Annotated in this window: 41 protein-coding genes, 5 tRNA genes, 1 other RNA gene and 3 pseudogenes (1 of these 50 running past the window's edge); 13 read left to right on the forward strand and 37 right to left on the reverse strand. The window is 38.9% G+C overall.

Annotated features, from left to right (window positions below; genetic code table 11):
• From H5079_RS11935 to H5079_RS11995, 13 genes and pseudogenes are all read right to left on the reverse strand, one after another.
• Positions 1-317, reverse strand: a pseudogene (locus H5079_RS11935) (transposase); the annotation flags it as partial.
• 90 nt (positions 318-407) lie between these two features.
• A pseudogene (locus H5079_RS11940) lies at positions 408-533 on the reverse strand (transposase); the annotation flags it as partial.
• Between the two features lie 257 nt (positions 534-790).
• Positions 791-2,692, reverse strand: a complete 1,902-nt coding sequence (locus H5079_RS11945) for a SurA N-terminal domain-containing protein (RefSeq protein ID WP_089368565.1) — start codon at positions 2,690-2,692, stop codon at positions 791-793.
• Positions 2,693-2,863: 171 nt separating this feature from the next.
• Positions 2,864-3,172, reverse strand: a pseudogene (locus H5079_RS11950) (HU family DNA-binding protein); the annotation flags it as partial.
• Between the two features lie 170 nt (positions 3,173-3,342).
• Positions 3,343-5,703 (reverse strand): endopeptidase La, encoded by a 2,361-nt coding sequence (gene lon / locus H5079_RS11955; RefSeq protein ID WP_182684163.1) that lies wholly within the window; start codon positions 5,701-5,703, stop codon positions 3,343-3,345.
• Positions 5,704-5,852: 149 nt separating this feature from the next.
• Entirely contained in the window at positions 5,853-7,136 is a 1,284-nt protein-coding gene (clpX, locus tag H5079_RS11960; protein WP_011328719.1) for an ATP-dependent protease ATP-binding subunit ClpX, read from the reverse strand.
• 132 nt (positions 7,137-7,268) lie between these two features.
• Positions 7,269-7,886: an ATP-dependent Clp endopeptidase proteolytic subunit ClpP gene (clpP, locus tag H5079_RS11965; RefSeq protein WP_182684164.1), complete on the reverse strand. Its 618-nt coding sequence runs from the start codon at positions 7,884-7,886 to the stop codon at positions 7,269-7,271.
• 164 nt (positions 7,887-8,050) lie between these two features.
• Entirely contained in the window at positions 8,051-9,355 is a 1,305-nt protein-coding gene (gene tig / locus H5079_RS11970; RefSeq protein WP_011328721.1) for a trigger factor, read from the reverse strand.
• A gap of 456 nt (positions 9,356-9,811) precedes the next feature.
• Positions 9,812-9,888, reverse strand: a tRNA-Pro gene (locus H5079_RS11975).
• A 64-nt stretch (positions 9,889-9,952) separates the two neighbouring features.
• Positions 9,953-10,029: transfer RNA gene (locus H5079_RS11980), tRNA-Pro, on the reverse strand.
• 15 nt (positions 10,030-10,044) lie between these two features.
• Positions 10,045-10,120, reverse strand: a tRNA-His gene (locus tag H5079_RS11985).
• 23 nt (positions 10,121-10,143) lie between these two features.
• Positions 10,144-10,220 (reverse strand) — tRNA-Arg (locus tag H5079_RS11990).
• A 116-nt stretch (positions 10,221-10,336) separates the two neighbouring features.
• Positions 10,337-10,413, reverse strand: a tRNA-Pro gene (locus H5079_RS11995).
• 345 nt (positions 10,414-10,758) lie between these two features.
• On the opposite strand from H5079_RS11995, the gene folD reads away from it, so the two are divergent.
• The gene (gene folD / locus H5079_RS12000; protein ID WP_011328722.1) at positions 10,759-11,613 is read left to right on the forward strand and encodes a bifunctional methylenetetrahydrofolate dehydrogenase/methenyltetrahydrofolate cyclohydrolase FolD; all 855 of its coding nucleotides are present in this window, start codon (positions 10,759-10,761) and stop codon (positions 11,611-11,613) included.
• Between the two features lie 88 nt (positions 11,614-11,701).
• Here folD and cysS read toward each other — a convergent pair whose 3' ends face one another.
• A complete protein-coding gene (gene cysS, locus H5079_RS12005) occupies positions 11,702-13,081 on the reverse strand; it encodes a cysteine--tRNA ligase (RefSeq protein ID WP_086993300.1) in 1,380 nt (459 codons plus the stop codon).
• 155 nt (positions 13,082-13,236) lie between these two features.
• Between cysS and H5079_RS12010 the strand changes: the two genes are divergently transcribed.
• Positions 13,237-13,728, forward strand: a complete 492-nt coding sequence (locus H5079_RS12010; protein ID WP_011328724.1) for a peptidylprolyl isomerase — start codon at positions 13,237-13,239, stop codon at positions 13,726-13,728.
• Positions 13,729-13,840: 112 nt separating this feature from the next.
• Entirely contained in the window at positions 13,841-14,581 is a 741-nt protein-coding gene (locus H5079_RS12015) for a UDP-2,3-diacylglucosamine diphosphatase (RefSeq protein WP_182684165.1), read from the forward strand.
• Positions 14,582-14,599: 18 nt separating this feature from the next.
• Here H5079_RS12015 and H5079_RS12020 read toward each other — a convergent pair whose 3' ends face one another.
• Complete coding sequence (locus H5079_RS12020; RefSeq protein WP_011328726.1) at positions 14,600-15,367, reverse strand: tRNA isopentenyl-2-thiomethyl-A-37 hydroxylase MiaE; 768 nt, start codon at positions 15,365-15,367, stop codon at positions 14,600-14,602.
• Between the two features lie 223 nt (positions 15,368-15,590).
• On the opposite strand from H5079_RS12020, the gene H5079_RS12025 reads away from it, so the two are divergent.
• Positions 15,591-16,190, forward strand: a complete 600-nt coding sequence (locus tag H5079_RS12025) for a Yip1 family protein (RefSeq protein WP_011328727.1) — start codon at positions 15,591-15,593, stop codon at positions 16,188-16,190.
• A 93-nt stretch (positions 16,191-16,283) separates the two neighbouring features.
• On the opposite strand, the gene purF is transcribed toward H5079_RS12025, so the two are convergent.
• From purF to fabB, 10 genes are all read right to left on the reverse strand, one after another.
• Positions 16,284-17,810: an amidophosphoribosyltransferase gene (purF, locus tag H5079_RS12030; protein ID WP_011328728.1), complete on the reverse strand. Its 1,527-nt coding sequence runs from the start codon at positions 17,808-17,810 to the stop codon at positions 16,284-16,286.
• Positions 17,811-17,828: 18 nt separating this feature from the next.
• Positions 17,829-18,323 (reverse strand): CvpA family protein, encoded by a 495-nt coding sequence (locus H5079_RS12035; RefSeq protein WP_041454502.1) that lies wholly within the window; start codon positions 18,321-18,323, stop codon positions 17,829-17,831.
• Positions 18,324-18,518: 195 nt separating this feature from the next.
• Entirely contained in the window at positions 18,519-19,148 is a 630-nt protein-coding gene (locus H5079_RS12040; RefSeq protein WP_179808016.1) for an SPOR domain-containing protein, read from the reverse strand.
• 11 nt (positions 19,149-19,159) lie between these two features.
• Positions 19,160-20,425 carry a bifunctional tetrahydrofolate synthase/dihydrofolate synthase gene (gene folC / locus H5079_RS12045; RefSeq protein WP_086998467.1) on the reverse strand — a complete coding sequence of 422 codons (1,266 nt, stop codon included), beginning with the start codon at positions 20,423-20,425 and terminating at the stop codon, positions 19,160-19,162.
• A 25-nt stretch (positions 20,426-20,450) separates the two neighbouring features.
• Positions 20,451-21,326, reverse strand: a complete 876-nt coding sequence (gene accD, locus H5079_RS12050) for an acetyl-CoA carboxylase, carboxyltransferase subunit beta (RefSeq protein WP_011328732.1) — start codon at positions 21,324-21,326, stop codon at positions 20,451-20,453.
• Positions 21,327-21,480: 154 nt separating this feature from the next.
• Entirely contained in the window at positions 21,481-22,275 is a 795-nt protein-coding gene (gene truA, locus H5079_RS12055; RefSeq protein ID WP_086998470.1) for a tRNA pseudouridine(38-40) synthase TruA, read from the reverse strand.
• Between the two features lie 149 nt (positions 22,276-22,424).
• Positions 22,425-26,372, reverse strand: coding sequence for a FimV/HubP family polar landmark protein (locus tag H5079_RS12060; RefSeq protein ID WP_182684166.1), 3,948 nt, complete (start codon positions 26,370-26,372; stop codon positions 22,425-22,427).
• A gap of 348 nt (positions 26,373-26,720) precedes the next feature.
• Complete coding sequence (locus H5079_RS12065) at positions 26,721-27,737, reverse strand: aspartate-semialdehyde dehydrogenase (protein ID WP_011328736.1); 1,017 nt, start codon at positions 27,735-27,737, stop codon at positions 26,721-26,723.
• 45 nt (positions 27,738-27,782) lie between these two features.
• Positions 27,783-28,904, reverse strand: a complete 1,122-nt coding sequence (locus tag H5079_RS12070) for a 4-phosphoerythronate dehydrogenase (RefSeq protein WP_182684167.1) — start codon at positions 28,902-28,904, stop codon at positions 27,783-27,785.
• Between the two features lie 109 nt (positions 28,905-29,013).
• Positions 29,014-30,225: a beta-ketoacyl-ACP synthase I gene (fabB, locus tag H5079_RS12075; protein WP_011328738.1), complete on the reverse strand. Its 1,212-nt coding sequence runs from the start codon at positions 30,223-30,225 to the stop codon at positions 29,014-29,016.
• A 181-nt stretch (positions 30,226-30,406) separates the two neighbouring features.
• On the opposite strand from fabB, the gene mnmC reads away from it, so the two are divergent.
• On the forward strand, positions 30,407-32,416 hold the full coding sequence (gene mnmC / locus H5079_RS12080) for a bifunctional tRNA (5-methylaminomethyl-2-thiouridine)(34)-methyltransferase MnmD/FAD-dependent 5-carboxymethylaminomethyl-2-thiouridine(34) oxidoreductase MnmC (RefSeq protein ID WP_011328739.1): 2,010 nt from the start codon (positions 30,407-30,409) through the stop codon (positions 32,414-32,416).
• 82 nt (positions 32,417-32,498) lie between these two features.
• Positions 32,499-33,134, forward strand: coding sequence for an NAD(P)-binding oxidoreductase (locus tag H5079_RS12085; protein WP_011328740.1), 636 nt, complete (start codon positions 32,499-32,501; stop codon positions 33,132-33,134).
• A 5-nt stretch (positions 33,135-33,139) separates the two neighbouring features.
• On the opposite strand, the gene H5079_RS12090 is transcribed toward H5079_RS12085, so the two are convergent.
• Complete coding sequence (locus tag H5079_RS12090) at positions 33,140-33,898, reverse strand: sulfite exporter TauE/SafE family protein (RefSeq protein ID WP_182684168.1); 759 nt, start codon at positions 33,896-33,898, stop codon at positions 33,140-33,142.
• A gap of 595 nt (positions 33,899-34,493) precedes the next feature.
• Here H5079_RS12090 and gltS point away from each other — a divergent pair.
• Positions 34,494-35,708 carry a sodium/glutamate symporter gene (gene gltS, locus H5079_RS12095; protein WP_011328742.1) on the forward strand — a complete coding sequence of 405 codons (1,215 nt, stop codon included), beginning with the start codon at positions 34,494-34,496 and terminating at the stop codon, positions 35,706-35,708.
• 105 nt (positions 35,709-35,813) lie between these two features.
• On the opposite strand, the gene H5079_RS12100 is transcribed toward gltS, so the two are convergent.
• Together H5079_RS12100 and ssrA are read right to left on the reverse strand one after the other, a co-directional pair.
• Positions 35,814-39,575 (reverse strand): EAL domain-containing protein, encoded by a 3,762-nt coding sequence (locus H5079_RS12100; RefSeq protein WP_182684169.1) that lies wholly within the window; start codon positions 39,573-39,575, stop codon positions 35,814-35,816.
• 552 nt (positions 39,576-40,127) lie between these two features.
• Positions 40,128-40,484: a transfer-messenger RNA gene (gene ssrA / locus H5079_RS12105) on the reverse strand.
• 269 nt (positions 40,485-40,753) lie between these two features.
• Here ssrA and H5079_RS12110 point away from each other — a divergent pair.
• A complete protein-coding gene (locus H5079_RS12110) occupies positions 40,754-42,379 on the forward strand; it encodes a DUF342 domain-containing protein (RefSeq protein ID WP_182684170.1) in 1,626 nt (541 codons plus the stop codon).
• Here the strand turns inward: H5079_RS12110 and rnt are convergent.
• Positions 42,363-43,061 carry a ribonuclease T gene (gene rnt / locus H5079_RS12115; RefSeq protein ID WP_182684171.1) on the reverse strand — a complete coding sequence of 233 codons (699 nt, stop codon included), beginning with the start codon at positions 43,059-43,061 and terminating at the stop codon, positions 42,363-42,365. The two genes, H5079_RS12110 and rnt, sit on opposite strands and share 17 nt — an antisense overlap.
• A 207-nt stretch (positions 43,062-43,268) precedes the next feature.
• On the opposite strand from rnt, the gene H5079_RS12120 reads away from it, so the two are divergent.
• Positions 43,269-44,147, forward strand: coding sequence for an OmpA family protein (locus H5079_RS12120; protein ID WP_011328772.1), 879 nt, complete (start codon positions 43,269-43,271; stop codon positions 44,145-44,147).
• Positions 44,148-44,157: 10 nt separating this feature from the next.
• Here the strand turns inward: H5079_RS12120 and H5079_RS12125 are convergent, their stop codons facing one another.
• Positions 44,158-45,048 carry a DMT family transporter gene (locus tag H5079_RS12125; protein ID WP_182684172.1) on the reverse strand — a complete coding sequence of 297 codons (891 nt, stop codon included), beginning with the start codon at positions 45,046-45,048 and terminating at the stop codon, positions 44,158-44,160.
• A 220-nt stretch (positions 45,049-45,268) separates the two neighbouring features.
• Between H5079_RS12125 and H5079_RS12130 the strand changes: the two genes are divergently transcribed.
• On the forward strand, positions 45,269-46,471 hold the full coding sequence (locus tag H5079_RS12130; RefSeq protein ID WP_182684173.1) for an aromatic amino acid transport family protein: 1,203 nt from the start codon (positions 45,269-45,271) through the stop codon (positions 46,469-46,471).
• Between the two features lie 195 nt (positions 46,472-46,666).
• On the forward strand, positions 46,667-47,032 hold the full coding sequence (locus H5079_RS12135) for a hypothetical protein (protein ID WP_089368578.1): 366 nt from the start codon (positions 46,667-46,669) through the stop codon (positions 47,030-47,032).
• A gap of 73 nt (positions 47,033-47,105) precedes the next feature.
• Here H5079_RS12135 and H5079_RS12140 read toward each other — a convergent pair whose 3' ends face one another.
• The gene (locus tag H5079_RS12140) at positions 47,106-49,292 is read right to left on the reverse strand and encodes a TonB-dependent receptor (protein WP_182684174.1); all 2,187 of its coding nucleotides are present in this window, start codon (positions 49,290-49,292) and stop codon (positions 47,106-47,108) included.
• Positions 49,293-49,677: 385 nt separating this feature from the next.
• On the opposite strand from H5079_RS12140, the gene H5079_RS12145 reads away from it, so the two are divergent.
• Positions 49,678-50,268: a LuxR C-terminal-related transcriptional regulator gene (locus tag H5079_RS12145; RefSeq protein ID WP_182684175.1), complete on the forward strand. Its 591-nt coding sequence runs from the start codon at positions 49,678-49,680 to the stop codon at positions 50,266-50,268.
• Here the strand turns inward: H5079_RS12145 and H5079_RS12150 are convergent.
• From H5079_RS12150 to H5079_RS12175, 6 genes are read right to left on the reverse strand one after another with little or no spacing between them, the layout of a single operon-like run.
• Positions 50,258-51,109, reverse strand: a complete 852-nt coding sequence (locus H5079_RS12150) for a hypothetical protein (RefSeq protein WP_182684176.1) — start codon at positions 51,107-51,109, stop codon at positions 50,258-50,260. The two genes, H5079_RS12145 and H5079_RS12150, sit on opposite strands and share 11 nt — an antisense overlap.
• Complete coding sequence (locus H5079_RS12155) at positions 51,099-53,507, reverse strand: fimbria/pilus outer membrane usher protein (protein WP_182684177.1); 2,409 nt, start codon at positions 53,505-53,507, stop codon at positions 51,099-51,101. The genes H5079_RS12150 and H5079_RS12155 overlap by 11 nt, the downstream gene beginning before the upstream one ends.
• 5 nt (positions 53,508-53,512) lie before the next feature.
• Positions 53,513-54,238: a hypothetical protein gene (locus tag H5079_RS12160; RefSeq protein ID WP_259398064.1), complete on the reverse strand. Its 726-nt coding sequence runs from the start codon at positions 54,236-54,238 to the stop codon at positions 53,513-53,515.
• Positions 54,238-54,942: a molecular chaperone gene (locus H5079_RS12165; protein ID WP_182684178.1), complete on the reverse strand. Its 705-nt coding sequence runs from the start codon at positions 54,940-54,942 to the stop codon at positions 54,238-54,240. The genes H5079_RS12160 and H5079_RS12165 overlap by 1 nt, the downstream gene beginning before the upstream one ends.
• 55 nt (positions 54,943-54,997) lie before the next feature.
• Positions 54,998-55,474 (reverse strand): hypothetical protein, encoded by a 477-nt coding sequence (locus H5079_RS12170; RefSeq protein ID WP_182684179.1) that lies wholly within the window; start codon positions 55,472-55,474, stop codon positions 54,998-55,000.
• Positions 55,475-55,525: 51 nt separating this feature from the next.
• Entirely contained in the window at positions 55,526-55,996 is a 471-nt protein-coding gene (locus H5079_RS12175) for a hypothetical protein (protein WP_011328783.1), read from the reverse strand.
• Between the two features lie 1,160 nt (positions 55,997-57,156).
• Here H5079_RS12175 and H5079_RS12180 point away from each other — a divergent pair.
• Positions 57,157-57,671 carry the start of an acetyl-CoA C-acyltransferase gene (locus tag H5079_RS12180; RefSeq protein ID WP_182684180.1) on the forward strand. 691 nt of this gene lie beyond the right edge of the window, so only the first 515 of its 1,206 coding nucleotides appear in the window; its start codon is at positions 57,157-57,159; its stop codon lies beyond the right edge, outside the window.

The following is a 57,671-nucleotide window of genomic DNA, read 5'->3' on the forward strand; positions in this document are numbered from 1 at the left end:
TTAGTGAGTACAGTGCCTTTACAAAGCCTGTGCCACCGCTGAATAATGGCTTTATCGGTTAGTCGCTTGGCTTTTTTATCATCAACATAGAGTACTAAGTGGGTGTGATTACTCATTACTGCATACGCACACACATCGATACAAAATACGTTAGCGAGGGCAAGTAATTTGCTTTCAACCCACCCTCTGCGATGTTCATACGATTGATTAGTAAAGTTGTCTACGCCGCATAAAAATGCACGGCGTACACAGCGCGAAATACAGTGATAGTATTTTGTATCGACCAAACTAACCTGACGTTTTCTTGCGATAGCCATGTGACACCCTGCTTAATTATTGCACTAAACAGAGCATAGTTAATTACACTGATATTACAAATATTAAGATGGGTGTCTGCATTAAAAATAATGTTCATACGATTGATTAGTAAAGTTGTCTACGCCGCATAACAATGCACGGCGTACACAGCGCGAAATACAGTGGTAGTATTTTGTATCGACCAAACTAACCTGACGTTTTCTTGCGATAGCCATGTTGCACCCTGCTTGATTATTGAACTAATCAGAGCATAGTTAATTACACTGATATTACAAATATTAGGGTGGGTGTCTGCATTAAAAATATTTCAACTGTAAACCTAAATACCAAGTTTGGTTAATCACTTACTGATATCTGGCACCTTCTTTTAGTAATAACTGATCTTACTCATAACTACTTTTCCTAATAGCTGCTTTTTACAAATAAAAAAGGCGCTTTAAAAAAGCGCCTTTTAATTATTTAATTACGAATTTTACTCTGCGGCTTGCGCTACATTTGGTAAGTTAATTTTCGCTTGAGCTTTTAATGACTCAATAAACACCATGTAGTTTTTGTTTGCTTGTGCCATGGTAATGTTTTGCTGAATTTGTGGGTCAATATTATCTGCAACTTCAGCGTTCGTTACCGATTTAAGCGCAACAATCGCAGCATCACCATTATTTAAATTAACTAGCTCAACGATTGCTGAATCAGTTGGGTGAGCCATTTTAAATGTTTGCGTCACAATAGCTGGCGAAACAGTATAGCTCTGACGCGTTAACTGCGCTTCTTGGCGAACTGTTAGGTTTTGCTCAGCGGCAACGTCATTTAAGCTCTTGCCTGCTTGTACTTCTGCAAAGAGTGTACGGGCTTTTTCTTTAGCAAGCGCTGATGTTTTCTCGTTAACTAAGCTGGCTTTAATTTGCTCGCTTACATCGCTTAGTGCTTTAGTGGCAGCTGGCTCATGTTCATTAACACGCACCACAATAACATGCTCATTACCTAACTCAATCAGCTCTGAGTTTACTTTATCTTCAAGTAAATCAACTGATGTTAATGCTGTAATAACTGCAGGGCTGTTTAACGGCTCTGGTAGCTCATTTAGCGCTACAAGTGGAGTAGACTTAATCTCTACACCCGCGGCTTCTGCTGCATCAACTAAGCGGTCTGAAATTTCAAACGCAAGCGCGGCCATTTCTGTTTGCTTTTCGTAAAATGCATCTACTTTTTCAGCTTTTTCTAGTTCTGCACGTAAATCTGCTTTTACATCATCGTAGGCTTTTACTTGCTGCGCCTGTAGGTCGGTTAGTTTAATAATGTGGTAACCAAATTCTGATGCTATAACGTCTGAGTAGTCACCTTTATTTTCGAGCGCAAATGCTGCGTCTTCAAAAACAGGATCCATTACATCACGTTCTATCCACTCTAAATCGCCACCCATTTCGCCACTTACAATATCATCAGACGATGATTCTGCTAGCTCGGCAAAATCAGCACCTTGATTTAATTGCGCTAATAAAGACTCTGCTTTTGCTTTAGCTGCATCATCGTCTTCACTGTTATCAATTAAAATATGCGAAACACGACGCTTTTCAGGCTCAACGTATTGCGCTTTACTTTGTTCGTAATAGGCTTTTACGTCATCTTCAGTTACTGAAGCAACTGTAATGTCTTGCGCTTTTAGCTCTATGTAATTAACCGATAAACGCTCAGGAGATAAAAACTGGCCGCTATTTAATTCATAGTAATCTGCTATTTCTTGCTCACTCACTACAACACTGTCTTGCATTGCTTCTTTATTAACTACTAGGTAGTCAATGCTGCGCGTTTGTTGTTGTAGAGCAATGGCACTCTCAAGTTCATTTTTTAGCGCAAAATCACTTCCCGCAACAGCAGATACAAGCTGGCTGCGTGTCATGTCTTTACGTAAATACTCGCGAAATGAGTCTGGTTGAAAGTTCATTTGACGAATAACTTGCAAGTAACGGTCGTTGTTAAAGCTTTCACCAATTTTAAAATAAGGTAATTCTAAAATGGTTTGTCTTACACTTTCATCGCTTACACGAAGGCCTAACTCTGCCGCTAGTTGAGTTTGCAGTTCTTGTTGTACTAAACGGTCAATTACACCTTGGCGTATTTGCGCCATGTAATTTGGATCGGCTGCAATTTGGGTAAAGTATTCACCAAACTGTTGCTCTAATCGGCCTCGTTCATTTTGAAACGCACGATTAAATTCGGTTTGACTAATTTTAATACCATTTACTTCAGCAACAGGTTGTTCTGTGGTTTGACCTAGGTAACTACCAATTCCTGCTAAAGCAAAAGATAAAATCACGGCGCCTAAAATTACTTTGGCTATAGGTCCTTGCGAACCCTCTCTGATTTTCTCAAGCATTTGTTTATCTCTTTTCTGAGCAAGGTTTTTACCTTGTCATATGTAAAAAAAGCGTATCTTACCAGATACGCTTTTTCACTTGAAGTAACTGGCGGTAAAGTTACTTAATTCATCTTCTGTGGTCATTAAGTATTTTTACACTCGCCACAACTAATGTGTTTAAAACAGTGATTAGTTTACTGCGTCTTTTAGTGCTTTACCTGCTTTAAATGCAGGGATAGTTGCAGCAGCAATTTGAATTGTTTCGCCAGTTTGTGGGTTACGGCCTGAACGTGCAGCACGGTCACGAACTGAAAAAGTACCAAAACCAACAAGTGCAACTGAGTCGCCTTCTTTAAGTGCGCCAGTAACTGATTCGATAAATGAATCCAGTGCACGACCTGCAGCCGCTTTAGAAATGTCAGCATCAGCTGCGATTTGATCGATTAATTGAGATTTATTCACAATATCATCCTCTTTAATTGTTGTTATCAAGAGCGATTGTTTTTTACTAACATCACTGTTTTGAAAATTTAGAGCAAACTATTATGCTCATACGATTATATTTTTCTTAAGCCTAGTAACCATAAGGGCTAGGCTTGAAAACCAGTGCTTAACTTATCATACCGTTTAGATTTGAAAAGCCCCTAAAAGCACTTTTTTAGCGTTTTTTATCGGTTTTTCGGCGTTTCGACTGAAAAACTATCAACTGGGTGCACTAAAGCAAGTTTTAATACTTCATCAATCCATGTAACTGGGTGAATATCAAGGCCAGCCAATACGTTGTCTGGGATCTCTTTTAGGTCACGTTCGTTAATTTTTGGAATAATAACCGTTTTAATACCGCCGCGATGCGCTGCTAATAATTTCTCTTTTAAGCCACCAATTGGTAGTACTTCACCACGCAATGTAATTTCGCCTGTCATGGCAACATCGGCACGTACCGGATTACCCGTTAAGCTCGACACTAAACCAGTTACCATAGCAGCACCTGCACTTGGACCATCTTTAGGCGTTGCGCCTTCAGGTACGTGTACATGAATATCGCGCTTTTCATAAAAATCACTGTTAATACGAAACTCTTCCGCTCGGTTTCGTACTACTGTCATGGCTGCTTGTATCGACTCTTGCATTACATCACCTAATGAGCCGGTATAGCTAAGCTTACCTTTACCTGGTACTGCGGCGCATTCAATAGTTAGCAAGTCGCCGCCCACTTCAGTCCATGCAAGGCCTGTAACTTGGCCAATACGGTCGCCGTCTTCTGCTTTACCGTAATCAAAGCGTTGCACCCCTAAAAAGTCCTCTAGGTTGTGCTCATCGATAGTGACTGTTGTGGTGTCTTTTTCGATTAAAATATTTTTAACCGCTTTACGACATAGTTTAGATATTTCGCGCTCTAAATTACGTACACCCGCTTCACGCGTGTAATAACGAATAATACCGGTAATGGCACTATCGGCTATCTCAATTTCATGCTCTTTTAAGCCATTACGCTTAACTTGCTTGGTAATTAAGTGCTGTTTAGCAATATTTAGTTTTTCATCTTCGGTGTAACCCGACAAACGAATAACTTCCATTCGATCTAGTAACGGCCCTGGAATGTTAAAGCTGTTTGATGTAGCAACAAACATCACATCCGACAAATCGTAGTCAACTTCTAGGTAGTGATCGGCAAAATGACTATTTTGCTCAGGATCTAACACCTCAAGTAATGCAGATGCGGGATCACCACGCATGTCTGATGACATTTTGTCGATTTCATCAAGTAAAAACAATGGGTTTTTAACGCCCACTTTTGTCATATTCTGAATCATTTTACCTGGCATTGAGCCAATGTAAGTACGACGATGGCCACGAATTTCAGCTTCATCACGTACACCGCCAAGCGCCATACGAATATACTTACGGCCGGTAGAGCGTGCAATAGATTGACCTAAAGAGGTTTTACCCACACCAGGCGGCCCTACTAGACACAAAATAGGCCCTTTAAGCTTGTTAGTACGTTGTTGCACCGCTAGATACTCTAAAATACGTTCTTTAACTTTTTCTAAGCCGTAATGGTCGCTATCAAGTATTCTTTGCGCGCCAGCTAAATCTTTTTTAACTTTTGAGCGTTTTTTCCACGGTACACTAATTAGTGTATCTATGTATGAGCGCACTACACTGGCTTCTGCCGACATTGGCGACATCATTTTTAGCTTACTTAACTCAGCCGTCGCTTTTTCTTTTGCTTCGGTTGGCATGCCCGACTCTTCAATACGCTTTTTCAGCGCTTCAAACTCGTCTGGCACATCATCAAGTTCACCGAGCTCTTTTTGAATAGCTTTCATTTGCTCATTGAGGTAATACTCGCGCTGTGATTTTTCCATCTGCTTTTTAACGCGGCTACGTATTTTTTTCTCAACTTGCAGTAAATCTATTTCGCCTTCCATTAGCGCCATTAAGTATTCTAAGCGTTCGGTAACACTTGAGGTTTCTAATACTTTTTGTTTTTCAGGCACTTTTAATGGCATATGAGCTGCCATGGTATCGGCAAGGCGCGCCGGATCGTCAATCCCCGAAACCGAAGTAAGTACTTCTGGTGGGATTTTTTTATTGAGTTTTACATAGCCTTCAAATTGGCTAATTGCGCTGCGAATAAACACATCTTGCTCATGCTCATCTATTGATTCTGATTCAATAAACTGCGCATTAGCTACAAAAAATTCTTCGCTATCAATAAATTCTTCAATTTTTGCGCGCTGCGTACCTTCTACTAAAACTTTTACTGTACCGTCTGGTAACTTTAATAACTGAAGTACAGTGGCAATAGTACCAACACGATAAATATCATCTTGCTCAGGCTCATCTACGGTTGCATCTTTTTGGGCAACCAAGAAAATTTGTTTGTCTTTATCCATTGCCGCTTCAAGGCATTTTATTGATTTTTCACGGCCTACAAAAAGCGGGATCACCATGTGCGGATATACCACTACATCGCGCAGTGCTAATACTGGGATTTCGACTCGATCGGTTCTCTCAAGCGTCATTATATTTCTCTTTGCACTTCATTTATTTTAAAGATTACTCAAGTATATGGGGATAACCTAATTAAAGTTCAACGATTTTCCCGTACTCAATTAAATTAATTATAAAAAAAGGAGCCTTAGGCTCCTTTTTAAATCAAATAGCTTAAAAACTACTCAGATGCTGCTTTATCTTGATTATTATTTTCATAAATCAAAATTGGGTCTGATTCACCTTTAATTACGGTTTCATCTATAACCACTTTGCTTACATTATCCATAGAAGGTAGCTCATACATAGTATCAAGTAATACACCTTCAACGATTGAACGCAAACCACGAGCACCTGTTTTACGCTCCATTGCTTTGTGGGCAATTGCAGCTAAGGCATCATCGCGAAACTCAAGCTCAACATCTTCCATACCAAACAATACTGAAAACTGTTTAGTAATGGCGTTTTTAGGCTCACTTAAAATTTGTATTAGTGCAGCTTCATCAAGTTCAGTTAATGTAGCAACTACCGGTAAACGGCCGATAAACTCAGGGATCAAGCCGTACTTAACTAAATCCTCTGGCTCTACGTCTTTAAATGTATCACTTAAAGAGCGGCTCGCTGCAGACTCTTTAACATCAACACCAAAACCAATACCGGTATTTTTATGGCTACGTTGCTCAATCACTTTATCAAGACCTGAGAATGCGCCACCACAAATAAACAAGATTTTAGACGTATCTACTTGTAAAAACTCTTGCTGTGGGTGCTTACGGCCACCTTGTGGTGGAACCGAAGCTATGGTGCCTTCTATCAGTTTAAGTAGTGCTTGTTGCACGCCTTCGCCTGATACATCACGCGTAATTGACGGGTTGTCTGATTTACGAGAAATTTTATCAATTTCATCTATGTAAACAATACCACGTTGTGCTTTTTCTACATCGTAATCGCATTTTTGTAACAGCTTTTGAATGATGTTTTCAACATCTTCACCCACATAACCCGCTTCGGTTAATGTGGTTGCATCGGCCATAGTAAACGGCACATCTAATAAGCGTGCTAACGTTTCTGCTAGTAATGTTTTACCACTACCTGTAGGACCAATTAATAAGATATTACTTTTACTTAGTTCAATATCTTGCTTAGTCGACTGATTACGTAGGCGTTTGTAATGGTTGTATACCGCTACAGACAATACTTTTTTAGCATGGTCTTGGCCAATAACATAGTCGTCTAAGTGTTTACGAATTTCTTTTGGTACAGGTAGTTTGTCAGAGGCATCGTGCTTAGGCGCAATGTCTTTTATTTCTTCTCTGATAATATCGTTACACAACTCTACACATTCATCACAAACATATACTGAAGGGCCTGCAATTAATTTGCGTACTTCATGTTGGCTTTTGCCGCAAAAAGAACAGTATAACAATTTACTACTTTTGTCGCCGTCTGTAGGAGTGTCAGACATTCAGCTACCTCATTTTATACGTTGGCCACCAAATTGGTCGATGGCTATTTCAATACGTTTTAACTATACCAAAATTTAATTTTTTCGCATAGTAACTCAAAGTGGCAAACAGCCTAGCTGTTTGCCAAACGCTTACTTGCTAGCGCGATTTTTAAATACTGAGTCTACAATGCCGTAATCTACAGCTTGATCAGCACTCATAAAGTTATCACGATCAGTGTCTTTAGAAATCACGTCTAATGGTTGGCCTGTATGCTCAGCCATTAAGCGGTTTAGCTTGCCTTTAATAGACAGGATTTCTTTGGCATGTATTTCAAAGTCAGATGCTTGACCTTGGAAACCACCTAATGGTTGGTGGATCATTACGCGCGAGTTCGGTAGACAAAAACGTTTGCCCTTTGCCCCAGCGGTAAGTAAAAAAGCACCCATGCTAGCAGCTTGACCTACACAAATTGTACTTACATCTGGTTTAATGAAGTTCATTGTGTCGTAAATTGCCATACCCGCAGTAACCGAACCACCTGGTGAGTTTATATATAAAAAGATATCTTTATCTGGGTTTTCTGATTCTAAGAACAACATTTGCGCTAAAATCAGGTTTGCCATGTTGTCTTCAACAGGACCCGTTAAAAAGATAATACGCTCTTTTAATAATCTCGAATAAATGTCATACGAGCGCTCGCCTTTAGGTGTTTGTTCAACAACCATAGGGACCAATGCGTTTAGGGGATCTGTAATACCAATATTCATACTTATTTAATTCCTTATGCGCTTATACTTGTCCTTATTAAAGAAAAGCATAGTTATCATTTTTCGCAAATTAAGAACCACAAACTAAAATGGCCCGAGCACACTGCATAAACAGAGTAACACGAGCCATTTAATCGTTAGCGAGCACTTAAGTCAATGACTTATTAAGCACCTTGCTGTGGATTCATGATGTCGTCAAATGCTGTTTCAACGTCAGTCACAGTTGCTTTAGCTAAGATAGCCTCAACAGCTTGCTCTTCCATTGCTACATTACGCATTTGCTGCATAAGTTGATCATTCGCTTTGTAGTATTCTACTACTTCAGTTGGATCTTCGTATGCAGAAGCTACCGTTGCGATTAATGCTTCAACTTTAGCGTCGTCAACTTTAATCTCGTTAGCTTTAATCACTTCACCTAATAAAAGGCCAGTTTTAACACGTGTTACTGCTTGCTCATGGAACAATTCAGCAGGAAGCTCAGGCATGTTTTGCGCATCGCCACCAAAACGTTGAGCAGCTTGCTGACGTAATGCGTCAACTTCTTGATCAACTAGTGCTTTAGGCACTTCAATTTCGTTGTTCGCTAAAAGACCTTTAATAGCTTGATCTTTAACGTTAGCTTTAACCGCTTGGTCTAGCTCACGTGTCATGTTCTTTTTAACTTCAACTTTAAGCGCGTCAACACCACCTTCGGTAACACCGAATTTAGTTGCAAATTCTTCGCTTAATTCAGGTAACTCTTGCGCTTCAACTTTTTTCACTGTGATAGTGAATTGAGCCGCTTTACCTTTTAAGTTTTCAGCATGGTAATCATCAGGGAAAGTTACGTCAGCAATTGCTTCTTCGCCTGCTTTTTTACCTACGATATTATCTTCAAAACCTGGGATCATACGACCTTGGCCAAGTTCTAATGGGAAGTCTTCAGCTTTGCCGCCTTCAAATACTTCACCGTCGATAGTACCTACAAAATCAACCGTTACACGGTCGTTTTCGCCAGCAGCTGTATCAACTTCAGCCCAATCTGCGTGTTGCTTACGAAGTGTTTCTAGCATGTTAGCTAAATCTTCGTCAGTTACTGTTACGGCTGGTTTTTCAACTGTAATTTTGTCTAAACCTTGAACTTCAACTTCAGGGTAAACTTCAAACGTAGCCGAAAACTCTAAATCTTTACCAGCTTCAAGTGCTTTTGGAGCAAATGTTGGTGCGCCAGCTGGGTTAATTTTTTCTGAAACAATTGCTTCATAGAAATTACGTTGCATTACTTCGCCAGCAACTTCTTGACGAACTGCTGGTCCAAAACGCTTGTTAATTACTGATGCTGGAACTTTACCAGCACGGAAGCCATCAATACGCTGCGTTTTTGACAGTTGTTGTAAGCGTTTTTTTACTTCATTCTCAACGTTCTCTGCAGGAACGGTGATGGTCAGACGGCGCTCAAGGCCTTGGGTCGTCTCAACAGAAACTTGCATGATTTACCTCAATCTTCAATTTTGGCGACTGTTCGCCTTCTTTACACACAAAGTCATCTTTAGGAGTCTTGATAAAATTTAAACCTTTGTGGCTTAAAAACATTCGTCGCTACCACCAGATACCATTGCTGCTCTGCCCTGCGGGCACTATATTAAAATAATAGACGCGGCATTATAACGTAATATTGATGATAGTCGAGTGTAGGAAACAATTTTTTGAAGCACAATTGTGTTATTAGTAATCAAGCGAATAAAAAACAGGCTAATTTAGCAGCTAATCAAAAGTATAAAGTTATAGTTTATAAGTTCTAAAATAGTTTATTAGTGAGTTTTTATTATTTATTTTCGAATATTAACAATCTCTGCTTAAACAAAGTGCTCGATAATACTGATTTTGAAGTGAGTAGTGCGTGTAATATCAAAACCATTTTCATTTATTATTGTTAATAAAGAAAATGGTCGGCGATGCAGGATTTGAACCTGCGACCCCTTGGACCCAAACCAAGTGCGCTACCAAACTGCGCTAATCGCCGATATATTTTTTATACTTAACTTTTGAATACTTAAACTTTGTATTTAAGACCATTTATAAGAAAATGGTCGGCGATGCAGGATTTGAACCTGCGACCCCTTGGACCCAAACCAAGTGCGCTACCAAACTGCGCTAATCGCCGATACTCTTTGTAAATTGGGGTGACTGATGGGGCTCGAACCCACGACAACCGGAATCACAATCCGGGGCTCTACCAACTGAGCTACAATCACCACGGTATTTACTTGTTTTCAAATGGTGCACCCAGAAGGATTCGAACCTTCGACCCACGCCTTAGAAGGGCGTTGCTCTATCCAGCTGAGCTATGGGCGCATCGAAAACTTCATAGTTTACCAATAAGCTAATTACGTAAGTACAATGGCTTTGTGCAAATGTACTATTGCATTAATACCCAAATAATATCCACTTAGCTTAATTACTTAAGAAAGTGGTCGGCGATGCAGGATTTGAACCTGCGACCCCTTGGACCCAAACCAAGTGCGCTACCAAACTGCGCTAATCGCCGATGCTTATAATTGTTAGCGAGTGACCTCGTTGACAACGGGGTGCATAATAGTGATTTGGCTGGGTTAGGTCAAACGTTTTTTTAAGAAAACAATTCAATTGCTCACTTTTAGTTCATAATAGCCAGAATAACCTAATAGCCGGCTGAAATTTAGACTATTTTGTATAATCAAATACGCTATTAGCTAAAAGCAACTTGGCGCTTTAGTGCTTTTCTGCGAAAATAGTAAACATATTAAAAATGGATTTAATAAAGTAAGTATTTCTTTATTACATTACCCCTATTTTTTGTATATCCATTTTAAGTATCTGTATCAAGTTAATTAACCCTAATTAAAGGTCACCCATGACGGCAAACATCATTGATGGTAAAGCAATAGCAAAACAAGTACGTAGCGCAGTTGCACAACGCGTTTCAGAGCGAGTAGCACAAAACCTTCGTGCGCCCGGTCTTGCAGTAGTGCTTGTAGGACTCGACCCTGCGAGTCAGGTTTATGTTGGCTCAAAACGTAAAGCCTGTGAAGAAGTTGGTTTTATCTCTAAATCTTTTGATTTACCAGCAAATACCACTGAGCAAACACTATTAGAGTTAATTGATGAATTAAACAACGATCAAGAAATAGACGGTATTTTAGTACAACTCCCTTTACCTGAAGGTCTTGATGTAGAAAAGATTCTTGAACGTATTACCCCGCATAAAGATGTAGATGGTTTTCATCCTTACAATATAGGCCGACTAGCCCAACGTATGCCAGCCCTTCGTCCTTGTACACCAAAAGGTATTATTACCTTACTTGACTCAACGGGTGTGCGTTATAAAGGATTGCATGCTGTGGTTGTAGGTGCATCCAATATTGTAGGGCGTCCTATGGCACTAGAGCTATTGTTAGCTGGTTGCACTACCACTGTTTGTCATAAGTTTACACAAGACTTAGAAACCCATGTTCGTCGGGCCGATTTATTAGTGGTTGCAGTTGGTAAACCTGAATTTATTCCTGGTGACTGGGTTAAAGAAGGTGCGATTGTTATTGATGTAGGTATTAACCGCTTAGATAGCGGTAAGTTAGTGGGTGATGTTGAATATAGTGTTGCTGAGCAAAAAGCTGACTTTATTACCCCTGTACCTGGTGGTGTAGGCCCTATGACAGTGGCAAGCTTGATTGAAAACACCCTCGAAGCGTGTGAAAAATATCATAGCTAAGCGCTAACAGAATCAAAAAAGGGTTGCCAAGTGGCAACCCTTTTTAATGCAACTAATAAAGTTAGTTATTATTTTTGAGATAAACCAATTACGCTTTACGCCAAGTGGTTTTACCGGCTGAATCTTCTAGTATTACGCCTAACGCACTAAGTGCATCGCGCGCTTCATCAGCAGCAGCCCAGTTTTTACTAGCACGCGCATCGTTACGCTTAACTATTAGCGCTTCAATTTGTGCTACTTCGTCATCGTCTTGCCCACCTTGTAAAAAGGCTTCTGGGTCCTGTTGAGCAACACCTAGCACTTCGCTTATGCTACCTAGTATAAATGCTAACTGCCCTGCTTGCTGGCTATCAATATCTTTTACGCGGTTTAGCTCTTTAGCTAGCTCAAACAACACAGGTAATGCTTCTGGTGTATTAAAGTCATCATCCATCGCCTTTCTAAACTTAATAACATACTCGTTGTCATCAAGCTCACACGCTACCGGTTCAACCCCACGAAGTGCTGTATAAATACGCTCAAGTGATGAGCGAGCTTGATCTAAATTTTCTTGCGAATAATTTAGCTGGCTGCGGTAATGGCCCGAGATTAAAAAGTAACGTACCGATTCTGCATCGTACTGTTTTAACACTTCACGCACAGTAAAAAAGTTATCTAACGATTTAGACATTTTTTCTTTATTTACTTGCACCATACCCGTGTGGATCCAAGTATTTACATACTTGCCATTATTTGCACAGCACGATTGTGCAATTTCGTTTTCGTGATGCGGAAACTGTAAGTCAGAACCCCCACCATGAATATCAAAATGCTCACCCAAATGCTTTGAGCTCATAGCAGAACATTCAATATGCCAACCTGGACGCCCTTCGCCCCATGGAGATGACCATGATGGCTCACCCGCTTTGGCTTTTTTCCACAATACAAAATCAAGCGGATCGTCTTTATCCTGAGCAACCTCAACACGCGATCCTGATTGCAGCATGGTTAAATCTTGCTGCGATAATGCGCCGTACTGCTCAAAGGTAGAAACATCAAACAATACATCACCATCGGCAGCAACATAAGCATGGCCTTTGGTAATTAAGCGCTCAACCATTTCAATAATTTCATCCATGTGCGCAGTTACTGTTGGTTCAACATCGGGGCGTAACATGTTTAAACTATCAAAATCTTCATGCATGGCTTTCGTCATGCGCACTGTTAAGTCGTTTATTGACTCGCCATTTTCGTTAGCGCGTTTAATTATTTTGTCATCAACATCGGTAATATTACGCACATACTTTAAATCATAACCAATATGGCGAAGGTAGCGAACAATCACATCGAAGCCAACAAAGGTACGCGCATGCCCAATATGACAGTAATCATAAATGGTGATACCACACACATACATGTCGATTTTGCCTTCGACCATTGGTTTAAATTGCTCTTTTTGTCGCGTTAGTGTGTTGTATATATTAACCATTTACTTTGAGTCCTTGACTATTAACTTGAACAGCTATGTTACCACTTGAAAAGCCCCTGCTCTAGCGCTTTATAACAAAGCAAACATCTACTTTGTTAATCTTAGCTAACTGAGATAAAATAGCGCGACTATTTAAACCAGATACAGGAAACCTCATGGTTGTTCTACACACTAATTTTGGTGACATCACCATTAAAATGTTTGATCAAGAAGCTCCAAACACAGTTAAAAACTTTTTAGAGTATGCAAATGCTGGCTTTTTCAACGGCACTATCTTTCATCGTGTAATCGATGGTTTTATGGTTCAAGGCGGTGGTTTTATCCCTGGTATGGATCAAAAAGAAGTAAATGATCCAATTAAAAATGAAGCTAACAATGGCCTATCAAATAAAGTAGGTACTTTAGCAATGGCACGTACGCCTGATCCTCATTCAGCTACAGCGCAATTTTTCATTAACGTTAACGACAACGATTTTTTAAACCACAGCAGCGAAACGTCGCAAGGCTGGGGTTACTGTGTATTTGCTGAAGTTGTTGAAGGCATGGACATAGTTAATAAAATTAAAGGCGTAGCGACAGGTAGCAACGGCTTTCACCAAGACGTACCACTTGAAGATGTAATTATCGAAAGCGTTACTGTTAACTAATAGCGTTTACTCACATTATGTGGGTATATAAGCGGGTATTAATATAAATTAAGTTTAAATATTTACTTAATTTATATAAGCCCGCTTTTATTTTATCTAAAAAGACTCATCTATGACTCGCAAAACTTATTTTATTGCCGATTTACATCTAAGTGAAAACCGCCCTGATATTAGCGCGGCATTTTTTAGCTTTTTAAATACGCACATACTTCATCAAGATGTAGATGCACTGTACATTTTAGGTGATTTTTTTGAAGTATGGGTTGGCGACGATTACATTACAACGCTGAGCGCTAATGTAGCAAAGCATTTAAAAGCAGTCAGTGATGGCGGTACACCGGTTTATTTTATTCATGGTAATCGCGACTTTATTATGCGCGACAAGTATGCCGCAATGGCAGGCATGACCTTACTTGATGAGCAAACCGTAATAGATTTATACGGTACACCAACGGTTATTTTACATGGCGATGAAATGTGTACTCAAGATATAGAGTACCAAAAGTTTCGTCGTAAAAGCCGCGGATGGTGGTGGCCAAAACTAATGTTGGCTATGCCACTATGGTATCGTAAAAAAATAGCCCGTAATGCACGTGAAAAAAGTAAACTTAGCCAAGCCAATAAACCCCTTGAAATACTCGATGTGATTGATGACGCCGTACTCGCTACTTTTGCTAAGCACCAGGTCACTAATATGATCCACGGTCATACTCATCGCCCTAATGTGCATACTTACACAGTAAACCAAGAAACTTTAACGCGTACGGTTTTAGGTGACTGGTACACCCAAGGCTCATATTTAGTGGTTACACCACAGGCTCAAAAGTTAATTAGCACTCCTTTTAAGGCGTAAAATGAGTGCTACAAAAGGTTAGTTTTTTAATGCAGGAATACCGCTATGAAATTTAAAGTCGGTATCGGGCGTTGCAATGAGCTCACGTTCTTTTTCTGCAAAAAACTGCACTCGCTCGGTAATATCAAAGTCGGCAATTTCTTGCGCCAGCGTTAAATAATCTTGATAATGTCGCGCTTCAGAGCGCAATAGCGATATATAAAAGTCACCTAAACGTTTATCTACATGCGGAGCAAGCTTAGCAAAACGCTCACACGATCGCGCCTCAATGTAAGCACCCACTATAAGCTTATCGACCAGAGCATCTGGCTCAAAGGTTTTCACATTGCGCAGCATACCTTTAGCATAACGACATGGGGTAATACTTCTATATTCAACACCGTACTCGTCCATAATTTCTAATACTTGATAAAAATGATGCAACTCTTCTTTTATTAGCATCACCATTTTATCGATTAACTCTTGCCCATACGGCGAGTTAGATTTAGGAATAATAGCCTTGGTAAGCTTGTTTTTAGCCGCTAAGTCACGCCAATTGCCTTCACGTTTATAAATTAATGTTTCAAACGGTTTTAGCCACTCAAGCAGAGCGTCGCTACTTTCTTTATCCACCGCATACTTACGAATTAAAAACATCGCTGATTGCGCTGCTTTTAATTCACATATCAAATGGTCGATTAATATAATCGATAAATTTTCTTTTTTTATCGCTTCATCAACCCACTGCTGTGGGGTTTCGCATTTTAAAAAACTTAAAATTGGCGCTAATAATTGTTGCGTAGACACTTTTTGCATATCTCAGTATAACTTTAAACTTAATAACGATTTTACCATGAAACCTTTTTAAAAGATCACCACGACCTACTTTTACATGGGTATCATTTATAATTACAAAATGTTAATACAATGTTGCCTTGACTTTGTATTGCAAGTGAACCATAACTGTATAGTGACTGTATAAAAATAAAACAGTAAAAAACTAATAAGTTACTTTTATGGAGTAAACACTATGATACTAAACCACCTATGGGGGCTTTACGCTCACCCACTTGAAGAATGGCAAACAATTGATAACCGCCATGAAAGCCTAACTTATAGCCTCTCGCATATTGTGCTGATAGCGCTATTTCCCTCGGTTATGGGGTACTATTCATCGGTATATTTAGGATGGAGCATAGGTACAGGAAACCCCGTATTTTTAACCCATGACAGTGCACTACTTATTGCAATTGCAATGTATGTGGCGCTAATTGCGGGTATATTTGCTTTGGCTTATTTAGCCCACTGGATGGGAGTAACCTTTGGTGCTCAGCCCACTTTCACTCAAGCTCTCGAACTAGCAGCTTATACTGCAACCCCGGTATTTATGTCGGCACTAGCTGCTTTTTTACCGCACTTATGGTTTGTGGTGTGCGTAGGCATGGTTGCTTTGGCTTACTCGGTTTATTTACTTTATACCGGTGTGCCAATATTAATGCATATACCAGAAGAACGAGGCTTTATTTACGCAAGCTCTGTAGTAACTTGTGGCTTAATTTTACTGGTTATTATTTTAGCTGTTACCGCTATGCTATGGACTAATGGAATAGTGAGCCCCATGTTTACATAAGCATTACACCGCGTTGGAGTAAAAGTATTTGTGCTTTTTTGCACAAAAAAAAGGAGCTAATTAGCTCCTTTTTTATTTAAATATTTTTAACGATTAGTCTGATTCGTTTTCATCTTGATTATGAATTTCTAACCCTGAAGACATCGCATTTTCGCGAGTACTTTTTGCAGAGTCATTACGCATTTTATCAATACGATTTAAGTAGTCTTGATCAATATCGCCAGTTATATATTGGCCATCGAATACTGATGTTTCAAATTTAGTGATTTCAGGGTTTTCTTTGCCAACCGCTGCAATCAAATCTTTTAATGACTGAAAAATCAAACCGTCAGAACCAATACTTGCATTAATATCTTCCACTTCACGGCCATGAGCAATCAGCTCGGCTGCAGATGGCATATCAATACCGTACACATTAGGAAAACGTATTTCAGGAGCGGCTGATGCAAAATAAACGTTTTTAGCACCCGACTCTCTAGCCATTTCAACTATTTGCGCTGAGGTAGTACCACGCACAATTGAGTCATCAACCAGTAATACGTTTTTACCTTTAAACTCACGATCTATGGCATTTAACTTTTGACGCACCGATTTTTTACGTAACTCTTGGCCTGGCATAATAAATGTGCGGCCAATGTAACGGTTTTTAACAAAACCTTGGCGGTAAGGTAAATCAAGAACACGGGCTATTTCGAGCGCAATATCACACGATGTTTCAGGAATAGGAATAACCACATCAATGTCTTTATCAGCCCACTCACGTGCTATTTTTTCACCCAATTTAGTTCCCATATTTACCCGTGCTGCATAAACAGACATACGGTCAATGGTTGAATCGGGGCGAGCAAAATAAACAAACTCAAAAATACATGGTGAATAAGATACTTTATCTGCACAGCTTAACGAGTGAAATTCACCGTTTTCGGTTACATAAATAGCTTCACCTGGTGCTACATCACGAATAAATTCAAAACCATCTTGTTTTAGTGCAACACTTTCTGAAGCAAACATGTATTCGGTGCCTTTTGCGCTTTCGCGTTTACCAAATACCAATGGACGAATACCGTTAGGGTCACGAAACGCCACCACACCGTGGCCAATAATCATCGCGATAGCAGCATAGCCGCCATTCACTTTGTTATTTACTTCGGTAATAGCGGTAAAAATATCTTCTGCGCCAAGCTGTAGCTTGTTTGATTTACTTAACTCATGCGCAAGAATATTAAGCAATATTTCTGAGTCAGAGGTGGTGTTTACATGGCGTCGTGCTTCTGAAAACAATTGCTCTTTTAACTCTTCTGCATTCGTTAGGTTGCCATTATGTGCTAATGCAATACCAAAAGGAGAGTTTACATAAAATGGCTGCGCTTCTGATGAGCTTGACGAGCCTGCTGTTGGGTAACGAACATGGCCTATGCCAATTGTTCCCTGCAATCGTTTCATATGGCGAGTGTGAAATACATCTCTCACTAAACCATTTGCTTTGCGTAAGCTAAACGTATTGTTGTCAATGGTAATAATACCCGCGGCGTCTTGGCCGCGGTGCTGCAAAACAGTTAAGCCATCATAAATCGCCTGATTAACTGGCGATGTTCCGACTATTCCAACGATACCACACATGTAATTTATCCTCGCCGATTAACGGTTTACTGAATTTAAAAAGCTTGAGTTGTTTTCAAGGTATGAAAAAAACCATTCAACAACAAAGCCAAATTCCGGAATCAAAATAGAGTTGCCCCACCAATGCGTATTAGGCGCACCTGTAAAAGCATCAAGAAAGAAGAGTAACGCGCTCACGACCAACACGCCTCGAAGAGCACCAAACACTATGCCAAAAACACGGTCGGTGCCTGATAAACCAGTACGCTGTACTAATTCACCTAAAATGTAGTTTAGTAAACCGCCCAACAATAGCGTCACAAAGAATAATATGGCTATGGCCGCTGCATTTCTTAAAAGGGGTTCAGAAATGGTAGTTAGGAAGGAAGCTAAATATTGATAGAACAAGCTAGAGATGATAAAAGCGCCAGCCCATACAGCTAATGACATAGCTTCTTTAACAAAGCCGCGTATTAAACCGATGACGGTAGATAGTGCAATAATGCCAAGAATGGCGTAATCAACCCAGATCATAAGAACCAATTAGTCGCTAATTTGGGGCGCATTCTATACCTAAACATCGTTAATATGCAAGTTTAAGCGGGAGATAACTGGTTGCCCAAAACAGTAAATTTTAACCTTAATTAAAATAGTTTTGACCAACATATGAGAAGTGTAATACGACTAATAAAAACACCTAACCTTGCACACAAGGCTAGGTGCAATACGTTACTTGGTTACTTCAAATTGCGTTATTTTACCATTGAGCTTAGTTAGCTCTTTAAGTGCTGGTAATTGCTTTTGTAACTCATTTTTATTAAGCGATGGGCCAACAAATACTTTAGTTAATGTACCGTTTGGCGTTTTTACTGGCTTAGTAAAGGTTTTGAACCCTTTAGCTTGCAGCTTTGCTTGCAGCGCTTTTACGTTTGCGGCATGAGAAAAACTACCTAATTGAATGACATAAGCCATGCTGGTTAGGTTCTCATTGTTTTGGCGTGGCTTGATTGATTGTACCGGCGCAGCTGCTTGTGGTTGAGCTTTAGGCGCTATTACCGCCTCTACCACTTTAGCTTCTGATGTATAGTCACTTTGAGCAATATTAGCTTGTTGTTCAAAAGCGATATCATCTGCTTGAATGTCTTCTATCTCATCTTGTTGCAACGAGTCTGCCCCGGCTACGTTTTCATCAATTTCTTGCTGCAGATCGATTGTTTTGAACTCAGAGCGTTCTGGAATCGCTTTAAAGCCTTCTTTATAGTGCACTTTTTCACCATCAAGTATGTTAGGTATAAACACAATTGCTGCTATTACCACGATACTTGTTCCGACTAAGCGATTTATAAAACTTGAGTTCACCGATATTCTCTCTATTTTTTAAAGTAATCAATAGCGCCAGCAACGGTAAAAAATGAACCAAAAACAATCAAAACTGTGTCGTTTTGTTGTGTTGGCAAAATTACATCGAGTGCTGCTGCTACGCTATTATAACTATGCTTAATATCATTATGCGGTATGCTTTGTAGCGCATTTTGTAAGTTGCTAGCGCTATCACCACGAGGGCCATTTAAACTCGCTAACGACCATTGATCAACTAAATGGCTTACTTCTTTAAGCACACCTGCTTTATCTTTATCAGCAAGCATAGCGACTAATGCATGAATTTTAAAGCCTTTATCTTTGTAGCTTAGTAATTTACTTGCTAAATATCGAGCTGATTCAGGATTATGCGCTACATCGGTATATACCAAGGGTTGGTCGCTTAACTGCTCAAAACGCCCTTCCACAACCAGGTTTGCTAAACAGGCTTTGATCACCGACTCACTCGGGAGTAAATTTAACACACTTAGCGTGGTTAACGCTGTTGCTGCATTTTGACTAGGAATTGCTGGTTTAGCTAATTCAAGGTTGTACTGTTGATATTGCCAGCTAAAGGTATCTGCGTGTTCTTTAAATATAAAGTCACTCCCTGATAAAACCATCTTGGCATTTATTTCATCGCCATAATCAGTCATGGTATGGGGAATATTTAAATCGCCAATAATAGCCGGCGTATTTTCACGAAAAATACCCGCTTTGTCATAAGCAACGAGTTCGCGCGTATCACCTAAGTATTCTTTGTGATCTAAATCGATAGTGGTAATAACACTCGCAAAAGGCGTAACAATATTAGTGGCGTCATAACGCCCGCCTAAACCTACCTCTAAGAGTACGTAGTCAACCTCACAGCGCTTAAAAATTGCCAGCGCAGCCAAGGTGCCATATTCAAAATAAGTGAGCGCGGTATCTTTGCGCCCTTGTTCTAGTAAATGAAAGGCATCAACATGATACTGGTCGCTAAGCTCTTGCCCATTTACCCGTACACGTTCGTTATAGTGCGTTAAATGTGGTGAAGCATACGTACCTACGCTAAGGCCTTGCGCTAAAAGTAACGACTCTAGGCAGCGTGCTGTGGTGCCTTTACCATTGGTACCGGCAATCAAAATAATTTTACTTGAGGTGTTTAATAGCCCAATGTTATTAGCAACACTGGCAACGCGTTCTAGCCCCATTGCAATATTTGCAGGGTGAACACTTTCTAAATAAAAAAGCCAATCATCAAGGCTTGATGATTGGCTAGGAATTGTTTTTGTCATAGCGTTAGATCAATAAAGCTTAAATTTACGCTACTCTATGCTCTTGCTCAGTAGAAGGCAAGTTCATAAACTTAGCCAAAATGCGTGCCAATGTATCGCGCATTTCACGACGGTCAATAATCATGTCTATTGCACCGTGTTCAAGCAAGAATTCACTACGCTGAAAACCTTCAGGGAGTGTTTCACGCACTGTCTGCTCAATAACACGCGGCCCTGCAAAACCAATTAATGCTTTTGGCTCGCCTACGTTAATGTCGCCCAACATAGCAAGCGATGCAGAAACACCGCCCATTGTTGGATCAGTCATAACTGAAATAAATGGTAAGCCTTTTTCTGTCATTTTAGCAAGCGCGGCACTGGTTTTAGCCATTTGCATTAATGAAATAAGTGCTTCTTGCATACGTGCGCCGCCAGAAGCCGAAAAACAAATAAGTGGCATATTATGCTCTAAGCATTGATCAACAGCGTCAACAAAACGTGCACCTACTACCGATGCCATTGAACCGCCCATAAATGAGAATTCAAATGCTACAGCAGCTACAGGAATACCTTTTAAATGTCCCTTCATTGCCACAAGCGCGTCTTTTTCACCACTTGATTTTTGCGCCGCTGTAATACGGTCAGAGTATTTTTTTGAGTCTCTAAATTTAAGCACATCTTTAGGTTCGTGCTGTGTACCAAGTTCTACACGGTCACCTTCATCTAAAAAATACTCAAGGCGCTTACGCCCACTAATACGCATATGATGATCGCACTTAGGACATACATTCAATGCTTTTTCTAATTCGGCTTTATACAAAATAGAATCACACGATGTACACTTAGCCCAAACACCTTCTGGAATTTCTTTACGACCTGATGCTTTTGTCGTTTTAGGTAAGATTTTTTCTAGCCAACTCATTTGCAACTCTCTTAATGCTGTTCTGTGTCGCGAGCTTGCATGCTTATCATGCAAACAAATTTTCTCAATTAAAACATGAATTACACTAACACGGTATCAAAAACTGGTCTTAGTAGTTGCCAGCGCTTAGATTAAACAGTTAAAAACCACCTAATTAAATACTAATATCTGGTAAAAACAAAGGTCCTAATGGCGTTTTAGGTATGTTAAATTGTTCAGGATAATCAACATCTACCAGGTATAAACCGGCAGCTTTAGCGGTTGCACTTGCCTTTGCTCGCTCTTTTAAATCTAGCAATTCTTTTAGCCAAACAGGTTGTTGTTTATGTAAGCCTATATCCATTAAACAACCCGTTATATTACGTACCATATGATGTAAAAAAGCATTGGCTTTAATATCTATAATAACGTAAGTGCCTTGGCGCTGTACCGATAAATGCTGAATTGTTCTAATAGCAGTATTTGCTTGGCAGTGAATAGCGCGGAACGACGTAAAGTCGTATTTACCTATTAAATACTGACACGCTTCTTGCATTTTAGTTTCATCAAGCGTGTGATGAAAGTGCGTAACACCTTCGTTTAATACCGCACCACGAAGTGGGTTATTATAAATAACATAACGATAACGGCGTGCTGTAGCACTAAAACGAGCATGAAAATCATCAGCCACTGGCTGAGCAAAACGAATAGCAATATCTTTTGGCAACAATGTATTCATGCCTAAAGTAAATGCCACCATATCGCGTGGTGCATCTGTATCAAAGTGCACAACTTGCCCGGTACCATGCACACCGGCATCGGTACGCCCTGCGCATACAATTGCAACCGGATGATTACAAATACGCGATAACGCTGTTTCTACTTCTTGTTGTACGCTGTTTACGTGTGATTGTCGTTGCCAACCACTATAGCGTGCGCCGTTGTATTCAACTCCAAGTGCTACTCGCATAATTACTGCTTTACCTACTGTGCTAATGAACGGGGCATTTTATGCTATCTAGCGATGCAATAAAAGCAGCTGCGCTATAATCAAACCTATCCCGATTAAAAAAGCCCGTAATTAGTAAAATTACGGGCTTTAAATTTATGCTCTTTATTTTATTTAAGTTTAGCTTTTAAGCTAAGCGCTTCTTGTTGAACTTCTTCAGGGCCTTTATTAATAACGTCTTCGATAACCTTAAGCGCTGAGTCAAAATCATCTATTTCAATATAAGCGCGGGCTAAGTCTAATTTAGCAGAATAACCGCCACTTTCAGCATCAACATCTGTTGGGTTATCGCCGGCCAGTAATGAGTCAAAATCACCTAGCCCTACGTCCATATTCACATCATCGTAAGGTTCGTGCTCTGTATCTGCGTCGTCACTTTGCTCTAATAACGCATCAATATCTACAAACTCATCTTTGCTAGTTTGCTCAATAGTATTGCTGTTAACTGTTGGCTGTGGCGCTAAAGCTGATTCATCAGTATCTATTTCATCACTGAGTAAGTTATTAAAATCAACGTCAAACTCACTACTGTCTGCAATATCCAGCTCATCAGCATCGGCTAATTCATTTAGTAATGCATCAAAGTCGGTCTGAGTTAAATCGGCCATAAACTCGTCATCAAGCTCATCATCCGATGCAACTTCACCGTTATGCGGTAACTCTGTTGGCATTAATGCCGCTTCACGGTCTACATTTGTTTGCTCATCAATTAACTTCTCATCTAACTCTTCATTTAATTGCTCAATTTGAATATCGTCTACTTCGTTAAGCAAATCATCACTAACGTCATCATTTAATTGCTGCTCAGACGAATTACTTGTATCAACCTCTGGTGATGAGGTTATTGCTAATAATTCATCTTCATTTTGTTGTTCACTATCGAGCTCTGAAAAATCATTTTCAATTAATAGTTCATCGTCAAAGTCATCATTTAAACTATCTAAATTACCACCGGCTAGTAGCGAGTTTGCAAGATCTTGTTCAGCTTGACTCGAGGCCATACCTTTAGCATCACCATCTAGGTTATCACCTTGCAGCTCTTGCGGAGTAAACGCTTGCTGTTCATCTGCTGTTAGTATTGCATCGTCATTCAGATCTAGCTCAGGGTATTCGTCTACATCAAGCTCTTCGCTTGGCGCTGCTACATCAGGCACTGACTCATCTGCTAATAATTCAGATTCATCATTTTCAATACCTAGAGGGTCGTCACCTAATTCGGCTTCTGTTACATCATTAAAATCATCAACCGACCACTGAGGGGGTTCTACATACTCTTCATCATCGGATGCTTGTTGTAGCTCATTTAAAAGCTCATCAACACTTTTTAAATTATCGTCATTATATTCTTCAAGCGCATCTTCAGGATCGAGTAACGTCTGCGATGTATCTGAGTAATCCTCTATAATTGAGTCGCCAAAATCGTCTTGCTCTTCTACTGCAAGCTCTGGTTCTGACTCAAGTGCTGACTCTGTATTTTCACTTAATGAAGAGTCAACAGATTCAGCGTCGTCACTATTTAACTCTTGCTGCGCTTTTTCTAAATCCTCTACTGATTCAGCAAGGGCTGTATCTATTTGTGCATCATGTTCATCAAGGTCGTCGTCTAAGTTATCAATTAAACTGTCGATATCGTCAATATCATCTAAGTCAAAGTCATCAGTTTCTTCTACTAACTCAGCTGTATTTTTTTGCTCTTCAAGCGGTGCTTCAGGCTGTTCTTCATCATCCTGCTCACTTACTTCATCGATTAAGCTGTCGATATCGTCAATTTCATCTAAGTCAAAGTCATCGGCTTCTTCTACTAACTCAGCTGTATTATTTTGCTCTTCAAGCGCTGTTTCTGGCTGCTCTTCCTCGCTTTGCTCACTAACTTCGTCGATTAAGCTGTCGATGTCGTCAATATCATCTAAGTCAAAGTCATCAGCTTCTTCTACTAACTCAGCTGTATTACTTTGCTCTTCAAGCGGTGTTTCTGGCTGCTCTTCATCGCTTTGTTCGCTAACTTCGTCGATTAAGCTGTCGATGTCGTCAATATCAACACCATCATTTTCTTCAACTAATTGTGTCGTGCTGCTTTGTTCTTCAAGCAGATCATCATCCTGCTTGTTTGCTTCATCGATTAAGCTATCGATGTCATCTAAATCAAAGTCGTCATTCTCTTCTACGAGCTCTGTAGCGCTGCTTTGCTCTTCCAGCAGATCATCGCCCTGCTCGTTTGCTTCATCGATTAAGCTATCGATATCATCTAAATCAAAGTCGTCGTTTTCTTCTACGAGCTCTGTAGCGCTGCTTTGTTCTTCAAGCAGATCATCGCCCTGAACGTTTGCTTCGCCAATTAAGCTGTCGATATCATCTAAATCAAAGTCGTCATTTTCTTCAACTAGCTCTGTAGCGCTGTTTTGCTCTTCCAGCAGATCATCGCCCTGTTCGCTTGCTTCATCGATTAAGCTGTCGATATCGTCTAAATCAAAGTCGTCGCTTTCTTCAACTAGCTCTGTAGCGCTGCTTTGCTTTTCAGGCAGAGCATCGTCCTGCTCACTTACTTCATCGATTAAGCTGTCGATATCATCTAAGTCAAAGTCGTCGTTTTCCTCTACCAACTCTTCTGTATTGCTTGGTATTGATGATTGCTCTGATTCTAATAAATCATCAATATCAAAATCGTCATCTTCACTTGCCAACTCTTCACTAAAGGCAGATATTTCATCGTGAGAATCCCCACTCTCTGGTGCTACTTTGTCGCTATCACTCGATTCAATTTCTGGTAAGCTATCGTCTTCATCAAATAAGCTATCTAAATCATCAGCACTTAAAATATCATCACTGTTTTGTGATGTGTTTAAGTCTAAATCAATAGTGTCCTCTACAGGCTCATCAAAGCCTTGCTGCATAAAAATATCGAGTTCATCATCGTCTTGGCCGTCTTCATCATCAAAAATGATGTCATCGCTCAGTAAGCTTTCTAACTCATCTTGATCTAATAAATTGCTATCGTCTAATGAGTCGTCAAACGCTACATCGTCATCTAACAGCGCGTCATCCGAAATACCGTCATCTAATTGAACACTTAAATCATCCAACGGATCAGGAATAATAGGATCGTCGTGGCTAGCTGCACTTACAACATCATCGCTGTCATCACTGCTATAAACGGGAGTTTGCGGTAAAAATTCTTCATCTTCTTGGTTATTTTGCTCGGTGTTATTTGCGCGTTTACGTAACAACATTACAACGGCAAAAATAATTAATAATGCAGGTATAGTCATTAACAAAATTAAAACCAGCGGATTAGATAGCAAGGCTCCTAAGTCAAATTCGGCATCTTGTTTGGCGTCTTTGATTTTTTGTTGCGCTATTATTTCATTTTGTTTAACTATTAATTCTTTAAGTTGCAGCTGTATTTCGCTGTCTTGGCCTAGTTGCTCGCGTAAGTTTTTTAGCTCTTGTGAAATTCCTGTGAGTTGTTTTTTAAGCTTGTTATTCTCTACTAATATTTCTTCAACATTGTTTACCGAACTTTTAAATTGCTGTTGCAGCTCAACTAATCTATTACTTTGATCCGTTTTTATGTCATTTAATTCTTTTTGTAATTCTTTTTTAGCTTCGTCTACGTCAACTTTACGCGCTTGCGTTACTTTGGTTTGAGCTGTATTAATTTCGCTTTGCGTTAGCGTGCCGTTTTTCTTTTTTTCCCATAACTTGTCGTCTTGTTCAGAGCGCTGTCTTGCTAGCTCAGAGCTAACACTTTTAATTTCAGCTAAGGTGGGTATGTTTAAATAGGCACCACTTTGCATGTGGTTAAGGTTTTGTTCTAAAAATGAATTTGGATTTTTGTTATACAAGGCCTGCATAACTTGATAAATGCTTACAGAGTTATCAGGACGAACTTTAACAGCAATACGCCAGAGTGTATCGGTCGGTTTTATTGGCCCTATTGCTCGTCCTTGCACACCATAGTCAACGCCTTTAGGCCCCTTTAGTTGGGTACTGTCTTGAGAGTAAACAGAAGTGACTATCAATGCAGACGCCAATATAATAAGTGAAGCTAAACCGCGCATGCTGATCCTTTAATGTTTAAATGTTAACGTAGCGCCACAAAGTGGGCGCATAAACATTGATTATTCTTGCCGTTATCAACCAAATGGCTGACTCACATTTTTTATTACAATCTATTTTTATTGCAAGCTCTATTCCAGTTACAAACTATAAACCAGTTAGCCACTAATATCCATCGCAACACTTTGAAAATAAATACCTTAAATTTATAATTAAAAGTATTTAAATCTGTTATATCAACATCTTTATACGCTTTTAAATTATATGCGGCAATTAATTGACAGCCATATAAACAAAAAGCGGCAAACAAATAATGTTTACCGCTTTTTTTGCTTTAAAGCTATAAGTAATTACATGTAGTTAGCAATAAGCTCTTCTGCAATTTGTATGCTATTTGTTGCTGCACCTTTGCGGGTATTATCGCTTACAACCCACATATTTAAACCATGTGGATGTGAAATATCGGCGCGTAAACGACCAATGTAAACTGTGTCATTACCGCTGGCATCAGATACCGCTGTTGGGTAATCGCCCGCATCATCAATAAGCTCAACACCTGGCGCGTCGTTTAATAACTGTTTTACGTGTTCAAGGTCATATGGCATACGTGTTTCTATATTGATTGACTCTGAATGACCAAAAAACACCGGTACTCTTACACACGTTGGGTTTACTGCAATGGTAGTATCGCCTAATATTTTATGCGTTTCGTTAACCATTTTCATTTCTTCACGGGTGTAGCCGTTATCTTCAAATGCATCTATTTGTGGGATCACGTTAAACGCAATTTGCTTAGGAAATATATCGCTGTCAACTGGACGGGCATTCATTAAGTTAGCGGTTTGCTTTGCTAACTCATCAACCGCTTTTTTACCTGCGCCCGACACTGCTTGATATGTTGATACATTAATACGGTCAATTCCGTAAGCATCGTATATTGGTTTTAGTGCCAACATCATCTGAATAGTTGAACAGTTAGGGTTGGCAATTATGTTACGGTTTCTAAAATCGGCTAAGCTTGCTGCGTTAACTTCTGGTACGATTAGAGGGACTTCAAAATCATTTCTAAAAAATGATGTATTGTCGATTACTACACAACCAGCATCTGCAGCAATTGGCGCGTACTGCTCTGACACACTACCACCAGCAGAGAAGAAGCCTATGTGCGCTTGGCTAAAGTCAAAGCCTTCAACATCTAGTACTTCAATGGTCTCACCACAAAACTTAATGTCTTCGCCTGCGCTGCGGCTGCTAGCAAGTAAAAAAAGTTGATCCACTGGAAATTTACGATCTGCTAATGTTTCAATGATTTGACGACCAACTAAACCTGTAGCACCAAGTACCACAACGTTATATTTTTGCGACATATTTATTCCTCTTTAAGCGATATTAAAACAACATCGCTAGTTAAATTAGTTTGCAACAGTAAACCCAAGCTGGGCTAAAGCGGCTAGCTGCGAGCTATCACCTTGTATTGTTAAAGTGCTAAATTCTCGTCTTACAGGGTAGTTTTTACGTAAACTATCAAAACCGTTATTCGCTAAATCACGCAGTAAAATACCGTCATCACGGCGTACGTCGTAAATTAAATGCACCAAACGCGCAATATCAGCTTCATTAAAACTTTGTCCTAATGTAGCTTGCGTAATTGCAGGCACGGGTAAAAACTCGTCGAGCGACTTTGTTGCTTCTATCCCTTTTAGTTCACAAAACTTTTGATACAACATTTGTGTACCACGGGCTTTCCCTTCAAGGGTGTGCCCTGCAATGTGAACGCTTGCATAGCGCACATGCTCTAGTAGCTCAGTTAAAATAGTGGGTTCGTTTTCCCATACATCAAGCACTAAATCTAAATCGGCACCCGCTTGCATCACTTCTAATAATGCTTGATTGTCAATCACATCACCACGGCTTGCATTAATTAACGTAAGCCCGGGTTTGAGCGCTTTTAATCTGGCTTTATCCATCATATGTAGCGTTTTATGCTCGCCACTTTTTATAAGCGGAACATGAAAAGTTACAATATCTGACTGCGCAAGTAATTGATCAAGTGCTACGTGCTCGTTTAATAAGCCTTGCGCATGTTTTATTGGATCACATAAAAGTACAGTTAAATTCAGCGCTTGTAATTTTTGCGCCAAACAACTGCCAATACTGCCTACGCCAACTATACCTATTGTTTGATTATTAAGTGGGCGGGCGTTTTCTTGGCTTAAGGCATATAAACTGCTTATTACATACTCGGCTACCGCAATTGCGTTGCAGCCTGGCGCGCTACTAAAGGCAATATTTTTATCATTTAATAATTGCGTATCAATATGATCAACACCAATTGTTGCGGTGCCAACAAAGCTTAGTTTGTTAGCGTGTGCTAAAAGCTCATTATTAACCTGAGTGACTGAGCGAGTAAGCAGCACATCTACGTCTATTAGTTGATCGGCTGTTAATTGTCGCCCATCAAAACGCTCAACTTCACCAATGTCTGCAAAGTACTGCTCAACTAAAGGCATATTCTGATCGGCAAGAATTTTCATACAGAGTCCGTTTGGCAATTAAGGGTCGCTATTGTAACGAACAACCTAGGCTTTGCACAAACTAAAAAGCCGAGCAATGCTCGGCTTAGGGTATTTAGTAAGAAACTAATTAACCTTTATATTTACTCATAACTAACGTGGCATTTGTACCACCAAAGCCAAAGCTGTTCGACATTACAGTATTTAACTCAACATCACGACGCTCAGTAACAATATCAAGGCCTGCAGCTTGCTCGTCTAATTCATCAATATTAATTGATGGTGCAACAAAGCCATGCTCTAGCATTAATAAAGAGAAAATAGCCTCGTGAACACCCGCCGCACCTAGGGCATGGCCTGTCATTGCTTTAGTTGCGCTGATCATTGGTGAATTACCACCAAATACGTCTTGAATAGCGCCAAGCTCTTTAACATCGCCCACTGGAGTAGATGTGCCATGCGTATTTAAATAATCAATACTTTCTACGTCTTGCATAGCTTGGCGCATACAGCGTGCAGCACCTTCGCCTGAAGGAGCAACCATGTCGTAACCATCAGACGTTGCACCATAGCCAACAATTTCTGCGTAAATATGTGCGCCACGAGCAAGAGCATGTTCAAGCTCTTCAACCACAACAATACCGCCACCACCAGATATAACAAAACCATCGCGGTTTGCATCGTACGTACGCGATGCTTTTTCTGGTGTTTCGTTGTACTTAGTAGAAAGTGCGCCCATAGCGTCAAATTCCATTGCTAAAGTCCAGTGCAGCTCTTCACCACCACCAGCAAAAACAACATCTTGCTTGCCAAGTTGAATTTGTTCTACTGCATTACCAATACAGTGCGCTGATGTAGCACATGCAGAACTAATAGAGTAGTTAACACCTTTAATTTTAAACGGTGTTGCTAAACATGCAGACGTGGTGCTTGCCATAGTACGTGGCACCATATAAGGACCTACACGCTTTACGCCTTTTTCGCGTAAAATATCAGCCGCTTCTACTTGCCATTTAGATGAACCACCACCAGAACCAACTATAATACCCGTACGCTCGTTTGACACTTGCTCGTCAGATAAACCTGAGTCTGCAATCGCTTGCGTCATTGAAATATAAGAATAGGCAGCAGCATCACCCATAAAACGCATTGCTTTGCGGTCAACATGTTCTTTAACGTCAATATCAATTTTGCCCGACACGTTGCTACGTAGCTTGTAATCGGCAAATTCTTGGTTAAACGCAATGCCACTACGGCCTGTTTTTAACGATTCTAATACTTCTTCTTTGTTGTTACCAATACTTGATACAACACCGATACCTGTAATTACGGCTCTTCTCATGGGTAATTCCCTTAGCTTAATACTTAATTGCGTTCTATTTTACGCGAATTTAATCATCTAAGTGGTCAGCTTTCTAGCGTACACTTGTACTCTGAACTGCTAGCTTATAAATAACGCCAGACTATTTCAAAGAAAACACGTAAAATAATTAAAAAATTTCATCTCTAAAATTAAATGGGTCATGATAAAAAACGCCAACATTCACTTTAACCACCAAGGCACACCTGTTGCCAATGACTTCGATGATATTTATTATTCTGACGATAATGGCTTAGCTGAATCTTATTATGTGTTTTATCAGCAAAACAATATAGATACACGGTTACAAAGCCATGACCAAGCACATTTCGTTATAGCCGAAACCGGTTTTGGTACTGGCCTTAACTTTTTAAATACATGCCAGCACTTTACTGACCACCTTGCACGCCAACAAGTTCAAAAGCAACTAAACTATGGTGTAAAGCGACTACACTTTATTGCCTTTGAAAAACACCCATTAAGTGTAAGCGACTTAAGCAAAATATTAACAGCATGGCCTGAACTTAATTTATTAAGTGAGCAACTTATCAGCCAGTATCCCATTAATTTAGCAGGCTGCCATCGACTTGAATTTAATAATGGGACAATCGTGCTCGATTTATATTTTGGTGATGCACTGGAATCGATTAAAACAATGAGCTATCCGCGCTCAGGTATAGTAGATGCTTGGTTTTTAGATGGTTTTGCACCGAGTAAAAACCCTGACATGTGGCAGCAAAGCCTGTTTAATGCCATGGTTAACATTTCAAAAGTAGGAGCCACCCTTGCTACCTTTACCGCTGCCGGCTTTGTTCGTCGTGGGTTAAGTGATGCAGGCTTTACCATGCAAAAAGTTAAAGGATTTGCGCACAAACGTAGCATGCTAATTGGCACATTAAAACACACTAACGATACGCAATCGGCGCCAAGTTATTTTAATCACGATGTAAGCCCGCTTAGTAATGTGGCGGTAATTGGTGGTGGTATTGCCAGCAGCTGTATTTTATACAGCCTAGCTAAGCGAGGTATTAGCAGCCAATTATTTTGCCAAGATGCTGCACCCGCTATGGGGGCATCGCACAACGTGCAAGGGGCGGTATACCCTCATTTACAAGCAAAAAACTCCCCACACAGCGAGCTATTTGCGCATAGCTTTTTATATGCCAAACGGCTTTATAAACAGTTACTCAATGATGGCTTTAGTTTTGATCATAGCTGGTGCGGTGTATTGCAGCATGCAGTAAAACAGCCACTCGTTGATCGCCATGAAAATTTAGCCCAGCAGCAATTATGGCCACAAACATTAATGCGTAACGTAACCGCAGAGCAAGGAGATACTATAGCCGGAGTTACTACTGGTTATTCTGGCGTATATTTTGAACAAGGTGGCTGGGTAAACCCACCACAACTAGTTAATGCTATGTTGAGCGCCGCCCATTGTTTATCGCCTTATAAAAGTACTTTTAACTGCCATATAGAACAATTAAAAAAAACCAGCAACGGCTGGCTACTTTTTAGTAACGGCAAACAGTTTGGCCCCTTTAGCGATGTAATTATATGTGCAGGTGAGCACAGCGATGCATTTGCACAAACTAAAGCACTACCAATCGTAGGTGTACGCGGGCAAGTATCGCATGTGCAGGCAAGTGAGCAGTCAACTAAACTAAAAACGGTGCTGTGCCATAAAGGCTATTTTACACCCGCTTATTTAGATCATCATTGTATGGGTGCAACGTTTGAAAAAAACACCAAAAGCCGACAAGTAACTGAGCAAGACAACCTTAGTAATCGCGAGCAATTACTCAACTTTTACGGCCACTGTAATTTTGCAACTAGCTTAGGCAATATAACCGCAGCAAAAGCCGCAGTGCGTTGTAGTTTTATTGATCACTTACCTATGGCAGGAGAGTGGGTAGAGCAAAGCGATTACCTAACTGCCTTTGCTAATTTACGTTTAGGTAAACGCTATCAGTACCAAGCCCTAAGTAAAAAACAACAAGGGCTACATATTTTCACCGGCTTTGGTGCACGTGCTTTATGCAGTGCGCCACTTTGCAGTGAACACTTAATTAGCAGTTTAAACAACGAGCCGCGCCCGCTCAGCGAGCGTGTAAGCCAAGCTATTCACCCTGCTCGTTTTATAGTGCGTGATTTAATTCGTAATAAAATTTAATCAGTTAGCTATACTTGAAAGGTATACCAACGAGTCACGATCTACTGTAAGCTGAAATAGCAAACAAATTTAGGAGTTAATGATGAGTAAAACCTTAATTATTGGCGCAAGCGGGCAAATTGGTAAAATGACTACCGAGTTATTACTCCAGCATGAGCATAATGTAATCGCTTTAGTGCGCAATAAAAATAAACTAAGTGATTTAAATAGCGTACATTTAACTATTATCGAACAAGATTTAGAAAGCGATTTTAGTGACGTAGTAAAAGACTGTGAGCAAGTTATATTTGTTGCTGGCTCAGGCGGCGGTACAGGTGCTGATAAAACCTTATTAATTGATCTGTGGGCTGCTACTAAGGCAATTAACTTTTCAAAAGAGCACGGTGTTAAACACTTTATTATGGTGAGCTCGTTAGGTGCTGACGATCCTGATGCAATTCAAAGTGATCTAAAACCTTACCTAGTAGCTAAACACATGGCAGACAGATACCTAATAAATAGCGGCCTTAGTTATACCATTGTACGACCGGGTGCATTAACCAACGAAGCTGCATCAATGCTTATTAGCACAACACGACCAAGCGATCGTTCAAATGCAAAAATAAGCCGAGAAAACGTTGCTCATGTTTTATTTAACATTGCGCAAAACCAATGTAATAGCAGTTGTATTTTTGAGCTTTTTGATGGCGACAGCCCTATTAAAGCTGCGGTAAAATAATCTGCTTATAGCAATATTTCACTTATGCCTTGCCAAACCAATTGGCAAGCCATAAGTGTTAATATAACCTTAAAAATAGTTTTAAAACGTGCTGTAGGCATACGTTTAAGTAAATAAATACCTAACCAAGTGCCTAGCGCACCACTGGCTATCATACCTATCACCAATGGCAACCATTGCCAAAAGTTAAACCCAATAACAGTATAAACAAACGCCTTTAACACATGCTGTAGGGTCATAATGCTAGAAAACGTTGCAGTGAACTTTAATTTGTCATAATTATTAATATGCAAATAACTCGCTACTAGCGGTCCACTTGCGCCAACAAACATAGAAATAAATGCCGTTATTAAACCCGCAACTAAACGCCCCAGCTTTGAGTCGTTTTTAAATTTAGGCGTTTTACCCCACAATAAATAAACCACAAATACCGCAACCGCCAACTTCATACCATCTAACTGAATATCATTAACTACAGTGCTAGAAATGCCAGCGCCAACCAACCCACCAAGCGTAAAGTAAATAAACATACTTTTATCTATATGTTTAATGCTCAACACTAGTCTATTTGCATTCGATCCTAATTGTACTAAGCCATGCACTGGCACCACGACCGTCATTGGCATAATTGATGCCATAACAACTAATAACATCAGCCCGCCACCGGCACCAAACGCGGCAGATACAAACGATGTAAAACCTGCAAGTACAATAAGTAACAGCGCTATACAGGGAGTAATAAACTCTGTAGCCAATAAACCCATATTTATGCTCTAGGGTGAATAACACCTTATATTGAGGCTTATTTTAGTGATTTTGTATAACCATTAGGTATAACACGCATAGTTTAAATTGCGTTCAAAAAATATAAGCATTGTGTAAAGCCACAGCACATTAAAGCTCAGCATTAAGTTTAAAATATGCTTACAACAATTAATTATAGATTCAATTTTAAAATTAATAACCCGCTATAAATTAGCCCAAACACGTAACTAATAAAAATGAACTGTCCCTTTATCTATTCAACTTTTAACAATTACACCCAACTTTGTTTGTTGTAAAAAAATACAACCACATTAAAACTAATGAATAAGAATTACTTTATGGCTGTGTTTGCTGCAAAATAGTATACAAACTTAAAATATGCATCTTGATCGGTAACCGGTATATGCTAAGCTCCTGCCCTCAAAATTAAACTTTGCCTGTTTTTTATTAATGATTTGCTAAGTTGCAAGGTACTGCTTTTGCTTATGGCGCTCTAAAGTTTTGAACTGCTAATCTGTTGATTACCTCTTCACGGTCAAACTTTGGTTCATGTGCAAACAAAAATATACCATATTAAAAAGGTTAAATGCGCTTATGAATATTGAAATTTCTATTATAGAAACCTTGTTAGTTTCTTTGTTAATACTTTTTGCAGGCTATTATCTCAATAGCAAAATTGCTTTTCTTAAAGACAACAACATTCCTGAACCCGTTGTGGGTGGTATTGCCTTTTCTATTATTGCGGCCATTCTGCACGTTTACTTTGATATTAACTTTCAATTCGATATGACTTTTAAAACCCCATTAATGACCATGTTTTTTACCACTGTTGGTTTGGGTGCGAGTTTTAGCTTATTAATTAAAGGTGGCCCTAAAGTCGCGCTGTTTTTGGGCGTCGCAACAATTTATTTATTGGTACAAAATGCCTTAGGCATATCTATTGCGGTAGCAACCGGTATGGAGCCTTTAATGGGCTTAATTGGCGGCTCTGTAACACTCTCTGGTGGCCATGGTAGTGGTGCTACGTACGCTGATTTATTTATTAATGAATATGGTATGCAAAGTAGCGTATTTGAACTGGCAATGGCGGCCGCTACGCTTGGGCTTATTCTTGGTGGCTTAGTTGGCGGCCCAGTCAGCAGGCGCCTCATTAATAAATACAACTTAAAAGCAGACACTTCATACCATGAAGAGCGCGATGACACAGTTACCTTCGACCCAGATGATCACGACCTAGTAACACCGCGTAAAATGATGGAAACCTTGTTTGTTATATTATTATGTATGTACTTAGGCCGCATGGGCTACGACGCATTAAAAGCAATTGACGTTATTTTACCAGCATTTTTAATCCCATTATTATTTGGTGTTTTTATTACTAACCTTACTGAATTTTCTAAAATTTATAAGGTAAGCCGCGCCTGTATAGACTTATGGGGCACTATGGCGCTATCAATGTTTTTAGCCATGGCTTTAATGTCGTTAAAAATATGGGAGCTGCTGAGCTTAGCCGGCCCAATGATATTTATGATTTTAGTACAAGCCGTTATGCTAATGCTGTTTGCTTACTTTATTACCTTTAGAGTAATGGGTAAAAACTACAACGCCGCAATAATAGCGGGCGGTCATTGTGGTTTTGGTTTAGGCGCAACGCCTACCGCAGTTGCAAATATGGAATCTTTAGTATCTCGTTACGGCCCCTCACCACAGGCATTTTTAGTAGTACCTTTAGTGGGCGCATTCTTCATTGATATTACCAACGCACTCATTATACAGCTGTATTTAAGCTTTCCTTTTGTTAGCGGTTAATAGCCGCACTTAAGCTATTGCACTCACGTGAGCCAGCGCTGCCTTAATGTTTAATACAATAAAAAGTGCTTATTATTAAAATAACAGACAAAATAAACTTTCTAACTACCAGCTATTTTCAGCAGAGCCACTGGGCTCTGATGGGCAATTAATAACGGTCGCATTTTGAATTAATAGCCGCTTTGCATCTGCAAACGGCACAGGCCTAGAATACAAAAAACCTTGTACTAAATCGTCTTTATACTGTAGCAATAAACTGGCTTGTTCTTCAGTTTCTACCCCCTCAGTAACAACCTTCATACCCATAGAGTGAGCTAATGAGTATATGTTACGCAATACTAACAGTGATGCCTTTTGCTCCGATGCTAAATTAATAATGCTCCGATCTATTTTTAAAGTGGATATAGGATACTTAGTTAAATAACTTAACGAAGAATACCCAGAGCCAAAATCGTCTAAAGCAATACTCACCCCTATATTTTTTAAATTAGTTAATAGCGTGTAAGTTTTATCACTCTCATCCATTAAAGAAGATTCAGTAATCTCCAGTTCCAATTTTTCCGCTGGTAACGAACTGCTTTTAAGCGCATTACGCACAATATTTACTATATCGCTAGTATGTAACTGCTTGGGAGAAACATTAACTGATACATTTCCCTTTAACAGCCCTTTGCTATGTAAATCTGCGGCTTGTTTGCACGCAGTTTCAATTACCCATTTACCAATCTGAGCTATTGAACCATTATTTTCGGCCTCATCTATAAATTTATCAGGAGGTATTAAACCCTCAACTGGGTGGATCCAACGAATTAGTGCTTCGAAACCCTCTATAGAACGGTTGATTGGGTTTAATTTAGGTTGGTAATATAATTCGAACTCTTGATTACGTAATGCATATTTAAGATTAGTTTTAATTTTAATTGTTTCAGCTAACTTACTTTTGAGCAGCGAATTAAAAAAGTAAGCTTGATTTCTCCCGGCTTTTTTAGCGGCATACATGGCGCTATCTGCATGAATGAATAATTCGTGTTCATTGTTGCCGTCTTTTGGATAAATGGCTACTCCTAAGCTTGCCGACCCACTCACAGTTACATCATCAAATTGATACGGCTTACACAGATTACTCGTTATAAGGTTAATCACTTTAAAGTAATCTTTGTCATGCTGATTGAGGTTAAGTAACAGCACAAATTCGTCTCCTCCTAATCGCGCTAGGTACCCCTGCTCACCCACACTTTCCTGCATTCTTTTAGATGCCTGCTTTATATATTCATCACCCACCTTATGGCCATAAATATCATTTGCATCTTTTAAATTATCTAAATCAAGAACGACCAAAGCAAAATCACATTCTGGTAAAGAAACTAAATCACTAACTTTTTGCTGAAAATCAAATCGATTAGGTAAGCCTGTTAACGTATCGTGGCGCAGTTGATACTCTAATACTCTTATTTGTTTACGCCTGCTAAAAATAAACAACAAAATAATAAATCCAATAAGAAATAATAGGCTAGCGAGCATGTAATACCAATATGGAATAGCAATATAAACATCTAACCGAGCAACATTATTACTCCATAAATTATCGCTATTAGTGCCTTTAACTTCAAAGGTATAATACCCTGGTAAAAGATTACTATAAAAAGCTTGGGGAGTAGTGCTTACATTGCTCCAGCTGTCATCAAATCCTAATAATCTATAACTAAAACTATTATTTTCTGGGTTAACGTAATCAAGCGCAGCAAAATGAAATTCAATATTTCCGTCTGCTAATTTTTGAATATAATTATCAGCCATGCTTTTTTTATTTATACTTTGGTACACACTTTCTTTATTCGATAATACTTTAGTTATTTCGACTTGCGGAGAATATTGGCTTAACGCTATTTCATTAGTGTCTACTTCAACTAAACCTTTCGATGAACTAATCAACAACTTACTGCCTGATAAATACGCACTGGCAAACATGAACTTTAAATTATTAATATTAATTAAGTTTTTAAAGATCTGGACATCTTGTGATGCGATACTAAACTTTATTAAGTCGCGGTTACTGGTAAGCCAAATTGTCTGTGAGCTCACAGCAAGCGCCGTAATCTCATTACTTGGCATTCCTTGATCGGTAGTGAAATAAGTGATGTCTACCTCGACTGAATCAGTCTTGGTCTGTATTTTAACTAAACCTAATCCTTGTGTTGCAATCCAAAATACCCCCTCCTTACCTTCCCGAATAGAAGAAACCCTAATATATTCTCGCTTAGCTGCGGTACCACCTAGTTTATAATGCTGGTAAGCGCCACTTTCACGATTCACCCTAAACACCCCATCCGTAGTGGCCATCCATATTTCACCGCGTGAAGACAAAATAGTTTCGTTTGTAAAATTCCCCTCTTTGGTATAATCACTCTCATTGGTATGCATAAAACGCTTGATAACGCCTTGCTCTGGATGAAATAAACTTAACCCCACATTATTGTAACCAGTAAACCAAACCCCTCCCTTTGGCTCAGCTAAAACAGTGTAAATCGACTGATTTGGTAGCTCAAACTTATTATCTTTAGCATTACTAAAAAAGTGGAGAGCTTGTTGTTTTACATCAAATAACCCCACACCAGAGCTTGCAGCCATCCATATTTCACTTTTGCTGCTAGCAAAAGACCAAATATCATCAACTTCTACAGAATCAGAATTCAAAACGTTTAAAAAATTTGGCGTGATCTCTCGGCTGATATTATTTATTAAATCAATACCACCATCACTAGAAACTAAAGTGTTGTTTTCTTTATACGGCGTGGCAGTATATACAAAGCTTCCAGATAGTCCTTTTCCCTGAGGCAGCGCTCTGTAAATATGCACGCCACGTTGCTGAGGAGATAATTTTGAGACTCCGGAGTCAGTGCCAACCCAGACAATACCGCTCTCATCCTGATAAATATTTCTGATAGTGTTACTAACAATAGAGTAAGCATCGAATTGCCTATTTTGCACCGATGAAATATTACCCGATGCTAAATTTAATACCGACACACCTTTAGTGTAATGTCCAACCCATAATTGATCTTTGCTTACTTGCTCGATAGAGCTCACTGCATTTTCCATTAACCCTGAAGCCTGAGTGTAATGATGAAATTCATCTGATTGAAAGTTAACGAGAAATAAACCATTATACTCAGTAGCTATAGCGACCCAGTCATTGCTCAGTAGCTTTAAATTTACTATGTAATAATTTCCTAATAGTTCTAATTCTGGGTGAGTGGTTACTATTGCTTTAATACTCTCTTCATCAGAAGCAGTTTTTTTCAGTCCATTCTCCGTTGCAAATAAAATATCTCCATTAGCCATTTCTGTAATTGCTGTAACCTTATTGTCTGTTGCTGCAGTGATTTTTTGAAAAATCTGGTTGTCTGGTTTATATAATACAAGCCCTTCTCCTGTTGAAATCCAAAGTCGGTTTTTTGAATCAATAAAAAGAGTCAATATCCAACTTGACGGTAAACCATCATCTTTTTTAAAAATATCAATACTGCCATCAATGTTAATTCGATTTAACCCATCCTCAGTAGCGAGCCAGAGATTACCGCTTTTATCTTCGGCTATTTTATTTACAAAATTATTAGAAATATGATCAGTCGAGCTTGGTGAAAAATAAAAGTGCCTAAAAGAATAGCCATCGTACCTGATTGCCCCTCTAGAGGTTGAAAACCAAATGAAGCCATTTGATTGCTGAAATGTTTGCAGTATTTCTAGTGAGGGTAAGCCATCTTCAAGAGTAAGGTGTTTGAAAATGTAGTCTGACGTATTTGCGGATGCAGATAGGCAATATATTGCTAAAAAAATAAATTGAAAAAATTTTAAAATAAGGTGCATCCTGTACCTCTACATTGAATTAATCTAAGTTACCCAGTATTATTTTTATCTTTAATTTGCAGTCGATTAAGCAATTTTTTATAACAAATTATATACAACAACTTAATGTACTACTTAAAATACACAATGTCACTGTTCGTTGTAACAGCGACTTTCAATATAAATGCGGAATAATTTGAGGTACTGAGAATTATAGATCAAAATTTAACATATGGTTTGTAGCAAAAAAGCCGAATACCCAGATAACACTAATTGTTGTTAATAGTTAACAATAAAATTTAAAAACCAACATAGGCAAAACTGGAAGAGTGGACACCTTCATTTACTTTAAAATAAAAACGTTAAGGAATATTTTGTATCATTAATGTAATTTAGGGGGTTACTAAAATAAAAAGCAATTATATTTATACTATTTAAAAATAGTTTTATACAGTCTAGCTACTATTTTACGAGTTTACTTAGAAATGAGCCATAAAAAAACCCGCAAGCTTGATTTCTCAAGCGTTGCGGGTTTTTTAGGGTTTTTAGACAAACGAATCTAAAAACCGATATTGGTGGAGCTGGGGGGATTTGAACCCCCGTCCGAAAAGCCTCGACCGTCGGTACTACATGCTTAGTATTGTCATTTAATTAACCTTTAAGTCCCGGACAAACACGGTAAATAAAGGCGAGGCCGCTTAGTTTTAACGCTTCAACCCCGGCCAGGGTTTCCATCGCGATCAGGTGTTAGGGTGACACTCCAAAATCTAGTCCACAAGAATACATAGAAGGAGCGCTAGCTGGCCTAAGCCGCTAGAGAGTAGTTATCGTCGTTTGCGATTACTTTAGGTTGCGGCTGTTTAACGAGGCAAACCGCACCTCGACATGCACCTTGGGCTTCTTGAATTCCGTCGAATCCTAATCAGCCCCTGAATTAGTAACTCATTCAGAGCGTACGGCTAGTATAACCGAGTAACATGCTGATACTCAAGGGCCTTCGACGCTTTATTTTATTTACTAAGCACTATTGTGCATTAAACAGGCAAAGCTATGCAAACAACCCGAGTAAGCAATAGCATTTACTTAACACTCTCTCTGCTTTGTGCTCAAATACGAGATTAAAATTTATTTAATAACAAATTTTGATCTTTATATAAAAAATAAAATAATAACAGGCATATTACGTAGGGAATTTATAAATGTCGGTTTTCTCATTTAATCAACAAACAGGGTACTTGTCTTTATTAAAGCATCCTATAGACAGTGGTTTTATAGCAACAACAACACAGTTAATAACATTGATAGAGCAATCCCAGTATTGTGACTTTGAGATTATAGCTGTCAATATTAGTAAGTTATTTACGCAAAGTAAAAATTACCAAAGCGAATCGTTGATTGTTGCACACGCAATTAATGCCGCTATTACTATTAATATTGATGACAAAAATATGGTAGCCGAAGCAACGATTAAAACGGCAAAAGGTGGTGTATTGCTATCAATGCAAGACGCACAAAAAGCACTTTTTGATGCTGGTATTAGTAAGGGCATAAGCCCACAAGCCTTAGATAACTTTTTAGGACAGCAATTTGAGCACCCAGCAGGAAGCGAATATTCTGCAATTATTGCGCATGGCCGTAACCCTAAAAAAGGCCTTGACGCCAAATTTGTACGTTTGTGTTCAACCGCACAAGATCGCGTACTTAGCCCGCAAGCTAAGGAAGGCGGTAAAGTTGATATGAAAAATTTAGGGGCAATTATTACGGTAAAACCAGGCACGCCACTTATGCAGCGAGTTGCGGCTACTTTAGGTGAAGATGGTTATACTGTATTTGGCGATATTATTTTAGCAAAGCCCGGAAAAGAGCATCAATTGCAGCCCTTTGAGGGAACCAAAATAGATCCTAATAACCCAAATATATTAATAGCTGATTGCAAAGGCGTACCAGTTGCCCTCCCCCGTGGAATGCGTGTGGATGACGTGTTATGTTTTGATAACGTAGATGTAAGCACCGGCCATATTAACTTTACCGGTAGCGTAATTATTAGTGGTGATATTAAAGATGGTATGCATGTTAAAGCGAATGGCGACATTACTGTTTTAGGCTTTGTAGAATCAGGAACAATACACAGTAAAGGTGCAGTAACCATTATGCTAGGTGCCATTGGCCGAAAGCGCGAAGTTGATGAAGCATTTAGTTGCCACATAATTGCTCAGCGGACTATTTGCGTTGGATATGCGCAGTATTGCCACATAGAAACAGCGCAAGATCTCTTTATTGAACGCCAGGCTTTACATTGTGATTTACGCGCTAAGCGATTAATTAGAGTAGGAAAAGCGAACAATCCGCGCGGTAAAATAATTGGCGGTAATATATTAAATGCACTGCGTCTTGAAACTGGTGAGCTGGGTGCGCCCGCAGGAACTAAAACCAAGGTGTTTTTAGCACAACATTGGTTTGAACTGAGAGAAAAGCAAACTGAAATTTTTGACTTTGAAAAGCTGCTTGCTGATAAATCTGCTGTGCTAAAAAATGCGCGAATTAAGGCCAACAAAATCCCAGCGCCGGCACAACGTCAACTATATTTAGATAAAATAAAACTTAATGAGCAGCATATACAAACACGTACTGCCCAGTTACAACGTCAAAAACAGCTTATTAAGCATAAAATAATGCAACTATTGGCCACCAGCCACTTAAAAGTTAACGATTTAATGCATCCGGGTGTGGAGCTTAAAATAGCAAAAGACACTAAGCAGTTTTCGCGTATTTATCCGCCCCATTTAGTCAAACTAAGCGAAGGTAAAATTACTCAGACGTTTTAGCATCATCGCTATCACTATCATCTACTTGTAACTCAGTATCGGTGTTTTCTAATGCCGCTAGTGGCCAACCGCCTAGTTGTTGCCAGCGATTCACTATTAAACAATAAAGCTCAGCGGTACGCTCTGTATCGTAAAGTGCTGAGTGTGCTTGGCTATTATCAAATTCAATACCCGCTGCTCTACATGCTTTGGCAAGTACAGTTTGCCCTAAAGCAAGCCCTGCTAACGATGTAGTATCAAAACTTACAAATGGATGGAACGGCGTACGCTTTATATTATTACGCTCTATTGCTGCATTTAAAAAACCATGATCGAATGCTGCATTATGCGCAACCACAACTGAACGTTGGCAGCCGGCTGCTTTTTGCGCTTTGCGCACAACTTTGCAAATTTCTTTAATTGCATGCTCTTCAGGCACGGCACCGCGCAGTGCTGAAAATGGATCAATACCATTGAACTCAATGGCCGCTTGTTCAATGTTAGCGTCTGCAAACGGTTCTACATGAAAGTGCACCGTGTGATCTATGCTAAGCAATCCTTCATCATCCATTTTTAAAACAGATACTGCAATTTCTAATAAAGCGTCGGTATCTTTATTAAACCCGCCAGTTTCAACATCAATTACCACTGGAAAAAAGCCGCGAAAGCGTTTTGCGAAAAGTGTTTGCTCAGTATTTGCCATAGTCTTCTTGGTTTGTAGGTGTAAGCCATCTATTATGTCAAAATTGGGGGCCTTTCGGCTAGGGGATTTATTGATTAATTATAGCTAAAACTATAGGCATGTAATTTGCTTTACAGTTAGAGCTTACTCAGTATTGTTTACTATTAAGTGCTATTACACGGTATTTTGCCAAATTATTGGCAATACTGATTTACTGGAGAATTCCCGATGAAGTTTAAGTTGTTATTTATTAGCCTTGGTATTACCAGCGCACTTTGCAGTTATAGCAGCTATGGTGCTATGCGCCAATACATTGCCGATCAAGACAACTCTAATTGGCAAGTAGTTAAAACCTCTCGTTTACAATGCCAGTTAAATCATGAAGTTCCATATTATGGCGAAGCCATATTTAATGTTAATGCAAGTAAAAACAAAGACCTTACTTTTAATTTAGATATGGTTGTTCGCCCTGATAATTATGCTATTGCGGGCTTAAAAGCAGTGCCACCAGCATGGCGAGCCGGTACGCCAGTTCGCGATATAGCTGACATGAAGTTACTTAAAAAGTTTGACGGCGAACTGGGTAATAAAACCGCATGGGAAATGCTCACCGAACTTGAAAAAGGTAATCAGCCTACTTTTTATTATCAAGACTGGCAAAATAGTGCCGATAAAATTGCCGTAGGCATGTCGGGGGTTAATTTTAAACAAGCCTATTGGGCCTTTTTACAATGCCGCGATGAATTATTGCCATATAGCTTTGAAGATATTTCGTTTACGGTAATGAACTATCAGTCTAACAGCAGTAAATTAACTAAATCTTCGCAGCAACGTTTAGATAAAATTGCTGAATACTTAAAAAATGATCCAAGTATTGAGTCAATTAATATAGCGTCTTATACCGATAGCTATGGCGGTCGATGGAATAACCTAGACCTTTCTAAAACACGCGCTAAAGCAATTAAAGATTATATGATTAGTTTAGGTGTTGATGAAACTAAAGTGCATACCGATGGGTTAGGTGAAAAACGTTTTGTAGACACTAACGATACTATTTTAGGGCGCAACAAAAACCGTAGATTAGTAATTCAAATAGCGAAAATATGATGCTTTAACATCATATTTTTTGCTTATTTCGATTAACTATTTGCTCGCCAAACTGAAACACACCTAAGCTTAGTAAAATAATAACCGCACCACTGATAAGCTCCTTGCTAAGCGGTTCATTATTAAGCCATGCGCCAAGCCCTAATGCAAAACTTGGGGTAATAAGCATGGTAAGTGCAACAGTACTGGCATTTAAGTTTTGTAATACATGAAAATACGCCAGCGCTCCTAACAATGAGCCAAATACTCCTAAATAACCAATAGCCCATATTGATTTAGCACTCCAATTTTGTATATTTAATTCACCGTCTAGCAGCAACCAAGCAATAAAAAATAAAGGTGTTACAAACACCAGAGCACCAAATGTAGTTGCCATAGGGTGAATAGCAATTTTAACCCGCTTGATCATCACTCCACTTAAACTAAAAAAACACACCGCTATAAACACATATAACAAACCAAGCCCCTGAGTTTGCGAGTGCTTAATTTGGTTATAGCTGACAAAATATAATCCGATTAGGGCACATGCAAGTGCGATTAGCTTAATTGCACTAAACTTAGGCTCGTTAAGGAGTTGCTGGGCAAGTAAGCCCGATAAAATAGGCGCTAAGCCAAACATTAATGAAATAATGCCTGAGGGCACTGTTTTAGCCGCCATATAACTAAGTAACATGCCACCAAAAATACCTATGCTAGAGTAAAAATAAAGTAAGCAGGCATTTTTATTCCACGGCACCCTAATACGCGTAATAGCTATAATTACAGCACCTAAAGTAAGCCCTACCAACATACGTAATAAAACCGCTAATGTTGGCGATACTGTATCGCTGCTCCACACTATACCTAATGGTGTGGTTGACCATATAAGAATCATTATAAAGTACGATACTTTAATTGGCACATGCCGCTCCTTAGCCATTAACAATAAAACTCAAAAAACTTCAAATAAACTATACGCTTAAAGCACTTTTTTAATAGTTAATATTAATAAAAGATGCATTTAAATTACAGTTGTAAATAGATAATTACACTTTATTTTATTTCTTTTATAACAAAACTATTTAAGTTTTGGTTAACTAGTTATATCTTGCGTACCTCTCAAGATTGATCAGGATCATTAAGTGCTTAAAAATAAAACAATAGGTAGCATGTTAATTGTTGCAGGTACTACCATAGGTGCAGGTATGCTGGCCTTACCAATTGCATCAGCCGGACTAGGGTTTAGTACTGCGCTGACATTAATTGTCGGTTGTTGGTTATTAATGACCTACACTGCACTGCTAATGCTTGAGCTCCATCAATATGCTCCTCGCGATGCGACGCTAAATACCTTAGCTAAACTTTGGCTTGGCAAACGTGGGCAATATGTAGCTAACTTTTCGGTGATATTTTTGTTTTACGCTTTGTGTGCAGCTTATATTGCTGGTGGTGGCGCACAACTTCAAGATCGCATAAACACGGGGTTTAACGTGAGTATTGCACCGCAACTGGCCTCTGTTTTACTGGCGGTTTTAATTGCTGGTGTCGTAACTCTGGGTACCAGTAAGGTCGATAAATTTAATAGAGTGCTGTTTTCAATAAAAATAGTGGTACTTGCCAGCCTGTTTTATATGTTAACGCCTTATGTACATGGCCAACATTTACTTGAAATGCCAGTAGAGCAAGGCTTAATACTCTCGGCTATTCCGGTGGTATTTACCTCATTTGGTTTTCATGGCTCTATTCCTTCAATTGTTAAATACGTAGGATTAGAAATAAAAACACTGCGTAAAGTAATGATAGCGGGTGCAACGCTACCGTTAGGTATTTATATTTTTTGGCAAATATTAAGCCAGGGTATTATGAATCAAAATGATTTGCTCAATAGCCAAGGTTTAAGTGGCTTTGTACAAAGCATGGCGAGCATAGCGCACAACCCAAACGTTGCCACTGCCGTTAAGTTATTTGCTGATCTTGCATTGGCCACTTCATTTTTGGGTGTAAGTTTAGGCTTGTTTGACTTTTTTGCCGACACTTTCAAAAAAGCAGATACAAAAGCGGATCGAATTAAAACGGCATTAATTACCTTTATACCTCCTCTTGGTTTTGCCATATTTTATCCGCAAGGGTTTATTATGGCGCTTGGCTACGCAGCGATTGCCTTGGTTATTTTGGCCGTTTTTTTACCTGTAGCTATGGTTTATAAGCAACGTAAAAGTACACAGAACACAGGTTATAAAGTACGCAGCGGTAATATTGGCTTAGCCATTGCAGCATTATGCGGTTTAACTATTATTAGTGCCCAAGGCCTACAAATGGCCGGATTAATACCCGCAATAGGCTAATTCTAATAACTCCCGAGCTTAATGCTCGGGGCTCAATAAACCGTAGTTACACCCAAGTATTGAGCCAATTTAAACAGCTTAGGGCAATCACTTTTATCCATTAATTTAAAATTTAATCGTTTTGTTACGGGTATGTTCATTTTCGTTACTTATAATGGTGTTAAATATTATTTTATATCGATGGAAAAATTACACATGAATAAATTAGCAGGTTTAGCATTATTAGGCACTTTACTTACATTAACCGCGTGTGAAGATGCCAAAGAGATCAAAGAAGACGCTAAAGACACCGGTGCTCAAGTGCAGCAAGAGCTAGACAAAGCGTGGACTAAAGTAAAAGAAACCACTCACGAAATTAAACATGACGAGTCGCTAAATCAGTTATTACAGCAAAGTAAAGCAATGGGTTTAGATATGTACGATGACGGCAAAGAAGTTGCTGTTGATGCGTGGATAAAAAGTAAAGAAACGGCAGGCGACCTAACCGAAAAAACCAAACAAAAAGCACGTGAAATTGCCGAAGAAATTGAGCAAGCACGTAAAGATCTTAACAAAGATTAATTTTGCTCTACTAATATTAAAAAAGGTAAGCCGCGGCTTACCTTTTTTGTTTAAATGCGTTAGCTAAATTAGTTTACAGCTCGAAGTCTTTTTTGAACTTTAAACCAAATTCACTGCGGTCATTACTGCGCATAACGCCAACAAAACCAGTTTGTTGTAGGCGTCCTACATCGTACACTTCGTTTAATACGTTTTCACCATATAGCGTTACTTCCATATCGCCGTACGGGTTAGTGTAAGAAATATTAAAGCCAACTAACTCACGAGAATCAATTGTTTCGCTATAGTTAAATACTGACTGACCTTGCATTTCACTGCGGTACGAGTAGTTTGCATTAAAAGCCAGAGTGCCACCGTTATTTAAATCCATAAAATATGAAGGCGCAATCATCACAGTCCAGCGTGGTGTTAATGCAGGCGAATCGCCTTTACCAATTCCTTGTACGCCTGCTGCTACTTCACTAATTTCTGAATCTAAGTAACCCACTGCACTGCGAATAGTAAAGTCGTCAGTAATGGCTACTGTTGTTTCAAGCTCAATACCTTGCGCTTTTGATTGACCAGCATTTTCAACGATAGTTACAAAACCACCGCCCGAAGTAGGGTCTGAAAATGGCAGCGCTAAATCTGTGTAGTCAGTTACAAATACAGCCAACATCATAGATACATTTTCGTGTACTTGGCCTTTTAAGCCAATTTCGTAGTTAATTGCTTTTGTTTCATCAAATGATGAAAACTGATCAGGCCCGCCAAATGGACGCGGTGGAAAGCCACCTGTTTGGTAACCTTTTTGAACTTGACCATACACATTCATATTATTACTAAGCTGGTACGAAGCATTTATATCCCATGTCACAGCATCAAAGTCTGCAGATACATATTTACGTTCGGCAAAAGATGGAAAAATCGCATTCGCTTCTTTTTTATCTTTTGAGTAGCGCAGGCCACCACCAATGCTTAAATCGTCGGTTAAATCGTAGCCGGCATTAAAGTAAGCAGCATAAGAGTTGGTTTCTTGATTTATTTCGAAGAAGCCAAAACTGTCAGGCGTATTGTATGGGCTAAATACAAAGTCTTCTGAGCGGGTAAAACCATCTTCATTAAAGAAGTATAAGCCAGATACAAAGTCCATGTTGTCATACGTTGCGTTTAACTGAACTTCAAATGAGTATTGATCAGCACCACCTTGCTCTGGAAACTCAGATAAATTAAGCGCTGATGCATCATCATCTAAGCCGCCTTCATATTCAGAGGTACGGTAGCTTGAGATAAATTTACTAGAATAAGTGTCGTTAATTGCCCAATCAGCAGCAAATGAAGTACCCCAACCTGAGTAAGAAGTTGATTCAATACCCGCAACGGTTGTGCCTAAATCATCTGGATTTGCCGGAATTAAGTCTGGTGTTAATAATGGGAAATCGCCATTGTTCTCATCATTTGGATCAAGTGGTGCGGTAAGCTCAATTGTATAAGGCGATTGGCCCGATTCGTTATCAACGCCATCTAAAGAAAAAGTAAATGCAAGGTCGCTAGTTGCTTGGTATTTAAATGCAACACGGCCACTAAACTCTTGCTCTTCACCAATTTCCTTTTCTGGGTTAGCTAAATTAACTGCAGTACCCACCCCATCACGCTGCTTGTATGACGCACTTGCCGACATACTTAAATCATCAGTTAATGCGTTATTAAAGTAAATATCGCCTGCTACACGACCGCGGCTACCCACTTTTGCAGTCGTTGTTAAAATGCCTTCATCACCTGGTTGCTTGGTTATTACATTAACCGCGCCACCTAAAGTATTACGGCCATATAAAGTACCTTGAGGGCCACGCAATATTTCTACACGCTCAACATTCGGTAGCGATAAATTTGACCCCATTTGACGGCCTAAATACACACCATCTAAGTAAACCCCAACACCAGGATCGGTAGTAATAACATGATCTTGAAGGCCTATACCGCGAATAAACACAGATGCATGTGCCGAGTTACCCACGCCATAACGAGTAATATTTAAATTAGGTACATACTTACCAATATCTTCTAAATTACTCATATTGGCTTTATCAATGAGGTTTGCACCTATTGATGTAATTGCGGTTGGAGACTCAAATAAGCTTTCTGTACGTTTACGAGCGGTTACTTCTATTTTTTCAAACGCGTCTTGCTTTGCTGTTGTTTTGGTTTCTTCTGCATTTACTGAGGTAGTGAGTGCAGCAATAATTGCTAAGCTTAACGGTGAGAGGTTGCGTAATTTCAAAAATAATCTCCAAAGGGTATAGGTTTTGTTATGCGTTATATTTTTATAAAATATAAATTGTAGGCATAAAAAAAGATGCGTTGTAGCATCTTTCCTCTGGATGTAAATTATATGATATAAACAAGATGATATGTATCATTTTCTAATATTTTATTAATAAAAACCCTGCCGCGCCACAACTCCTCGCTAAAAGTTATTCAGTAAAACGCCATTCACCTTAAATTATTAAAATGAAGAGGTAAATAAACCCACAGAGCCTATTGCGTATACTACAATTAAACAAGCGATTTAAGTTAAATAATAAACGATTTGTACATTATTCCACCATTGATATTAACTGAACTTAGGAATATAGTATTAATACTTAAGTATATGGAATAAATTTATGGCAATTGAAAATGTAACGAATAAACAGATAAAGTGTTTAAATACTTCCGGGTATACTTCTTTATTTTGTGTGGCGACACAATACAATATACTGCTGGTAAATTATCAAGCACTTAACGTTATCACTAACTATGAACTAATTAATCAGTTTATGTTAAAAAATGAGCACCAAGGGCTTGTTATTTTTGACGTGCCTAAAGACAGTGATGTTATTCCATTAAAAGAATGGCCTAACTTAAAGGGCTTATTTTATGCTAATACAGACGAAGCTCTTTTTCACCAAGGGTTAGAAGCGATTAATAAGGGAGAACTTTGGTTTCCTCGCGCAGTTACCGATTGTTGGATGAGGCAAATGCTGGCTAGCGAGCAACAAACAACACTGCAGTCGAATAACCTTACCTGTAAAGAAATTAAAGTTTTAAACTTACTGTTTTCAGGAATGCACTCCAGTGCTATTGCCGATAGCCTGTTTATCAGCGAAGCAACTGTGCGAGTTCATTTACATAAGGTGTATCAAAAAATCGCCGTTAAAAATAAGCAGCAAGCACTTGCATGGTGTCAAAAAAACTTAAACAAAGTTAATAGTTAAGTGGGCTAATTTGAAACCTTATAGTATCTGTATACTCACCAGCGGCTTGCTCTTTAAAGTCAGCTAACTGTATTTTAAGTGGCAATAAAAACACAGTTTGCCCAGCGTATGAAAACGTTTTATTTGTATCATGACTCAATCCTAACCAATTACCCGCCAAATCTAAATTATAATCTATCGCATATTGTTGCTGATACATACTGTGCACTAACTTACCTTTATTATCAGAGCTAACACGCAGCCGAACATCTGAATTAGTCACTACTTGCAGGCTAGGTAACATAGCGTATTCTTGCAGAGGTATTAACTCTCCTAAGTTAATGGTATTTGCAAAAGTATTATAACCAAGCACCGACAGGCTGGTTCTTGGGGCAATATCTGTTTCAATGTCAAGTTGACGCTCATCGAGCAGCTGATTATTTTGATCATAAAGTTTTATTTGCAATCTATCTGTGTATAACCCTGCCTTTACCGGTGTACCCGATGGGATCAAAAGTTTAACTTCAGCCGCCGACTCTACAAGTTGTAAACGACTAATTGATGAGCTGACTAACTGCTGAGTATCACTGCGAAATTGATAAGCAATACTTTGAAAAGCACCTCTTAACTGCGCTTGGTTTTCACTGGTTAATATTATATGCAGCTGGCACTGCTCGTCATTTATTACATTAATGCGCAGCTGCTTTTTTGCATCTACTTTTTGTAATGCATGGTACTGATCAAAGTCATCAAATAGGTGGGCAATATTATCTAACCTTGCATTACACTGTGCATAGCTAATATGAGGTAAAAGCAATAAAGCAAAGCCGCTAATAAAAGTAACCATTTTTTTAGTGTACATAAATATTTCCTTTTCTTTGTAGTTGCTCACCTTCCTTTACATCTAAAATAAATTGCGATTTTTCGCTATTATTTAATTTAACTTCGTAACTACAAGGTATAAGCCCAGTTAGTGCAAAACGACCTGATTTATTAGTAAAAAACTTATGCTCTTTATTACTTTTATCGCTAGAACAAATAGCAACGCCAACTTGTAAAGCTAATGGCTGCTGTTGTTGGTCAAGTAAAGTGGCGATAACCGATATATTTGCAGCAGTACCAATCATTACACTGTGACCACTGCGATAAGATGGAAAAAATACCACTAAACCAGAACCTAAATCGTAACCAGGCGCTAAATCATCAATATCAACAGAAACAACTGTACTATCGTATGAGCTAAGATCGTTTAATAACATAGTGTCAAAATCTGCGTTATTTGCTCTGTATTGATCTTTATATTGGCCCAAGGTTATTTTTTTATCTTTTAGGCTCGAGTGGGGTTTAATTAAAGCAAAGCTGTCGTATATAGGCTTACCTATTGCCCAATCATCTCCTGCAAATGCTACGCTGGATGCAAAGCTTACCCGACTTTGATGATAAGCTGAACTTGCATTTAATTGCTCATAAAAGCTAGCATGATCTAAACTTGCTAAGAACCGGTTGCCATTATATTGCGTGTTTAAGTCAAATAATGCTTCATTTTGGTCATTATGTTCAATTCCTGTTCTTAAACTAAATGCTCCTACATAGCGTTGGTTAGCATCTTGGGTGTACTCTAAACGTGTTTTGTTTCTACGTGATTGGTGAGATAACTTTAAACGTCGATCATTACTAAACTTATAGGTTAAAGAGAGCCTAATTCCCCACTCTGCATTATCTGCTATTTCATCCCATTGAGCGCCTAAGCTATAGCGCCAATTGCCATTACTTACATCACCTGTAAAGTTAACACCTGCAGATTTATCAAATTGAACTTGGTCATGCGCTCTTGATACATTTGCAAAAAAAGAGGTGCGTAAAGTAGGGCTATTAAAAAAACTATAGTTAGCTTGGATTAAATGCTCTAGTAAGCGGGCACTATCTTGCAGCTCAGGCCGATAACCTAGTGCTCGAAAGTCTTTAGTAGAGTACTCATAGCCAAAACTATAATCCAGATGTTTATCACTATTATCGGTAAAGTTACTGTATACAAGTCTATACGCATAACCTCTTTTATCGCTAAAGCTAACTGAGTTCTCAAATGCGACTTGTCCTAATTTAGCTGCATAAATATTTTTAAATCCAACCTGTTGCACAATTTCATCAGCTTGAGCTGCAAAGCCAACAGTCCAACTTGGCGATATACCATAATCGAGGTAAGTACTGATTAACGGATAATCATCATTATAATCTAACTGATCTGTTAATTCTGATGGCACCCCAATATGGACTTCATATTCTAGCTGTCCCTCTGCAAATAAGTCGAGCCCTGTAGTAACGTCAAAATTAACATAACGTACGACACCTGCAATATCAGTGATCCGCAAGCTGATATTATTACTCCCCTCATTCAATGGAATATCATCTAATGAATATATGCCTGCTGTTAAATTTAATCGCTGTACAATCCTATCGTCGACTAACACTTCAACCGAAGACGGACTATCTAAGGTAAAACTTCTAGATGCACTGGGCCTTATTTGTCTATCGGAAACCAATGAAAAATCATGAGCAAACGACACGCCCAGAATACGTGACGTAGATTGAAAATAACTACCCGAGCTGTAATTATCGCCTATTGATATGCGAGCTCCTTTTAACGGCAAGTCATGCACTAAGCGTGTGCCTAAACGTTTAACATTTGATGAAGTTGCCTCAACATCTGATAAATACTCAAGTTCATTTTCTACTACCCATCCCCGCCAGTTCATTACCATTTCAGCGCGTGCCGCTAATTGTTTGTCCTCTGTATCTGTAATACTATTTTGTTGGTATAAATAGCTAGAATAAAGATTAACAAAGCCACTTAAGTTTGCAACTTCAGACGCTTGTAGTCTTCTATCGTTTGATTTTAAGCTTAATGTTTGCGGGCGGGTTAAGTTAAGAGGCGCATTTATTTTTAAACTAAAGTCGCTTAAGTCAAAGTTAATCACAAAGCCAAATTTCTCTAACGCTTGCTTGCTAAGCATACCATCAACAACTTTAGCTTTTAATGTAGTAAGACCTTGTGGATAGAGTTTTTCATTGAACACTGTTTCAACTTCGTCCCACTTAAGTAGTAAATTATCACCAGGCTCCACAGCAAGCGTTATTCTTCCTATAGAGGTTTTATTAAGCTCAGCCTCAACACTTAGCTCAATCGTTCGGTTAGATGGGTTTATTGTTGCTAGGCTTACTTGAGTGAATAAAATTAATAATAAACAAATAAATATACGCATATTTATTACCTCATTAATTCTAAGCGTAAGCTTTTAAAACTATCCTTTTTTATCGATTTTGGTTTAGGTATTTTTATATAGTGGCTACTATTAGGTGCAAAAAACACATCATAGCCTTGTGCTTTTAATTGTTGCTTTAAAATGCGCTCTATTAATACTCCAGAACTTTCATCAGTTAACTTGATCTCATAATCACTTAATCGACTCGCACCTAGGCCTTTATTTATTATATTTACCATAATGTCTGTTCCCTCAATATGAGACTGCCCAACGGCTAAATCTGCTATTAACTGCGGTTGATCAACATGCACAATTAAGTTCACATTAAGCAGCATGGTCAATTGCGATGCTTTGTCTGCTAAGTGAGCGTTTAATGGTTGCTCAATCAAGCTAACTTGGTAACTTTTATCTGTGGTTGGTAGTACTTTATCTAGCCATCTAAATTGAATACGCTGACTTTGCCCTGCTTGTAGCAATAACGACGGCGGAAACACCCACAATGGCGAATTTTCTAACTGTACTAATTGTGGTTCATCTTGTGTAAATTGAATTTCGTATACCTGTATATCAAAGGCAATATCACGTGGTAACTGATTGTGTACTAAACTAGATGCGCCATTTGACACGCCATTTGGTGAAAAAGTAACTACCATGGGTGTTACTTCTAAAGCGTAGGCGGGCAAAGCTAACATTACAAATAATAATAAATAATAATTCAGCAGCCTACACATTAGAACAGCACCTCTAACTCACTTTGCTCTGCATTGAATTGAGCTGGTATTTTTATCGTTACTTCTCGACTTGAGTTAGGTAAAAGTAATTTCCCACTTAATGCTTTACTTAAATCTTCCCCTTCAAGCACTAACTTTTCATTATTTCCTTTAATTACCCACTGCGATTGCGTTAAGCGAATATATTTATTGCCGGTATTTTCTAATAATACTTTCCAGATATCATTAGATTCTTGTGTTTTACTTTTAATTACTAATTTAGCTTCTGCGTTTTTTGGCACCACATTAAATAATGTTTTAAAACTAACTGACATACCAAAACCAGAAGTTGTTCCCTCAGCTACATCAACAGCCACTTGGTTTACTGTAATTCGATAGGCTTTTGAAGCCTCTATAATAGGTTCACCAATATATCTAATAATTACAGATTGGCTTTTTCCTGGTGGGATAATAGTTGTCATGGGTATAATTAAAAAGTCTTCCTCATTACTGACCAGATCCTCATTCCCTTCTTCAGTTATCAGCAAATCATGTGCTGACACTTCAATAGTTAAAGGCTCGTTAGAAGTATTGAGTATGCGCATTGTTTGCTGCGATTGACTACCCATAGATTCAAGTTCTGCAACCATAGGCTGCACCTGAAAAGCAACTGTAGAAAATGAGGTGAAAGTGATAATTAAAGTAAATAAAATTATATAGCGCATATGATTCCTTCCATAATAAATGAAAAAAGGCAGCCTAAAACTGCCTTAATAATAACTAATTAGCTATAATCGATAGCTTTAGCGTGTCTGCGTACGTACCTGAGTATAGCGCAGCTTGCTTAATAGTAATTTTAATAGTACCGCTTAGGCCATTTGCTAAACCCGCGCTACCACTTTCATCTTGAACTACACTTGTATCATTAGCGCCTGTCATTGCCTTTAAGGTCAGTGCATATGGTGCAGCATTTAGTTCAGCCCAATAACCAACACCCTTGTCTTCTTGATCTGCATTTTGTAAATGCCCTTCAGAGGTTGTTAGTGAAACTATTGCCCCATCTGGATCATTACATTTAATACTAACACCGACAGTCTGAGACGCTCCTACTGATAATGCAGGAAATAAGACCGCGCTGCCGCCAGTCGTTGATGCTTGACAGATTGATGCTACTGCACCACCAACGTTAAGGTTTTCTGCTAGTGCTGCACCTGATGTAAGTGCTGCGATTGCTGATAATACGATTAACTTTTTCATTGTTATATTCCTTTTCCATGTGATATATGTTTATGTTTAATAATTAATGGTTTACCGCACGCCACCAGAGACTGCAGATGGCGTCATTTCTATGCGAATAACATCCTGGTAATTTCCTGCATAAATTAAAGGGTCTACTAGCTCTAACTGTAGTTTTGCTACACTGTTAAATAAAATTTTATCAACATTAAATGTTTGTGATACTGTTAGGGTCTGTGACGAAACAGACATACTTTGATTAGCATCTGCAATTGACAAGTTAACGTTATAAGCATTTAAGTGAGTACCCTGCTGGTGGCGCAAACCACCGTTTTCTGACAGCATAGATACCCGCATAGGTGAGTTACAATTAATTGCTAACTCTGTATTAGCGAAGCCATCTGAAGAAATAATTAAGTTTTTATTTTCTGCCGTGAACTCACATTTAGGTGAAATGTACCCAACTAAAGTAAGTGCTACTTCATCGTTGCTATATGCATTACATGCAAAGCAACATAATAAATAACCTAGATATTTTTTCATTATTGCCATTTCCTTTGAGCAACTTCGGTAAGACGATTTAATCTTAAGATAAAATAACGGTTTAGTGAGTTTTCATTTGCTTACTTATCAAACAACCCTGCAATTAAATGTAATAGTATTAGTACTTAATTTTTATAAATATGCGTACTAAACAATTCACAAGCCTCAACGACCCTTAAATTAAAAACCGTTTTAATGGTGTGTAAAATATGTGTTTATAATTTATAAACAACGTAAAACTAGGTAAACAAAAAATAAACTGTCTTTATTTGATCCTAATAACTTTTATAAACTCTATTAGCTAAACATAATTAAATACCTCGTTCACTTTTCATTCATTTCATGTGTTTTTTTAGCCTGTTTAATTAATAAAAAACAACTTTCCCACTTAAAAAATTCTTTTTAATTAGAGCCTGTTTACCATCTAAGGTTTAATTTTTAGCAATTTGCTTGGCTTTTAGGTTAGACAGAGCCTATGTAATGTCGTTATTTCCCACATACTAGGTGATATAGACGTATAAATGCCAAACACACGCTGATCGAGTAGTTTTGCCAAGGGTGATGAACTATTTTTATCTACATGGGTATAGGTGAGCGGCGGAAGCTTTGCTCGTTTTTACTTATTTTTACTTGGTTTTAAGCTAGTAGAATAAGGAAAAAACAGTTACCGAGCATACTAGGTTACAAATCTCGCACCGCGATTAAAGCCCCCTAGAGTGAAAAAGGTTCAACCATGAACGGTCAATATACCCTAACTACTTTCAATAAATTGCAGGAACCACAACGTAAATTCATTAAAATTAATTCCGTTTGTAACTGTTTCCCTTTCTAAAATCCGCGGCAAATGTTGTCTTGCTTTACTCATCACTATTAAAGCTAAACTCGCCCAATAAGCGAATTAATAAGCAGTACAAACCAATTACTAATTCTCTTTATTTTACTAATTAGTTATTGCCTACCTCAAATGGTCGATGTTCACAGTGACGCGATAAGGGTTAATGTAGATATGGAAAACTCTATTTTTACCCGTGGTAATAATTTCAATTAATCTGACTAATTTAACCAATACACACGTGTTATTGCAGCAACTCAGCATTATTACCTAGCTAAAATTTAACCGTAAGAGTGCCTTTGCACTTCAAAATAAAAAAGGAATAATCATGCGCGAAGCAGTTATAGTTTCTACCGCCAGAACGCCTATGGGCAAAGCCTTTCGTGGTGCCTTTAACGATACCGAAGCGCCTGCATTATCAGGTCATGCAGTTGAGCAAGCCGTTAAACGCGCGGGTATTGATGGTGCTGAGGTTGATGATGTGATCATTGGTTGTGCAGCCCAGCAAGGTACTCAAGGCTATAACTTGGGCCGTTTAACAGCGACCGCTGCAGGCCTACCTAATAGCGTGCCGGGTATGACTCTTGACCGTCAGTGTTCATCTGGATTAATGAGTATAGGTTTTGCGGCGCAAAATATTATGCTTGGTTCAATGGATATTGTGGTTGCCGGTGGCGTTGAATCTATTTCTATGGTGCAAAACAAACACAAAAATACTTATCGTAATATTTCAAAAAAAGTACTGTCGCATTCAGAGCATGCCTATATGCAGATGATCGAAACGGCAGAAGTGGTTGCTAAGCGCTACAACATTTCACGTTTAGCGCAAGATGAGTACAGCTT

Source organism: Pseudoalteromonas sp. SG44-5 (genome assembly GCF_014164175.1).
Lineage (GTDB): Bacteria > Pseudomonadota > Gammaproteobacteria > Enterobacterales > Alteromonadaceae > Pseudoalteromonas > Pseudoalteromonas nigrifaciens.

Coding starts and splice junctions, on each gene's coding strand:
- H5079_RS11945 (WP_089368565.1), bottom strand. CDS start 2,692: ATGCTTGAGAAAATCAGAGAGGGTTCGCAAGGACCTATAGCCAAAGTA.
- lon (WP_182684163.1), bottom strand. CDS start 5,703: ATGACGCTTGAGAGAACCGATCGAGTCGAAATCCCAGTATTAGCACTG.
- clpX (WP_011328719.1), bottom strand. CDS start 7,136: ATGTCTGACACTCCTACAGACGGCGACAAAAGTAGTAAATTGTTATAC.
- clpP (WP_182684164.1), bottom strand. CDS start 7,886: ATGAATATTGGTATTACAGATCCCCTAAACGCATTGGTCCCTATGGTT.
- tig (WP_011328721.1), bottom strand. CDS start 9,355: ATGCAAGTTTCTGTTGAGACGACCCAAGGCCTTGAGCGCCGTCTGACC.
- folD (WP_011328722.1), top strand. CDS start 10,759: ATGACGGCAAACATCATTGATGGTAAAGCAATAGCAAAACAAGTACGT.
- cysS (WP_086993300.1), bottom strand. CDS start 13,081: ATGGTTAATATATACAACACACTAACGCGACAAAAAGAGCAATTTAAA.
- H5079_RS12010 (WP_011328724.1), top strand. CDS start 13,237: ATGGTTGTTCTACACACTAATTTTGGTGACATCACCATTAAAATGTTT.
- H5079_RS12015 (WP_182684165.1), top strand. CDS start 13,841: ATGACTCGCAAAACTTATTTTATTGCCGATTTACATCTAAGTGAAAAC.
- H5079_RS12025 (WP_011328727.1), top strand. CDS start 15,591: ATGATACTAAACCACCTATGGGGGCTTTACGCTCACCCACTTGAAGAA.
- purF (WP_011328728.1), bottom strand. CDS start 17,810: ATGTGTGGTATCGTTGGAATAGTCGGAACATCGCCAGTTAATCAGGCG.
- H5079_RS12035 (WP_041454502.1), bottom strand. CDS start 18,323: ATGATCTGGGTTGATTACGCCATTCTTGGCATTATTGCACTATCTACC.
- folC (WP_086998467.1), bottom strand. CDS start 20,425: ATGACAAAAACAATTCCTAGCCAATCATCAAGCCTTGATGATTGGCTT.
- accD (WP_011328732.1), bottom strand. CDS start 21,326: ATGAGTTGGCTAGAAAAAATCTTACCTAAAACGACAAAAGCATCAGGT.
- truA (WP_086998470.1), bottom strand. CDS start 22,275: ATGCGAGTAGCACTTGGAGTTGAATACAACGGCGCACGCTATAGTGGT.
- H5079_RS12060 (WP_182684166.1), bottom strand. CDS start 26,372: ATGCGCGGTTTAGCTTCACTTATTATATTGGCGTCTGCATTGATAGTC.
- H5079_RS12065 (WP_011328736.1), bottom strand. CDS start 27,737: ATGTCGCAAAAATATAACGTTGTGGTACTTGGTGCTACAGGTTTAGTT.
- H5079_RS12070 (WP_182684167.1), bottom strand. CDS start 28,904: ATGAAAATTCTTGCCGATCAGAATATGCCTTTAGTTGAGCAGTACTTT.
- fabB (WP_011328738.1), bottom strand. CDS start 30,225: ATGAGAAGAGCCGTAATTACAGGTATCGGTGTTGTATCAAGTATTGGT.
- mnmC (WP_011328739.1), top strand. CDS start 30,407: ATGATAAAAAACGCCAACATTCACTTTAACCACCAAGGCACACCTGTT.
- H5079_RS12085 (WP_011328740.1), top strand. CDS start 32,499: ATGAGTAAAACCTTAATTATTGGCGCAAGCGGGCAAATTGGTAAAATG.
- H5079_RS12090 (WP_182684168.1), bottom strand. CDS start 33,898: ATGGGTTTATTGGCTACAGAGTTTATTACTCCCTGTATAGCGCTGTTA.
- gltS (WP_011328742.1), top strand. CDS start 34,494: ATGAATATTGAAATTTCTATTATAGAAACCTTGTTAGTTTCTTTGTTA.
- H5079_RS12100 (WP_182684169.1), bottom strand. CDS start 39,575: ATGCACCTTATTTTAAAATTTTTTCAATTTATTTTTTTAGCAATATAT.
- H5079_RS12110 (WP_182684170.1), top strand. CDS start 40,754: ATGTCGGTTTTCTCATTTAATCAACAAACAGGGTACTTGTCTTTATTA.
- rnt (WP_182684171.1), bottom strand. CDS start 43,061: ATGGCAAATACTGAGCAAACACTTTTCGCAAAACGCTTTCGCGGCTTT.
- H5079_RS12120 (WP_011328772.1), top strand. CDS start 43,269: ATGAAGTTTAAGTTGTTATTTATTAGCCTTGGTATTACCAGCGCACTT.
- H5079_RS12135 (WP_089368578.1), top strand. CDS start 46,667: ATGAATAAATTAGCAGGTTTAGCATTATTAGGCACTTTACTTACATTA.
- H5079_RS12145 (WP_182684175.1), top strand. CDS start 49,678: ATGGCAATTGAAAATGTAACGAATAAACAGATAAAGTGTTTAAATACT.
- H5079_RS12150 (WP_182684176.1), bottom strand. CDS start 51,109: ATGTACACTAAAAAAATGGTTACTTTTATTAGCGGCTTTGCTTTATTG.
- H5079_RS12155 (WP_182684177.1), bottom strand. CDS start 53,507: ATGCGTATATTTATTTGTTTATTATTAATTTTATTCACTCAAGTAAGC.
- H5079_RS12160 (WP_259398064.1), bottom strand. CDS start 54,238: ATGTGTAGGCTGCTGAATTATTATTTATTATTATTTGTAATGTTAGCT.
- H5079_RS12165 (WP_182684178.1), bottom strand. CDS start 54,942: ATGCGCTATATAATTTTATTTACTTTAATTATCACTTTCACCTCATTT.
- H5079_RS12170 (WP_182684179.1), bottom strand. CDS start 55,474: ATGAAAAAGTTAATCGTATTATCAGCAATCGCAGCACTTACATCAGGT.
- H5079_RS12175 (WP_011328783.1), bottom strand. CDS start 55,996: ATGAAAAAATATCTAGGTTATTTATTATGTTGCTTTGCATGTAATGCA.